This is a genomic window from Geodermatophilus sp. SYSU D00814 (assembly GCF_054050055.1).
This window is the reverse complement of record NZ_JBJGYP010000029.1, coordinates 1-57014: the sequence shown is the minus strand read 5'-3', so window position 1 is coordinate 57014 and position 57014 is coordinate 1. Positions and strand designations below refer to the sequence as shown.

55 protein-coding genes and 1 riboswitch are annotated in these 57014 nt (G+C 75.9%); of the genes, 36 read left to right on the top strand and 19 right to left on the bottom strand.

Annotated elements, in window-relative coordinates:
• The first annotated feature begins 86 nt into the window (after positions 1-86).
• Complete coding sequence (locus tag ACI780_RS19735; RefSeq protein ID WP_457005121.1) at positions 87-1160, top strand: PP2C family protein-serine/threonine phosphatase; 1074 nt, start codon at positions 87-89, stop codon at positions 1158-1160.
• On the opposite strand, the gene ACI780_RS19730 is transcribed toward ACI780_RS19735, so the two are convergent.
• Complete coding sequence (locus ACI780_RS19730) at positions 1157-1714, bottom strand: RNA 2'-phosphotransferase (protein ID WP_456871497.1); 558 nt, start codon at positions 1712-1714, stop codon at positions 1157-1159. The genes ACI780_RS19735 and ACI780_RS19730 overlap by 4 nt on opposite strands.
• A 74-nt stretch (positions 1715-1788) precedes the next feature.
• Between ACI780_RS19730 and ACI780_RS19725 the strand changes: the two genes are divergently transcribed.
• Positions 1789-2457, top strand: a complete 669-nt coding sequence (locus tag ACI780_RS19725) for a 3-oxoacid CoA-transferase subunit A (protein WP_456871498.1) — start codon at positions 1789-1791, stop codon at positions 2455-2457.
• Positions 2454-3128, top strand: coding sequence for a 3-oxoacid CoA-transferase subunit B (locus ACI780_RS19720; RefSeq protein ID WP_456871499.1), 675 nt, complete (start codon positions 2454-2456; stop codon positions 3126-3128). The genes ACI780_RS19725 and ACI780_RS19720 overlap by 4 nt, the downstream gene beginning before the upstream one ends.
• 95 nt (positions 3129-3223) lie before the next feature.
• Here the strand turns inward: ACI780_RS19720 and ACI780_RS19715 are convergent, their stop codons facing one another.
• Positions 3224-4639 (bottom strand): DUF1116 domain-containing protein, encoded by a 1416-nt coding sequence (locus ACI780_RS19715; protein ID WP_457005119.1) that lies wholly within the window; start codon positions 4637-4639, stop codon positions 3224-3226.
• A complete protein-coding gene (locus ACI780_RS19710; RefSeq protein WP_457005117.1) occupies positions 4636-6135 on the bottom strand; it encodes an FdrA family protein in 1500 nt (499 codons plus the stop codon). The genes ACI780_RS19715 and ACI780_RS19710 overlap by 4 nt, the downstream gene beginning before the upstream one ends.
• Before the next feature lie 181 nt (positions 6136-6316).
• Here ACI780_RS19710 and ACI780_RS19705 point away from each other — a divergent pair, with 181 nt between their 5' ends.
• From ACI780_RS19705 to ACI780_RS19685, 5 genes are read left to right on the top strand one after another with little or no spacing between them, the layout of a single operon-like run.
• Positions 6317-7819, top strand: coding sequence for a uracil-xanthine permease family protein (locus tag ACI780_RS19705; protein WP_456871502.1), 1503 nt, complete (start codon positions 6317-6319; stop codon positions 7817-7819).
• Positions 7816-8703 carry an FAD binding domain-containing protein gene (locus ACI780_RS19700; protein ID WP_457005114.1) on the top strand — a complete coding sequence of 296 codons (888 nt, stop codon included), beginning with the start codon at positions 7816-7818 and terminating at the stop codon, positions 8701-8703. The genes ACI780_RS19705 and ACI780_RS19700 overlap by 4 nt, the downstream gene beginning before the upstream one ends.
• Positions 8700-9218, top strand: a complete 519-nt coding sequence (locus ACI780_RS19695; RefSeq protein WP_457005112.1) for a (2Fe-2S)-binding protein — start codon at positions 8700-8702, stop codon at positions 9216-9218. The genes ACI780_RS19700 and ACI780_RS19695 overlap by 4 nt, the downstream gene beginning before the upstream one ends.
• A complete protein-coding gene (gene cutA / locus ACI780_RS19690; RefSeq protein ID WP_457005110.1) occupies positions 9215-11638 on the top strand; it encodes an aerobic carbon-monoxide dehydrogenase large subunit in 2424 nt (807 codons plus the stop codon). Before ACI780_RS19695 ends, cutA begins: the two co-directional genes overlap by 4 nt.
• The gene (locus ACI780_RS19685) at positions 11635-12318 is read left to right on the top strand and encodes an SRPBCC domain-containing protein (RefSeq protein ID WP_456871506.1); all 684 of its coding nucleotides are present in this window, start codon (positions 11635-11637) and stop codon (positions 12316-12318) included. The genes cutA and ACI780_RS19685 overlap by 4 nt, the downstream gene beginning before the upstream one ends.
• Positions 12319-12456: 138 nt before the next feature.
• Here the strand turns inward: ACI780_RS19685 and ACI780_RS19680 are convergent, their stop codons facing one another.
• Positions 12457-13812 carry a right-handed parallel beta-helix repeat-containing protein gene (locus ACI780_RS19680; RefSeq protein WP_456871507.1) on the bottom strand — a complete coding sequence of 452 codons (1356 nt, stop codon included), beginning with the start codon at positions 13810-13812 and terminating at the stop codon, positions 12457-12459.
• A gap of 310 nt (positions 13813-14122) precedes the next feature.
• Between ACI780_RS19680 and ACI780_RS19675 the strand changes: the two genes are divergently transcribed.
• Both ACI780_RS19675 and ACI780_RS19670 read left to right on the top strand, forming a co-directional pair.
• Positions 14123-15148, top strand: a complete 1026-nt coding sequence (locus tag ACI780_RS19675) for an ATP-binding cassette domain-containing protein (protein ID WP_457005108.1) — start codon at positions 14123-14125, stop codon at positions 15146-15148.
• Positions 15145-16035: an ABC transporter permease gene (locus tag ACI780_RS19670; RefSeq protein ID WP_457005106.1), complete on the top strand. Its 891-nt coding sequence runs from the start codon at positions 15145-15147 to the stop codon at positions 16033-16035. The genes ACI780_RS19675 and ACI780_RS19670 overlap by 4 nt, the downstream gene beginning before the upstream one ends.
• 38 nt (positions 16036-16073) lie before the next feature.
• Here the strand turns inward: ACI780_RS19670 and ACI780_RS19665 are convergent, their stop codons facing one another.
• Both ACI780_RS19665 and ACI780_RS19660 read right to left on the bottom strand, forming a co-directional pair.
• Complete coding sequence (locus tag ACI780_RS19665; RefSeq protein ID WP_457005104.1) at positions 16074-16721, bottom strand: response regulator transcription factor; 648 nt, start codon at positions 16719-16721, stop codon at positions 16074-16076.
• Positions 16722-17102: 381 nt separating this feature from the next.
• Positions 17103-17759, bottom strand: coding sequence for a LuxR C-terminal-related transcriptional regulator (locus ACI780_RS19660; protein ID WP_456871511.1), 657 nt, complete (start codon positions 17757-17759; stop codon positions 17103-17105).
• A 438-nt stretch (positions 17760-18197) separates the two neighbouring features.
• Between ACI780_RS19660 and ACI780_RS19655 the strand changes: the two genes are divergently transcribed.
• The 12 genes from ACI780_RS19655 to ACI780_RS19600 all read left to right on the top strand — a co-directional run bounded on the left by ACI780_RS19655 (position 18198) and on the right by ACI780_RS19600 (position 31901).
• Positions 18198-18521: a TcmI family type II polyketide cyclase gene (locus tag ACI780_RS19655; RefSeq protein WP_456871512.1), complete on the top strand. Its 324-nt coding sequence runs from the start codon at positions 18198-18200 to the stop codon at positions 18519-18521.
• On the top strand, positions 18518-20275 hold the full coding sequence (accA, locus tag ACI780_RS19650) for an acetyl-CoA carboxylase carboxyl transferase subunit alpha (RefSeq protein ID WP_456871513.1): 1758 nt from the start codon (positions 18518-18520) through the stop codon (positions 20273-20275). The genes ACI780_RS19655 and accA overlap by 4 nt, the downstream gene beginning before the upstream one ends.
• Positions 20262-20813, top strand: coding sequence for an acetyl-CoA carboxylase biotin carboxyl carrier protein (gene accB, locus ACI780_RS19645; protein ID WP_457005101.1), 552 nt, complete (start codon positions 20262-20264; stop codon positions 20811-20813). The genes accA and accB overlap by 14 nt, the downstream gene beginning before the upstream one ends.
• On the top strand, positions 20810-22549 hold the full coding sequence (locus ACI780_RS19640; RefSeq protein ID WP_457005099.1) for an acetyl-CoA carboxylase biotin carboxylase subunit: 1740 nt from the start codon (positions 20810-20812) through the stop codon (positions 22547-22549). Before accB ends, ACI780_RS19640 begins: the two co-directional genes overlap by 4 nt.
• Before the next feature lie 18 nt (positions 22550-22567).
• Entirely contained in the window at positions 22568-23059 is a 492-nt protein-coding gene (locus tag ACI780_RS19635; RefSeq protein ID WP_456871516.1) for an SRPBCC family protein, read from the top strand.
• A gap of 1 nt (position 23060) precedes the next feature.
• Complete coding sequence (locus ACI780_RS19630; RefSeq protein WP_456871517.1) at positions 23061-24017, top strand: ACP S-malonyltransferase; 957 nt, start codon at positions 23061-23063, stop codon at positions 24015-24017.
• A gap of 40 nt (positions 24018-24057) precedes the next feature.
• The gene (locus tag ACI780_RS19625; RefSeq protein WP_456871518.1) at positions 24058-24483 is read left to right on the top strand and encodes a cupin domain-containing protein; all 426 of its coding nucleotides are present in this window, start codon (positions 24058-24060) and stop codon (positions 24481-24483) included.
• Entirely contained in the window at positions 24480-25775 is a 1296-nt protein-coding gene (locus tag ACI780_RS19620) for a beta-ketoacyl-[acyl-carrier-protein] synthase family protein (RefSeq protein ID WP_456871519.1), read from the top strand. Before ACI780_RS19625 ends, ACI780_RS19620 begins: the two co-directional genes overlap by 4 nt.
• A complete protein-coding gene (locus ACI780_RS19615; RefSeq protein ID WP_456871520.1) occupies positions 25772-27010 on the top strand; it encodes a beta-ketoacyl synthase N-terminal-like domain-containing protein in 1239 nt (412 codons plus the stop codon). The genes ACI780_RS19620 and ACI780_RS19615 overlap by 4 nt, the downstream gene beginning before the upstream one ends.
• Positions 27007-29484 carry an FAD-dependent monooxygenase gene (locus ACI780_RS19610; protein WP_457005095.1) on the top strand — a complete coding sequence of 826 codons (2478 nt, stop codon included), beginning with the start codon at positions 27007-27009 and terminating at the stop codon, positions 29482-29484. Before ACI780_RS19615 ends, ACI780_RS19610 begins: the two co-directional genes overlap by 4 nt.
• A 432-nt stretch (positions 29485-29916) precedes the next feature.
• On the top strand, positions 29917-30642 hold the full coding sequence (locus tag ACI780_RS19605) for a TcmI family type II polyketide cyclase (RefSeq protein WP_456871522.1): 726 nt from the start codon (positions 29917-29919) through the stop codon (positions 30640-30642).
• Between the two features lie 235 nt (positions 30643-30877).
• Positions 30878-31029: riboswitch (cyclic di-AMP (ydaO/yuaA leader) on the top strand.
• A gap of 242 nt (positions 31030-31271) precedes the next feature.
• Positions 31272-31901 carry an aggregation-promoting factor C-terminal-like domain-containing protein gene (locus ACI780_RS19600; protein WP_457005092.1) on the top strand — a complete coding sequence of 210 codons (630 nt, stop codon included), beginning with the start codon at positions 31272-31274 and terminating at the stop codon, positions 31899-31901.
• A 67-nt stretch (positions 31902-31968) separates the two neighbouring features.
• On the opposite strand, the gene ACI780_RS19595 is transcribed toward ACI780_RS19600, so the two are convergent.
• Positions 31969-33045, bottom strand: coding sequence for an alkene reductase (locus tag ACI780_RS19595; RefSeq protein WP_457005090.1), 1077 nt, complete (start codon positions 33043-33045; stop codon positions 31969-31971).
• Positions 33046-33117: 72 nt separating this feature from the next.
• Here ACI780_RS19595 and ACI780_RS19590 point away from each other — a divergent pair, with 72 nt between their 5' ends.
• From ACI780_RS19590 to ACI780_RS19580, 3 genes are all read left to right on the top strand, one after another.
• A complete protein-coding gene (locus tag ACI780_RS19590; protein ID WP_457005088.1) occupies positions 33118-33978 on the top strand; it encodes a hypothetical protein in 861 nt (286 codons plus the stop codon).
• On the top strand, positions 33975-35141 hold the full coding sequence (locus ACI780_RS19585) for an acyl-CoA dehydrogenase family protein (protein WP_457005086.1): 1167 nt from the start codon (positions 33975-33977) through the stop codon (positions 35139-35141). The genes ACI780_RS19590 and ACI780_RS19585 overlap by 4 nt, the downstream gene beginning before the upstream one ends.
• A gap of 122 nt (positions 35142-35263) precedes the next feature.
• Positions 35264-36706, top strand: a complete 1443-nt coding sequence (locus ACI780_RS19580; protein WP_457005084.1) for a DUF222 domain-containing protein — start codon at positions 35264-35266, stop codon at positions 36704-36706.
• Positions 36707-36815: 109 nt separating this feature from the next.
• On the opposite strand, the gene ACI780_RS19575 is transcribed toward ACI780_RS19580, so the two are convergent.
• Both ACI780_RS19575 and ACI780_RS19570 read right to left on the bottom strand, forming a co-directional pair.
• Positions 36816-37583, bottom strand: coding sequence for a hypothetical protein (locus ACI780_RS19575; RefSeq protein WP_457005082.1), 768 nt, complete (start codon positions 37581-37583; stop codon positions 36816-36818).
• Between the two features lie 32 nt (positions 37584-37615).
• Complete coding sequence (locus ACI780_RS19570) at positions 37616-38485, bottom strand: ABC transporter ATP-binding protein (protein ID WP_457005080.1); 870 nt, start codon at positions 38483-38485, stop codon at positions 37616-37618.
• A 193-nt stretch (positions 38486-38678) separates the two neighbouring features.
• On the opposite strand from ACI780_RS19570, the gene ACI780_RS19565 reads away from it, so the two are divergent.
• Together ACI780_RS19565 and ACI780_RS19560 are read left to right on the top strand one after the other, a co-directional pair.
• The gene (locus tag ACI780_RS19565; protein WP_457005078.1) at positions 38679-39818 is read left to right on the top strand and encodes a sensor histidine kinase; all 1140 of its coding nucleotides are present in this window, start codon (positions 38679-38681) and stop codon (positions 39816-39818) included.
• Positions 39815-40495, top strand: coding sequence for a response regulator transcription factor (locus tag ACI780_RS19560; protein WP_456871531.1), 681 nt, complete (start codon positions 39815-39817; stop codon positions 40493-40495). Before ACI780_RS19565 ends, ACI780_RS19560 begins: the two co-directional genes overlap by 4 nt.
• A 9-nt stretch (positions 40496-40504) precedes the next feature.
• On the opposite strand, the gene ACI780_RS19555 is transcribed toward ACI780_RS19560, so the two are convergent.
• On the bottom strand, positions 40505-41263 hold the full coding sequence (locus tag ACI780_RS19555) for a thioesterase family protein (protein ID WP_457005076.1): 759 nt from the start codon (positions 41261-41263) through the stop codon (positions 40505-40507).
• Between the two features lie 82 nt (positions 41264-41345).
• Positions 41346-41969, bottom strand: a complete 624-nt coding sequence (locus tag ACI780_RS19550) for a dihydrofolate reductase family protein (protein ID WP_457005074.1) — start codon at positions 41967-41969, stop codon at positions 41346-41348.
• A gap of 155 nt (positions 41970-42124) precedes the next feature.
• Between ACI780_RS19550 and ACI780_RS19545 the strand changes: the two genes are divergently transcribed.
• The 3 genes from ACI780_RS19545 (at position 42125) to ACI780_RS19535 (ending at position 44973) form a co-directional block, all read left to right on the top strand.
• On the top strand, positions 42125-43327 hold the full coding sequence (locus tag ACI780_RS19545) for a sensor domain-containing phosphodiesterase (protein WP_456871534.1): 1203 nt from the start codon (positions 42125-42127) through the stop codon (positions 43325-43327).
• A 40-nt stretch (positions 43328-43367) separates the two neighbouring features.
• Complete coding sequence (locus ACI780_RS19540; protein ID WP_457005071.1) at positions 43368-44480, top strand: winged helix DNA-binding domain-containing protein; 1113 nt, start codon at positions 43368-43370, stop codon at positions 44478-44480.
• A gap of 73 nt (positions 44481-44553) precedes the next feature.
• Positions 44554-44973: a DUF1707 SHOCT-like domain-containing protein gene (locus ACI780_RS19535; RefSeq protein WP_457005069.1), complete on the top strand. Its 420-nt coding sequence runs from the start codon at positions 44554-44556 to the stop codon at positions 44971-44973.
• Between the two features lie 12 nt (positions 44974-44985).
• Here the strand turns inward: ACI780_RS19535 and ACI780_RS19530 are convergent, their stop codons facing one another.
• Entirely contained in the window at positions 44986-45846 is an 861-nt protein-coding gene (locus ACI780_RS19530; RefSeq protein ID WP_456871537.1) for a GGDEF domain-containing protein, read from the bottom strand.
• Between the two features lie 222 nt (positions 45847-46068).
• Here ACI780_RS19530 and ACI780_RS19525 point away from each other — a divergent pair, with 222 nt between their 5' ends.
• A complete protein-coding gene (locus ACI780_RS19525) occupies positions 46069-48171 on the top strand; it encodes a hydantoinase/oxoprolinase family protein (protein ID WP_457005067.1) in 2103 nt (700 codons plus the stop codon).
• Complete coding sequence (locus tag ACI780_RS19520; RefSeq protein ID WP_456871539.1) at positions 48168-50036, top strand: hydantoinase B/oxoprolinase family protein; 1869 nt, start codon at positions 48168-48170, stop codon at positions 50034-50036. Before ACI780_RS19525 ends, ACI780_RS19520 begins: the two co-directional genes overlap by 4 nt.
• Positions 50037-50088: 52 nt before the next feature.
• Here ACI780_RS19520 and ACI780_RS19515 read toward each other — a convergent pair whose 3' ends face one another.
• Positions 50089-50286 (bottom strand): hypothetical protein, encoded by a 198-nt coding sequence (locus ACI780_RS19515; RefSeq protein WP_456871540.1) that lies wholly within the window; start codon positions 50284-50286, stop codon positions 50089-50091.
• Positions 50287-50326: 40 nt separating this feature from the next.
• Positions 50327-51145, bottom strand: coding sequence for a helix-turn-helix domain-containing protein (locus ACI780_RS19510; protein WP_456871541.1), 819 nt, complete (start codon positions 51143-51145; stop codon positions 50327-50329).
• Between the two features lie 87 nt (positions 51146-51232).
• On the opposite strand from ACI780_RS19510, the gene ACI780_RS19505 reads away from it, so the two are divergent.
• Together ACI780_RS19505 and ACI780_RS19500 are read left to right on the top strand one after the other, a co-directional pair.
• Entirely contained in the window at positions 51233-51634 is a 402-nt protein-coding gene (locus ACI780_RS19505; RefSeq protein WP_457005063.1) for a hypothetical protein, read from the top strand.
• A 26-nt stretch (positions 51635-51660) separates the two neighbouring features.
• On the top strand, positions 51661-52029 hold the full coding sequence (locus ACI780_RS19500; protein ID WP_456871543.1) for a nuclear transport factor 2 family protein: 369 nt from the start codon (positions 51661-51663) through the stop codon (positions 52027-52029).
• Positions 52030-52053: 24 nt separating this feature from the next.
• On the opposite strand, the gene ACI780_RS19495 is transcribed toward ACI780_RS19500, so the two are convergent.
• Entirely contained in the window at positions 52054-52542 is a 489-nt protein-coding gene (locus tag ACI780_RS19495) for a DnaJ family domain-containing protein (protein ID WP_457005061.1), read from the bottom strand.
• 60 nt (positions 52543-52602) lie between these two features.
• Between ACI780_RS19495 and ACI780_RS19490 the strand changes: the two genes are divergently transcribed.
• Positions 52603-53181, top strand: coding sequence for an NUDIX domain-containing protein (locus ACI780_RS19490; protein ID WP_457005059.1), 579 nt, complete (start codon positions 52603-52605; stop codon positions 53179-53181).
• Here the strand turns inward: ACI780_RS19490 and ACI780_RS19485 are convergent.
• Positions 53147-53719 carry an NADPH-dependent FMN reductase gene (locus ACI780_RS19485; protein WP_457005057.1) on the bottom strand — a complete coding sequence of 191 codons (573 nt, stop codon included), beginning with the start codon at positions 53717-53719 and terminating at the stop codon, positions 53147-53149. The genes ACI780_RS19490 and ACI780_RS19485 overlap by 35 nt on opposite strands.
• Before the next feature lie 234 nt (positions 53720-53953).
• On the opposite strand from ACI780_RS19485, the gene ACI780_RS19480 reads away from it, so the two are divergent.
• Positions 53954-54967, top strand: coding sequence for an ATP-dependent DNA ligase (locus tag ACI780_RS19480; RefSeq protein ID WP_457005055.1), 1014 nt, complete (start codon positions 53954-53956; stop codon positions 54965-54967).
• Here ACI780_RS19480 and ACI780_RS19475 read toward each other — a convergent pair.
• The 3 genes from ACI780_RS19475 to ACI780_RS19465 form a co-directional block, all read right to left on the bottom strand.
• Positions 54964-55455: a MarR family winged helix-turn-helix transcriptional regulator gene (locus tag ACI780_RS19475; protein ID WP_456871548.1), complete on the bottom strand. Its 492-nt coding sequence runs from the start codon at positions 55453-55455 to the stop codon at positions 54964-54966. The two genes, ACI780_RS19480 and ACI780_RS19475, sit on opposite strands and share 4 nt — an antisense overlap.
• A gap of 44 nt (positions 55456-55499) precedes the next feature.
• Positions 55500-56543, bottom strand: coding sequence for an anti-sigma factor RsbA family regulatory protein (locus ACI780_RS19470; RefSeq protein WP_457005053.1), 1044 nt, complete (start codon positions 56541-56543; stop codon positions 55500-55502).
• Between the two features lie 134 nt (positions 56544-56677).
• The gene (locus tag ACI780_RS19465; RefSeq protein ID WP_457005051.1) at positions 56678-56959 is read right to left on the bottom strand and encodes an STAS domain-containing protein; all 282 of its coding nucleotides are present in this window, start codon (positions 56957-56959) and stop codon (positions 56678-56680) included.
• Positions 56960-57014: the final 55 nt, after the last annotated feature.

Sequence of the window (57014 nt, the reverse complement as noted above, 5' to 3'; positions counted from 1 at the left end):
CGCGGACCGGTCCGCGCCGCACCGGGGCTCGTCTACGTTGGCGGCCGGACGCGGCGGTCGGTGAACCCGCGGGACGGGGGGCGGGTGTGGGCAGGCGTGTCCGGTCGCACCTGCCGCCCGCCGGCGTGCTGGCCTCGCTGGCCGTCCTCGACGTGGTCGCCGGGCGCGAGGAGGTGCTCATCGGCCTGGTCGCGGTGGCGCCGCTCGTGGCCGCCGCCCTCACCGGGCGTCGCGCCACCGTCGTCTACGGCGTGCTGACCCTGCTCACCGCGGCCCTGCTGGGGGTCTACGACGAGCAGTACACGGGGCCCGCCCTCCCGGTCCAGGTCGTCCGGCTGGTGGCGATCGCCGTCGTGGCCGTGGTGGCCCTCGGGATCTGCCAGGTGCGGCTGCGGCGCGAGGCCGAGCTGGCCCGGGTCAGCGCCGAGGCGGCGTCGGCCCGGGCGTCCCTGGAGCTCGCGGAGAACCTGCAGCGTCACCTGCTCGGACCCCCGCCGGTGGTCCCGTCCCTGGAGTCCGCGGTGCGCTACCTGCCAGCCGTGCGCGAGACCCGGGTCGGCGGGGACTGGTACGACGCCCTCCCCGCGGCCGACGGCGGCACGGTGCTGGTGATCGGGGACGTCGCCGGCCACGACCCCCGGGCGGCGGCCGCCATGGCCGAGGTCCGCGGGATGCTGCGCGCGGTGGCCGTGGACGCCTCGTCCCCGGCCGGGGTCCTCGAGGCGCTGGACCGCGTGATGGCCCACCCGGCGGCGCCCGCGCTGGCCACCGTCGTGGTCGCCGTGGTCACCCCCACCGGCGAGGGCGCCGGGCTGCGGTGGTCCAACGCCGGCCACCCGCCGCCGGTGCTCGTCGGCGCGGACGGGGCGGTGCGGCTGCTCGCCCGCACCCCCGAGCCGCTGCTGGGCGTGGCGCCGGACACCGCCCGGACCGACGCCGAGCTCCTCCTGCGCCCGGGCGACACGCTGCTGCTGTACACCGACGGACTCGTCGAGCGACGGCACGGCACCCTGGACGAGGGCACCGCCTGGCTGGTCGAGGAGCTCGGCCGGTGCGCGCACGACCCCCTCGAGGAGCTCTGCGACCGGCTGCTGGCCACCGTGGCCCGCGTCGCCCGCCACGACGACGTCGCCCTGCTCGCCGTGCGGGTCCCCGGCTAGAGGACGGTCAGGTACCCCGGCGGGACGGCGTCGACCAGCCAGACGCCGTTGGCCGAGCGGGTGAACACGGCGCCGGCCGCGGCCAGCGCGGCGGCGTCGACCCGCAGGACGGCGGCCCGGCCGCGGCGCTCCCCCACCGCCCGGGCGGTGGCCTCGTCGGCGCTCAGGTGCACCGCGTGCCGCCGGCCCGGGCGCAGCCCCTCGGCGAGGACCGCGGGCAGGGAGCGCACCGGCGTGCCGTGGAAGAGGACGGCCGGCGGCTGCTCGGCGGCGTACCCCAGCGCGACCGGCACGCTGTGCCCCTGGCTCGCCCGGATCCGCGTGCCGGTGCCGTCGACGGCGAAGCGGCGCTTGTCGTTCGCCGCCACGACCCGGTCGAGGTCCTCGCGGGTCAGCGGCAGCCCGTGCGCGGCCAGGGCGGCGAGGAGCGCGTCGACGTCGACCCAGCCGGCGTCGTCGAGGGTGAGTCCCACGCTGTCGGGCCGGTGCCGCAGCACGTACGACAACCGCTTGCTGACCCGGACGACGTCGTCGGGCCCGGTGCCCCTGCCCACGCGGGCAGCCTGCGGGTCGGCCCCGCGCACCGCCACCGGGTTAGCGTCGGCACCCGACCGGAGCGGAGGCACGGGTGATCGACAAGCGGGTCGCGACGGTGGCCGACGCCGTCGAGGGCATCGAGGACGGCGCCACCGTGCTCGTCGGCGGCTTCGGCGCGTCGGGGGTGCCGGTGCAGCTGGTGCACGCGCTCCTCGACCGGGGCACCACCGACCTGACCGTGGTCACCAACAACGCCGGCTCCGGCGAGACCGACGTCGCCGCGCTGCTCCGCGAGCGGCGGGTGCGGAAGATCGTCTGCTCCTACCCGCGGTCGGCCGGGTCGGTCTGGTTCGAGGAGCGCTGGCGGGCCGGGGAGGTGGAGCTGGAACTGGTGCCGCAGGGGACGCTCAGCGAGCGGATGCGCGCCGCGGCCGCCGGGCTCGGGGGCTTCTTCACCCCGACCGGCGCCGACACCCGGCTCGCCGAGGGCAAGGAGGTGCGGGTGATCGACGGCCGCCGGCACGTGTTCGAGGAGCCGCTGCGCGGCGACGTCGCGCTGGTGAAGGCGGCGCGGGCCGACCGCTGGGGCAACCTGGTCTACCGCACCGCGGCGCGCAACTTCGGCCCGACCATGGTCGCGGCCGCCACGCTGTCCGTCGTCGAGGTCGACGAGTTCGTGGCGCTGGGCGCGCTCGACCCGGAGACGATCGTGACGCCGGGGATCTTCGTCGACCGCGTCGTCCGGGTGGGCCCGGCGTGAGGCCCGACCTGCGCCTGCCCGTGCGCGCCGTCGCCCGCCGGGTCGCCCGCGACGTCCCCGACGGCGCCTACGTCAACCTCGGCATCGGCCTGCCCACGCTGGTCGCCGACTGCCTGGGCAGCGACCAGGAGGTCGTCTTCCACTCGGAGAACGGAATCCTCGGCATGGGCCCGGCTCCGGTGCCCGGCGAGGAGGACCCCGAGCTGGTCAACGCCGGCAAGCAGCCGGTGACGCTGCTGCCGGGCGGGGCGTTCTTCCACCACACCGACGCCTTCCTCATGATGCGCGGCGGCCACCTCGACCTCACCGTCCTGGGCGCCTTCCAGGTGTCGGAGACCGGGGACCTGGCCAACTGGGCCACCGACGACGTCGCCCACCCGCCGGCGGTCGGCGGCGCGATGGACCTCGCCGTCGGCGCCCGGCGGGTGCTGGTGATGACGACGCACACCACCAAGCACGGCGAGCCCAAGCTCCTGCCGCGCTGCACCTACCCGCTGACCGCCGCCGGCGTGGTCGACCGCGTCTACACCGACCTCGCCGTCCTCGACGTCACCGGCGAGGGGTTCCTCGTGCGCGAGATGGTCGCCGGGCTCACCCGCGACGACCTGCAGGGCGCCACCGCGGCCCGGCTGTCCTTCGCCGACGACGTCGCCGTGCTCGTCCCCGGGTGAGCTCGAGTCGCACTCCGGCGGACGAGATCGGCGGTCTCGTGGCGATCGGGCGGTGATGGCCACGAGACCGCCGATCTCGCGGCAGCAGCCGGGGCTCAGGCCGCCGTCGCGGGGCGCGCCTCCTGCGCGAGGGCGGTCAGCGCCTGCTCGAAGCACTCCCGCGGCGGCTGCACCAGCCCCGCGCCGACCTGGCCGGTGCCGGCCACCCGCCCGGCCATGCCGGTGTTGATCTGCGGCAGCCAGCCGGTGCGGGCCACGGCGAGGACGTCGATGCCGGTCGGGGCGCCGCGGAAGCCCAGGATCGGGATCGCCATGGCCGGGTTCTCGGCGAGGGTGAGCTGGTACATCCGCTCGGTGGTGGCCAGCGCGTCGGGGACGGTGCCGCCGACGAACCGCACGATCGCCGGCGCCGCGGCCATCGAGAACCCGCCGACGCCGTAGGTCTCCATGATCGCGGAGTCGCCGATGTCGGGGTTGGCGTCCTCGGGGCCGTAGTCGCCGAGGAACAGGCCCACCGGGGTCTGCGCCGGGCCGGTGAACCAGCGGTCGCCGGTGCCCGCCGTCTGCACGCCGAACTCCGTGCCGTTGCGGGCCATCACCGTGACCATCGTCGACCCCGGGACGTCGCGGGCGGCGTCCATGGCCAGCTTCGCCGCCGGCATGCCGAGGTTGAGGAAGAAGTGCTCGTTGCCGCCGATGAAGCGCAGCGCCGCGGCGACGTCGTCGGACGGCGCGTCGAGCGCCACCAGGGCCGGCGACAGCTCGCGCAGGGTCATCAGCGAGCCGGCGCGGTTGCGGTTGTGCCCCTCGTCGCCCATCTGCAGCATCTGCGCGAGCACGGCCTTGACGTCGAGCGGCTCGGCCATCGACCGCACCGCCCGCGCCAGCAGCGGGCCGAGGACGTCGCGCATCCAGGCCAGCCGGGTGAGCACCTCCTCGCCGAAGGCGCCCATCCGCAGCACCTTGCCCAGGCCCTCGTTGAGGTTGCAGTAGGCGCGGCCGCCGTTGACCGGGTCCTCCAGGCACCAGGCCCACATCGACGGCGACGTCACGCCGGCCATCGGGCCCACCGCGGAGTGGTGGTGGCAGGGGTCGAGGGTCACCCCGCCGGAGGCCAGCAGCGCCTCGGCCTCCTCCACCGTGGCCGCCCAGCCCTCGAACAGGCAGGCGCCGAGGAGCGCCCCGCGCATCGGGCCCGACGCCGCCTCCCAGGTCAGCGGGGGACCGGAGTGCAGCAGCACGCGACCCTCGAGGCCGAGCACCTCGCCGGCGGGCCGCACGTCGGTCAGCACCGCCCCGGCCGCCAGCACCCGCTCGACCGCCGTCCGGTTGGCCGCGGCGCGGCGGGGGTCCAGCGCCAGCGCGGCGAGGTCGGCGGGGTCGCCGATCGCCGGCGGCCGCCAGTCGACGTCGGTCACCGCCGTCCCCTGCGCGCGCAGCGCGCCGGAGAAGACGTCGACACCGGCGGCCACCACCGCCGGCGGGCCGTCGAGCAGGCCACCCAGGCTCATCGCGCGTCTCCCAGCAGGTCGAGGGCGTGCCGCGTGGCCGCGGCGTTGGAGGCGAAGACGGCGGCACCGGCCGCGGCGAGGGCGTCGGCCTGCCGGCTCCAGCCCTGCGGGTCGGCCTCGGTGCCGACCAGCGCGACGACCACCGGCAGCTGCGCCCGCTCGCGGGCGGCGGCGAGGGCCGGGGCGAGGCTCGCCGCCGGGTCGGCGTCGGCGCCGTACCCGAGGACGACGTCGAGCAGCAGCACCGCCGGCTCACCCGAGGCGGCCAGCCGCGCGATCGCCTCCAGCCGCAGCGTGGGGTCGATCATCGGGTGCGCCCGGCCGACGGTGAGCGCGTCGTCGCCGAAGTCGACGACCACGTGACCGGCGGCCGACAGGTCCGTCCCGAGGTCGAGCTCCGGCCGCAGCGGGGTGTTGGAGCGGACGTCGCCGAGCACGGGCGCGGCCAGCAGCATCGCCTCGTCGGCGAGCGTGCCGCCGGAGTAGAAGCCCTTGAGGACCGCGCCGGGGAGCGCAGCGTCGTCCGGCCCCGGGCGCGACGGCCACCGCGGGACCTCCCGGCCCATGTCGGCCAGCAGCGCCTCGACGGCGGCGGTGAGGTCGGGCGTCCGCCGGCTCAGCGCCGCCGACCGCACCGGCGTGGCCAGCCCGTCGGCGGCCCGCGCCACGGCCTCGGCCACCGACGGGGCCGGGGGCTTGGAGACGACGAGCACCCGCTCGGTGGCGGGGTCGGCGTCGAGCGCGGCGAGGGCGTCGAGGGTGGCCAGTCCGCCGACCGCCTCGGACAGGTCGCGCCCGCCGACGCCGATGACGTGCGAGACGCCGACGCCGGCCGCGTCGAGCAGGCAGGACACCTGCTGCGCGCCGGTGCCCGAGGCGGCGACCACGCCGACCGGGCCGGGGCGGACGACGTTGGCGAAGCCGAGGGCGACGCCGGAGACGATCGCGGTGCCGCAGTCGGGCCCCATGACCAGGACGCCGGCCTCGTGCGCGGCGCGCTTGAGCGCGACCTCCTGCTCCACCGGGACGCCGTCGGAGAAGACCAGCACGCTGCGGCCCGCGGCGATCGCGTCGGCGGCCTCGAGCGCCGCGTACTGCCCGGGGACGCTGACGATCGCCAGGGCGGCGGCGTCGGGGGCGAGGTCGTCGAGACCGGCGCCGATCGTGCGGGCCGGCTGCGCGTCGGCCGTCGCCCGGGAGCGCTCGCGCTCGGACAGGGCGGCGTCGACGGCGGTCACCGCGGCGGCCAGGGCGTCGTCGTCGACCGCGCGGACGGCGATGAGCAGCTGGTCGGGCGAGGCCGCGCCCTCGGGCGCGAGCCCCATCCCCTCGGCGAGCTCGACGTTGAGCGGCGTGGCCATGGCCACCAGGACGGCGGTGACGCCGTCGCGCGCGCCGACGTCACGGCTGACCTGCATCAACCGGACCGAGTCGGCGTAGACGCCGCTGCGCAGGGAGACGTGCGAGACGCCCTCTCCGGGGCCTGGTGCGCTCACCTCGCCGACCGTACCGGGCGATCCCTCACCGGTGAGATACCCGCAGTGCAACGATCTTGTTGCACACCGGAGTTTTAGCGCTGAGGTACTTCCGCGCCTGTGAGACGCGTGACACTGTGACGGCCTCCCGGGGGTGGTGCACCTCCCGGCTGCGTCGGTTGGGCACGTCGAGGAGGTCCCCATGGCGTTCGGGTGGAAGCTGTACGGCGACGGGAAGACGCCGCCGCTGGGCGAGGCCGTCGCCCCCGACGAGCGGCTGTCGTGGCCGCGCACCGTCGGCATCGGCGCGCAGCACGTGGTCGCGATGTTCGGGGCGACGTTCGTCTTCCCGATCGTCATGGGGCTCGACCCCAACCTGGCGATCATGATGAGCGGGATCGCGACGATCATCTTCCTGCTCATCGTCAACAACAAGGTGCCGAGCTACCTGGGCACCAGCGCCTCGTTCGTCGGCGGCGTCGTCGCCGTCCGGGCGCAGGGCGGTGACTCCGGGGACGTCGTCGGCGCGATCCTGGTCTCCGGCGTCGTGCTGGCCCTCATCGGCGTGCTCATCCACTTCGCCGGCGTCCGCTTCCTGCACGCGATCCTGCCGCCGGCGGTGACCGGCGCGGTCGTGCTCCTCATCGGCTTCAACCTGGCCCCGGTGGTGGCCGGCATCTACTGGCCCCAGGACCAGTGGGTGGCGCTGGCCACGATGACCTTCGTCATCGTCGCCTCGCTGCTGCTGCGCGGCTTCTGGGCCCGCATCTCCATCCTGCTCGGCCTGGTCTTCGGCTACCTGCTGTCGATCCTGCTCGACGCGACCGCCGGCCAGATCACCTCGCCCGACGGCACCGGCGCGGTGGTCACCCGCGACCGGATCGACTTCGACACCGTCGGCCAGGCCGACTGGATCGGCCTGCCGGACCTCACCGCGCCCAGCTTCTCGCTGAACTTCAGCCTGCTGGTGCTGCCCGCCGTCATCGCGCTGGTCGCGGAGAACGCCGGCCACGTCAAGGCGGTCGCGGAGATGACCAAGCGCGACCTCGACCCCTACATGGGCCGGGCGATCGTCGCCGACGGCGTCGCCACCGTCGTGGCCAGCTCGGTGGGCGGCTCGCCCACCACCACCTACGCCGAGAACATCGGCGTCATGGCCGCCACCCGCGTCTACTCGACGGCGGCCTACTACGTGGCCGCGATCGTGGCGATCCTGCTGGGCCTGTGCCCGAAGTTCGGCGCGCTCATCAACATCATCCCGGGCGGCGTCCTCGGCGGGATCACCGTGGTGCTGTACGGGATGATCGGCCTGCTCGGCGCGAAGATCTGGAAGGAGAACCGCGTCGACTTCGCCAACCCGATCAACCTGGTGCCGCTGGCCGCGGGCATCATCATCGCCATCGGCAACGTGACCATGCAGATCACCGACAACTTCTCCCTCGGTGGCATCGCGCTGGGCACGATCGTGGCGGTCCTCGGCTGGCACGTCGCCCGCGCGCTGGCGCCGGCGGAGATGCGCGCCGCCCTCGTGGCCGAGCGCGAGTACCTCGGCGGCACCGGCCCCGCGCTGGGTCACACCGGCGCGCACGACCGCTCCCACACCGGGCGGCACGGGTACGACCCCGAGTACAGCCCCGACCCGTCGTCGGTCGACGAGGTCGGCCGGCCCGGCATCGACACCCGTAAGGGGACGCTCGACAGGTGAAACCGGCTCCCTTCCGCTACGCCGACCCCCGGTCCCTCGAGGAGGCACTCGACGTCCTCGCCGCCGAACCCGGCGCCAAGGTGCTCGCCGGCGGGCAGTCCCTGCTCCCGCTCCTGGCGATGCGGCTCGCGGCGCCGGCCACGCTGGTGGACATCAACCGGGTGCCCGGCCTCGACGCCGTCGAGGCCACCGGGGACGGCGTGCGGGTGGGAGCCCTGGTCCGGCACAACGGCCTCCTCCGCGACAGCCCCGACGCGACCGCCGCCGCCCGGGTCCAGCCGCTGCTGGCCCGGGCGACGGCGAACGTCGCCCACCCCGCCATCCGCAACCGCGGGACGACGGTCGGCTCGATCGCGCACGCCGACCCCTCGGGGGAGATGACCGCCGTGCTGGCGCTCACCGGAGGCTCGGTCACCGTGGCCACGCCGGGGGGCCGCTCGACCGTGGGCTGGCAGGACCTCTTCGTCGGCCCGCTGGAGACCTCGATCGCCGGCCCGGCGGTCGTCGTCGACGCGTTCTTCCCCGCGCTCCCCGACCGCTCCGGGACCGCCTTCGCCGAGATCTCCCGGCGCAGGGGCGACTACGCCGTCTGCGGCGCCGGCGTCGTCGTCACCCTCGACGAGGACCGCCGGGTCGCCGCCGTCCGGGCGTCCTACCTCTCGGTGGGGCTGGTGCCCGAGGTGCACGACCTCACCGAGGCCGTGGCCGGCAAGCCGGTCGACGGCGCCGACTGGGCCGCCGCCGGGGCGCTGGCCCGCACGCTGGTCGACCCCGACGGCGACATCCACGCCAGCGCCGACTACCGGCGGCTGCTCGTCGGCGTGCTGACCGAGCGGACACTGGCGGAGGCAGCAGCCGAGGCACGGGAGAGGACCGCCGCATGACCACGTCCGTCGACAGCGAGCGGACCGTCAACGTCACCGTCAACGGCGTCCTGCGCGAGGCCACCGTGCCCGTGCGCCGGGTGCTGTCGGACCTGCTGCGGGAGGACCTGCGGCTGACCGGCACCCACGTCGGCTGCGCGCACGGCGTGTGCGGGTCGTGCACGGTGCTCGTCGACGGCGCGCCGGTGCGCTCCTGCCTGGTGCTCGCCGTCCAGGTCGACGGCGCGGAGGTGACCACCGTCGAGGGGCTGGCCCGCGAGGACGAGCAGGGCGGGCAGGTGCTCCACCCGGTGCAGGAGGCCTTCCGCGAGTGCCACGCCCTGCAGTGCGGGTTCTGCACGCCGGGGTTCCTGGTCACCATCGCCGCCGGGCTCGAGGCCCGCGACACCGCGGCGGAGATCACCGAGGAGGAGGTCGACGAGCTCGTCGGCGGCAACCTCTGCCGGTGCACCGGCTACGCCAACATCAAGAAGGCCGTCCGGCACGCCGCCGCGACGATGAGGGACGGGCAGTGACCACCAAGCTGTTCGGCGAGCCGGTGCGGCGGCGCGAGGACGCCCGCCTGATCACCGGCAGGGGCCGCTACCTCGACGACCTCGGCGCCGGCGCGCTGGCCGCCGCCTTCGTGCGCAGCCCGCACGCGCACGCCCGCGTCACCGACGTCGACGTCGAGGCGGCGCTGGACGTCGAGGGCCTGGTCGCCATCTACACCTACGAGGACCTCACCGGCCCGATGGCCGAGCCGATGCCGGTGCTCATCCCGCACCCGCAGCTGCACGCGCCGCGCACCGGGTACGCCCTGGCCAACGGCGTCGTGCACCACGTCGGCGAGCCCGTCGTCATGGTCGTGGCCACCGACCGCTACGTCGCCGAGGACGCCGCCGACCGGATCGTGGTCGCCTACGAGGAGCTGCCGGTCGTCGTCGGGGTCGACGCCGCCCGGGAGGCCCGCGCGGCCGTCCACGACGACGTCCCGGACAACGTCGCCGCCCGGCACCACCAGGAGACCGGCGACGTCGAGCCGGCGCTGGCCGCCGCACCGCACACGCTGTCGTTCACCCAGTACATCGAGCGCAGCGCCTGCATGCCGCTGGAGGGCAAGGGCGTGCACGCCCGCTGGGACGCCGACGACGGCAGCCTGCGCGTGCACTCCAGCACCCAGGCCTCGACGTCGGTCCGCGCCGCGATCGCGGCCAAGCTCGAGCTGTCGCTGGACCGCGTCGAGGTGATCGCGCCCGACGTCGGCGGCGGCTTCGGCGTCAAGATCGTGCACCCGTGGCCCGAGGAGCTGCTGGTGCCGATGGCGGCCATCCGGCTCGGCCGCGAGGTGAAGTGGGCCGAGGACCGGCGCGAGCACTTCATCTCCAGCGCGCACGAGCGCCAGCAGCGGCAGGAGATCACCGTCGGCTTCGACGACGACGGCCGGATCACCGCGCTCGACGTGCACGTCTGGCACGACAACGGCGCCTACACGCCCTACGGGATCATCGTGCCGATCATCACGGCCACCCAGCTGGTCGGGCCGTACGCGATCCCCGTCTACCGGGTCGTCGTCGAGAGCGTCTACACCAACACCGTCATCGTCACGCCCTACCGCGGGGCCGGGCGGCCGCAGGGCTGCTACGCGATGGAACGGACGATGGACCGCATCGCCGACGCCCTCGGCCTCGACCGCGCCGAGGTGCGCCGCCGCAACCTCATCACCCCTGACCAGTTCCCCTACGACCACCGCCTGACCTTCCAGGACGGCCGGCCGGTCATCTACGACTCCGGGGACTACCCCGGCCTGCTCGACAAGCTCGTCGCGCTGGTCGGCTGGGACGAGGCCGCGGCGCTGCGGGCCGACGCGCAGGCCCGCGGCAGGCTGCTCGGGATCGGCATGGCGCTCTACGTCGAGGGCACCGGGCCCGGGCCCTACGAGGGCGGGCACGTGCAGGTGCTCGGCAGCGGCAAGGTGCTGGTCTCCACCGGTCTGACCTCGCAGGGCCAGGGGCACGAGACGGTCTTCGCCCAGATCGTCGCCTCCGAGCTCGGCGTGCCCATCGACGACGTCGAGGTGCACACCGGCGACACCCGCCGCTTCGGCTACGCCGTCGGCACCTTCGCCTCCCGCGCCGCGGTGATGAGCGGCAACGCCGTCGCGCTGGCCGCCCGCGGGGTCCGCGAGAAGGCCCTCCGGATCGCCGCCGACGTCCTGGAGGCCGACCCCGGCGACCTCGAGATCGACGAGGGCCAGGTGCAGGTCAAGGGCACGCCGGGGGCCTCGATCCCGCTGCGCACCGTGGCGGTGCTGTCCAACCCGCTGCGCTACGCCTTCGACGAGGCCGCCAAGCAGGCGACGCAGTTCGTCACCCACGACGACAGCAAGCCGCCGGTCGCCCCCGGGGACGCCCCCGGCCTCGAGCACCGCGACTACTACTCCCCCATCCGCTCCACGTTCGCCTCGGGCGCGCACGCGGCCGTCGTGGAGATCGACCCGCGGACGTGGGAGATCGACGTCGTCCGCTACGCCGTCGTGCACGACTGCGGCAACGTGGTCAACCCGATGATCGTCGAGGGCCAGGTGCAGGGCGGCGTCGCCCAGGGGGTGGGCGGGGCGCTGTACGAGCGGATGGCCTACGACGGCGACGGGCAGCTGCAGAACGCGTCGTTCATGGACTTCCTCATGCCCTACGCCTCCGAGGTGCCCGACATCGCGATCGACCACCAGGAGACGCCCTCGCCGCTGAACCCGCTCGGGATCAAGGGCGCCGGCGAGGCTGGCGTCATCCCCGGGACGGCGGCGATCGCCTCGGCGATCGAAGACGCGGTGGGCCGGCGGATCACCTCGATGCCGATCTCCCCCACCGAGCTGTACGACCTGATGAGAGACGAGACGGCGGAGCGCACGGCTGCCTCCCGGCAGACGTCGCCCCAGACGGGAGTGCCTGCGTGAACCTCGACGGCTCGGCGGTGCTGCACGGCTCGCCCGAGGAGGTCTGGACGGTCATCACCGACCCCGCCGTCCTGGCGCGGACCATCCCCGGCTGCGAGTCGCTGGAGCGGACCGGCGAGGACGAGTACCGGATGGACGTCTCGGTGGGGGTCGGCGCGATCCGCGGGACCTACGCCGGGGAGGTGCGGCTGAGCGACCAGCAGCGGCCCTCGTCCTACGTGATGCACGCGTCCGGCGCCGGCGCGCCGGGCAACGTGCGCGCGACGGTGCGGATCGACCTCGAGCCCACCGACGAGGGGACGACGCTCACCTACTCGGCCGACGCCGTCGTGGGCGGGCCGGTGGCCGGGGTCGGGCAGCGGATGATGACCGGCGTCGCGAAGCGGATGGCCGGCCAGTTCTTCGCCGCGATCGACCGGGAGCTGACCTCCGGTGCACCGGTGGGGACCGCACCGGCGGCGGCCCGCGCCACCTCGACGGCGGTCAGCGCGACCGACGCTGCGCCCGCGGTCCCGGCGGGGACGCCGGCCGCGCCCGAGCCGCAGGTGTTCCGCGGGACGAAGGCCCCCGCGCCCGCGCCGTCGTCGGACGTGCGGACCCTCGCGGCCGGCGCGCTCGGTGGCGCCGGGCTCACGCTGCTCGGCGTCCTCGTCGGCTGGCTGCTGGGCCGCCGCCGCTGACCACCCCGTGACGAACCCGTGACGAACCCGTGACGAGGCCCCCCGACCACGGTCGGGGGGCCTCGCTGCGTCCCCGGGTGCGCGGACGCGCCGAGGGCGGCCCCGGCGGGTGCCGGGACCGCCCTCGGGCGGGTGGTGTCAGCCGCCGCAGATGTCAGCCGGGAAGCTGGCGTCGCAGCGGTTGGCCCGGAACTCCAGACCCGGACCGGGGTCGACGATGAACGGGTTGGTCGGGGACGCCTGCCCGACGAAGATGTCCATCTGACCGGGCTGGAACGTCGGCGGGACGAACCCGCGGTTGTCACCGAACCAGTTCGCGACGACCTTGACGTCGGTCACCAGACCGGGGATGTCGTCGTCCGGGTTCGGGTCGGAACCCGGCGGCTGCGCGAAGCTGAGCAGGACCAGCCCACCGGGCGGGAAGGTCAGCGGGGGCGGCGGCGGCGCTCCCGGCGCCGGCGGCGGCGGGATGAACTGGGCCGGCGGGATCGTCGGGTTGTGGTCCTTGATGACGTTGGCCGTCAGCCGCACGTTCGCGGCGTTCACCACGGCCATGCCGACACCGGAGATGCGCTGGTCACCGGCGCGTCCCTGCAGGCACCACCGGTTGTTGGCCTGCGACACGTTGCCGTTGATCTTCCAGTCGCCGGCCTCGACGTTGTCCGGGGCGCCGGGGGTCTCCGTCGTGGCGTCGTCGAAGGTGAGGATCCCGATGCAGTTGCCGCTGACGTGGTTGCCGTCGACCCGGCCGCCGCTGGCCTCCCGCAGGAAGACACCGAGGTTGTAGTTGCGGACCCGGTTGCCGGCGACCAGCGCCCGCGAGTCCGCGGAGTCGCCGATCGAGATGCCCGCGGTGCCGGAGTTCGGCGCCTCGCCCGGGCCGGCCCGGTCGATGCCCTCCTCGACGTTCCCGACGATGTGGATGTTGTGCGAGTTGCCCGCGAAGATGCCGTACCGGTCGTGGCCGAGGCCCTTGGTGCCGGTGACGGTGAACCCGTCCGCGCCCCAGGCGGAGATGCCGTTGGCCGGGTGGTTCTGCGTCTGCAGGTCCTTCACCACCACGCGGGAGTCCGGGTCCAGGAAGAACAGCCCGGAGAGGTTGTCGCGCAGCGTGGCGTCGTCGTCCTCGCCGTCGGCCTCGTTCTGCGCCTCCCAGCACGCCTGGCCCGGCTCGAGGTCGTAGCTGTCGTCCGGCGCCTGGATGATCGTCTGGTCGCGCCCGGCGCCCCGGATGGTCAGGCCCTTGCCGTCGATGCAGACGGCCTCGGTGTAGGTGCCCGGGGCGATCCGGATGGTGTCGCCCGAGCGCGCCTGGTCGACGGCGGCCTGGATGGACTCGCCCTCCCGGACGTCCCACATCCGCCCGCCGCCACCGTGCGCCGAGGCGACCCCGGGGAGGGCGCCGAGCACCATCGCGCCGGCGCCGGCCACCGCGAGCGTGCGCACCGCCCGGCCGCGGAACCTCGTTCCGGTCGTGTTCGTCGTTCGTTCCATCAGTGGCCTTCCTGGCGTCTGAGGAAGTCCCGGAGCGGCCGAGAGCGCCGGCTCGGAACCTGTGAAGTGCCTGGCAACGCGGCACACACTCCCTGGGGACCCGGCGCCGTCCAACGGGTCAGGGGTATGAACCTGTGCGCGCCTCAGGTAGTAGGTCCGCCTGGGGAGGGGTGTCGTGCGACCGCCGGATCGGCGCCGGTTCCGCCACGGGGTGCACCGGTGGGTCCTAGGTCCCGCGACCCGGGTCGGAAGTGCAGCGGACACTCGTGGCGGCTCGACACCGCGGCACCGCCCCGGGCAGTCTCCGGCCATGCACACCGCCACGGGGACCGCCGGGCCGCGGCCTGCGCCGGGCTCGACGACCGCCCGGGCGCCGGGCACCCGCCCGCACGACGACGACCCGGTCGTCACCACCGACCGGCTGACGAAGCGCTACGGCTCGCGGACCGTCGTCGACGCGCTGTCGCTACGGGTGCGCCGCGGGGAGGTGTTCGGGTTCCTCGGCCCCAACGGGGCGGGCAAGACGACGACGCTGCGCATGCTGCTCGGTCTGGTGCGCCCGACCAGCGGGTCGGCGACCGTGCTGGGGCGCCCGGCCGGCGCGTCGGTCGCGCAGGTCGGGGCGCTGGTCGAGGGGCCGGGGCTCTACCCCTACCTCTCCGGCCGGGACAACCTGCGCGTGCTGGCCCGCTACGCCGGCGTGGGGGCCGACCGGGTGGCCGCGGTGCTCGACACGGTCGCCCTCACCGACCGCGCCGGCGACCGCTTCGGCACCTACTCGCTCGGCATGAAGCAGCGGCTGGGGATCGCCGCCGCGCTGCTCAAGGACCCCGCGCTCGTCGTGCTCGACGAGCCCACCAACGGCCTGGACCCCGCGGGCATCACCGAGGTCCGCACGCTGCTGCGCCGGCTGGTCGCCGAGGGCCGCACGGTGGTGCTCTCCAGCCACCTGCTCGGCGAGGTCGAGCAGATCTGCGACCGGGTCGCGGTGGTGGCCTCGGGGCGGTTGCTGGTCGAGAGCAGCGTCGAGGAGCTGCGCGGGCTGGGCCGGCTGGTCGTCGACGCCCGGCCGCTGGACACCGCCGTCGCCGTCGCCGGGCGGCTGCTGGGGCCCGACCGGGTCTCGGTGGTCGACGGCGCGCTGCACCTGCAGGCCGCGCCGGAGGAGACCGCGGCGGTCAACCGCGCGCTGGTCACCGCCGGCGTCGACGTCACCGGGCTGCGCCAGGAGGCGCGCACGCTGGAGGAGGTCTTCCTGCAGCTCACCGACGTCGACGGGGCGAGGCCACCGGAGCCCGCACCGCGCCCGCGGCGGCTGCGCCGGGGGACCCGGTGAGCGCCGCCGCCGCACCGCTGGCGCTGCCGGCTCGGCGGACCTCGGGGTCGCTGCCGGCCATCGTCGGCGCCGAGCTGCTCAAGCTCGCCCGCCGGCCGGCCACCTGGGTGCTGCTGGGGCTGTGGCCGGCGCTGCAGCTGGTGTTCAGCCTGGTCATCCCCTACGTCAGCTACTCGCGCGGGTCCTCCTACGAGGGCAGTCCGCCGGAGGCCCTGCTGGCCAGCACGCTGCCCGACCGGCTGGTCGGCAACGCGCTGTCGGGGCTGCCGCTGTTCGGCGGCGCGCTGCTGCTGACCCTCGGGGCGCTGCTCGCCGGCAGCGAGTACGGCTGGGGGACGCTCAAGACGCTGCTCGCCCAGGGGCCGCGGCGGACCACCGTGCTCGCCGGGCAGCTGCTCGCCCTGGTCACCGTGCTCGCCGGCACGGTCGCGGTCAGCCTGGCGCTCACCGCCGGGGTCAGCGCGCTGATCGCCGGCGCGGAGTCGGCACCGGCCGACTGGCCCGGTGCGGCCGAGATCGCCCGCGGCTTCGGCGGCGGCCTGCTGGTGGCCACCACCTGGGGCGCGCTCGGCGTGCTGCTCGGGACGGCGCTGCGCGGCACCGCGCTGGCGATCGGCCTGGGGCTGGTGTGGGTGCTCGCCGTCGAGAGCCTGGTCGTGAACGTCGCCGCACCGCTGCTGGGGTTCTTCGAGACCGCGCAGCAGGCGCTGCCGGGGGTGAACGCAGGGTCGCTGGTGGCGGCGCTGGCCGGGTCGGCCACCCCGGTCCGCACACCCGGTGTGGTGGCGGTGGTCGGCGGCGGCCAGGCGGCGTGGGTGCTGGGCGCCTTCCTCGCCGCGGCGGTCGCGCTGACCGCGCTGCTGCTCACCCGCCGCGACCTCTCGTGACGGACGGGAACCGACCTCCCGGGCAGGGGGGTCCTCCCTCAGAAGGCCGGTGAGCGGTCCCGGTTGACCAGGATGGCCAGCTGGGTGCGGCTGCGGACCCCGAGCCGCCGCATCGAGGCGGTGAGGTGGCTCTTGACCGTGGCCAGGCTCAGGAACAGCCGGCGCGCGATCTCCTCGTTGCTCAGCCCCTGCGCCACCAGCTCGGCGACGTCGCGCTGCCGGTCGGTGAGCCGGTCGAGGACGCGCTCGGGGACCTGGGCCGGCGCCGCGGGGTCGGCGAGGTAGCGGACGAGCTCGCTGGTGGCCGAGGAGTCGATGGCCGGCTCGTGGCGGGAGAGGGCTCGCACGGCCTCGACCAGCCGGGCGGCGCAGGAGCGCCGGGGCAGGTAGCCGCGGACGCCGGCCCGCAGCACCTCGACCAGCTCGGCGCCGGGGTCCTCCCGGCGCTCGGCGAGCACCAGCACCGACGTCCCGCGGTGGCAGAGGTCGCGCAGCAGCGGCAGCGTGGCGCCCTCGACCAGGCCCTGCCGGGCGACGACGACCTGCACCGGCACGTCGGCGGCGGCGCTGAGCGCCCCGGGCAGGTGCTCGGTCTCGGCGACGACGGCCATGTCCGGCTCGGCCTCGAGGACCACGCGCAGGCCCAGGCGGAAGACCTCCTGGTCCTCGCACAGCAGGATGCGCACGAGGCTCGACGGCGGACGGGCGAGCAGAGGGCGGACCGGCCGCGGCGCCGGCCGGGCACGCGGGGGACCCACGTGCCCGGGCGCGGTCGTGCCCGGGCCGTGCGGACGGTGCAGCCGCGGCGCCACCCTGCTCGGGACGTCGTCGGAGTTCATCCTGTTCCCCCTGTCCGGTCGGTGACGGGGTGGAGGCCGGTTTCTCCAGCCGCGAGCGGTACCCGTCCGTCTCACGAACGGGGGCGAACCGTAGCGCGCAATCAGTCTGTGCAGGCTGGAACTGTGCACGGGAGCCACAGCCCGCGTCCAGGCTCCTGCCAGGAAGTTCGGTGACACTCCGTGCCCGTCGGTCGGCCAGTACGGAGAGTGACTCTTCCCACACGGAGATCACCCGTTGGCGGGACCAACCTGGCGGCCGTCACCGGGCCGGGTCGCGCGGTTGACGTGGATGGCGAGCTGCGTGCGGTCGCGCAGGCCCAGCCTCCGCAGCGCCACGGTGATGTGGCCCTTGACGGTGGCCCGGCTCACCTGCAGCCGGGCGGCGATCTCCGCGTTGGTCAGCCCCTCGGCCACCAGTTCGGACACCGCCTGCTGACGCGCGGTGAGCGGGTTGCGGTCCGCGGACTCCCCGCCCGGCCGCCCGCCGTCGAGGTGGTGCAGCAGCTCACCGGTGACGGTGGCGTCGAGCAGGGTCTCGCCCCGCAGCACCGCCCGCACGCCGTCGACCAGGCGCTCGGAGCTCACCGTGGTGTGCACGTAGCCGCGGGCGCCGGCACGCAGCGCTTCGACCATGTCGCCGCCGCTGCCGGCCTCGCCCAGCAGCACGACCCGGGTGCCCGTGGCGGTCAGCGCCCGGACGAGCTCGGGGATCCCGGGGCCCTGGGTCCCCAGCCCCACCAGCGTGATCTCCGGCCGCAGCTCGGCGGCCAGCGTCAGGGCGGCGTCGGCGTCACCGGCCTCGGCGACCACGACCAGGTCCGGCGCCCAGCGCAGCACCGCCCGCAGACCGGTCCGCAGGACCTCGTGGTCGTCGCAGATCAGCACCCTGGCCGGCGGGACGCCCCCGTTCTGGGCATCTCTCGGCGGAGGGACTCGTCCCTCCAACTCGCCGCCCATGCGTCTGCTCCGCTCAGGTCCGGCGCCCGGCGCCCCCATACCTGAGACGGACCCTAGAGACGGGACGCGACCGTCCGCCACCGTCCGTGACCCCACGGTGCTCAAACGGGGGACCGGTTCATACCCGAGTCGTGGTCCCCCGATCCCGGAGACGGGGCAGTTCCCCCTGCGGGCGCAGAGCCGGGGGGTGCGGACCCCCCCACCCGGTGTCCACCCCCGGTTGACCAGCCCCTCCACCCCCGGGAGCCCTCGCAGGATCCGACCCCTGGCCGGTGTCCCGGGGAGGTCCGACGGCCCTAGCGTCCCCGGTCATCCGTCCCTGGCCCGCCGGCTCCCGGCCGGCCCCGCAGCGACGCTGGAGTGCCCGTGCACCAGACCATGATCATCGCGAGGATGAACCCGGGTGACGCCGACCGCGTCGCCGACGTCTTCGCCCGCTCCGACGCGACGTCGATGCCGCAGGAGATCGGTGTGACCCACCGGTCCCTGTTCACCTTCCACGAGCTCTACGTCCACCTCATCCAGTTCGACCGCCCGCCGGGTGAGGCCATGCGCGTGGCGCAGGCGCTGCCGTCCTTCCGCTCGGTGAGCGAGGAGCTGCGGCCCTACATCACCGCCTACGACCCCGGCTGGCGCTCGCCCCAGGACGCCATGGCCCGCCGCTTCTACGAGTGGTCGGCCGAGCGGTGACCGCGACGACCCCGGCCCGCCGCCCGACGGCGGCGGCCGGCTCGGCCGACTGGGTCAGCTGCCCGAGCTGCGGCTGGCTGCTCTACCGCAAGCGCCTCGAGCGCAACCTGTCGGTCTGCCCCGAGTGCGACCACCACCTGCGGCTGGGCGCGCGCGCCCGCATCCGGCTGCTCGCCGACCCGGGCACCTTCGACGAGCAGACCTGCCCGCCGGGACCGCCGGACCCGCTGTCCTTCAGCGACCTGCGGGACTACCACGACCGGCTGATCGAGGCCGCGGCCCGCTCGGGTGAGTCGGAGGCGGTCGTCGCCGGCACCGCCCGCATCGGCGGCACCGAGGTCGTCCTCGCCGCGATGGACTTCGGCTTCCTCGGCGGCAGCATGGGCATCGAGGTGGGGCGCCGCGTCAGCGCCGCCGCCGACCTCGCCGTCGAGCGCCGGCTCCCCCTGGTCGTCGTCTGCGCCAGTGGCGGCGCGCGCATGCAGGAGGGCGTCTTCTCGCTGTTCCAGATGGCGCGGGTCAGCCAGGCGTTCGCGCAGCTGCGCGAGTCGGGGCTGCTGTCGGTGTGCGTGCTCACCGACCCCACCTACGGCGGGGTGTCGGCCTCCTTCGCCACGCTGGCCGCCGTCCTGGTCGGCGAGCGCGGCGCCCACGTGGGGTTCGCCGGCCCCCGGGTCGTGCAGGAGACCATCCGCGCCGAGCTGCCCAGCGACTTCCAGACGTCGGAGTTCCTGCTGGCGCACGGGCTGGTCGACCGGGTGGAGAGCCGGGCGGAGCTGCGCCCGCTGCTCGCCCGTCTGCTCGACCTGCACGGCCGCCCGGTCCTCCCCCGCTCCGGCACCGCCGCCGCCCGCACCGAGGTCGTCGCCGAGCCGGTGACCGCCGACCCCGGGACCGTCCGCGACGCCGACGCCTGGGACGTCGTCCAGCGGGCCCGGGTCGCCGGCCGGCCGACGACGTTGGACTACCTGCACACCGCCTTCGACGACTTCGTCGAGCTGCACGGGGACCGCGCCTTCGCCGACGACCCCGCGATCGTCGGCGGCGTCGCCTCGCTCGACGGGCGCCCGGTGGTGGTCATCGGCCACGAGAAGGGCCACTCGGTCCGCGAGCGCGTGGCCCGCAACTTCGGCATGCCGCACCCCGAGGGCTACCGCAAGGCGATGCGGCTGATGGCGCACGCCGAGGCCTCGGGCCTGCCGGTGGTCACCCTCGTCGACACCCCCGGCGCCCACCCGGGCCCGGCGGCCGAGGAGCGCGGCCAGTCGCACGCCATCGCCGAGACGATCATGCGCAGCAGCCGGCTGCGGGTCCCGGTGGTCTCCGTGCTGACCGGTGAGGGCGGCAGCGGCGGGGCCCTGGCGCTGTGCACCTCCGACCGGCTGCTGGTCCTGGAGAACGCCTACCTGTCGGTGATCAGCCCGGAGGGCTGCGCGGCGATCCTGTGGCGGACGGCGTCGGCCGCCCCCACCGCCGCCCGCGCCATGCGGCTGGGCGCGCCCCACCTGTGCGCCAGCGGCATCGCCACCTCCGTGGTGACCGAGCCGCCGGGCGGGGCGCACGCCGACCCCCTCGACGCGGCCCGGCGGGTCCGCGCGGCGCTGGTCGCCGACCTCGACGAGCTGTGCCGGCTCGACGTCGCCACGCTGCTGGCGCTGCGCACCCGGCGGCTGTCGCGGATCGGCGGGGACGAGGCCCGACCACTGCGCGTCGTGCCCGTGTCGACGGGAGGGGACGACCGTGCGGCCGGCTGAGCTGCCCCCGCGGCCCGGAGCGGGCGGCGCGGAGGAGCGCGACGACGCGACGCGGTCGCTGCAGGAGGAGATCGTCGACCTCGCCCGCGCGCTGCCCGGGCCGCTGCGCCGGCTGACGGTGCGCAGCGGCGACCGGTCGGTGGAGGTGGAGTGGGCCGCCGACGTCGTCGTCGCCCCGGCCGTCCCCGCACCCGCCGCGGCCCCGGCGTCCGGCGCGCTGCAGGCGGTGGCCGCCACCCCGGCGGCCCCGGAGCCGCCGGCCGCCGCGCCGGAGGTCCCGGAGGGGACCGTCCCCGTCCGGGCGCCGCTGGTGGGCACCTTCTACACCGCCCCCTCTCCCGGCGCCGAGCCGTTCGTGCGGGTCGGCGACGAGGTGGAGGCCGGTCAGACGCTCGGGATCGTCGAGGCGATGAAGCTGATGAACCCGATCGTGGCCGACGCCGCGGGCGTGGTGACCGAGGTCCGGGTGGGCGACGCCGAGTCGGTCGAGTACGACCAGGTGCTGCTCCTGCTCCGGCCACCCGGGGGGCCGCGGTGATCGGCCGGCTGCTCATCGCCAACCGCGGTGAGATCGCCGTCCGCGTCGCCCGGGCCTGCCGGGAGCTCGGCATCGAGGTCGTCGCCGTGCACTCGACGGCCGACCGCGACTCCGCCGTGGTGGAGATGGCCGACGAGGCGGTGCACATCGGGCCGCCGGCGCCGCGGGCGAGCTACCTGCACGTGCCCAACCTCATCGAGGCGGCGCTGCGGACCGGGGCCGACGCCGTCCACCCCGGCTACGGCTTCCTCTCCGAGGACCCCGACTTCGCCGAGATCTGCGACAAGGAGGGGCTGACCTTCGTCGGCCCGCCGCCCGAGGTCATGCAGCAGATGGGCAACAAGGCGACGGCGCGCAAGCTCATGGCCGCCGCCGGGCTGCCGCTGCTGCCCGGTGTGGTCGACCCGGTCCGCACCGCCGAGGAGGGGATGCGGTTCGCCGCCGACATCGGCTACCCGGTGATCATCAAGGCGGCGGCCGGCGGCGGCGGGCGCGGGATGACCGTCGTCCGCGGGCCGGAGGACTTCGCGGAGGCGTTCACCACCACCCAGACGGTGGCCCGCGCGGTGTTCCGCGACCCCACCGTCTACGTCGAGCGCTACCTGTCCGGCGCCCGGCACGTGGAGGTGCAGGTCCTCTGTGACTCCCACGGCTCGGGCGTCTCCCTCGGCGAGCGGGACTGCTCGCTGCAGCGGCGGCACCAGAAGCTGCTGGAGGAGGGCCCGGCCGGGCACCTGTCCCCGGCGCAGCGGGCCGAGCTCGGCGAGATGGCCGTCCGCGGCGCGCTGTCGGTCGGCTACTCCGGCGCCGGCACCGTGGAGTTCCTCGTCGACGACGCCGGGCGCGCGTACTTCATGGAGATGAACGCGCGCATCCAGGTCGAGCACCCGGTCACCGAGCTGCTCACCGGCGTCGACCTGGTCCGCGAGCAGCTGCTGGTCGCCGGCGGCGAGCGGCTGCGGCTGCGGCAGGAGGACGTCGTCGTCCGCGGGGCGGCGATCGAGTGCCGGATCAACGCGGAGGACCCCGCCCGCGGGTTCGCCCCGGCGCCCGGCCGGCTCGACGTGCTGCGGGTGCCCGACGGCCCGTGGACGCGCTTCGACACCGGCTACCGGCAGGGCGACGAGGTCAGCCCGCACTACGACTCGCTGCTGGGCAAGCTCGTCGTCTGGGCCCCCGACCGCGAGCAGGCGTTGCGCCGGATGGACCGGGCGCTGGCCGAGCTGCGCGTCGAGGGACCCGGCGTGCACACCACCACCGCCCTGCACCGCGCCATGCTGCGCGACCCCGACGTGCGCGCCGACCGGCACGACGTCCAGTTCCTCGACCGCCGGCTGCCCGACCTGGTGGCCCGCGCCGAGCTCATCGCCGCGTGCCCGGAGCCGGCCCTGCCGGCCGCCCTGCGCGGCCCGCTGCACCTCGTCCCGGACGGCGACCCCGCCGTCCCGGCATCCCGTCCGCACCCCCGTCCCGAGGAGGACACCGCCATGACCGCCTTCAGCCAGACCGACCTCATGCAGCTGCTCACCGAGAAGGCGGGCCTGCCGCAGGAGTCGCACACCACCGACCCCGACGCCCGCTTCGCCGACGTGGGGCTGGACTCCCTGGCCTTCCTGTCCCTGCAGACCGCCCTGCAGGACCGCTTCGGCACCGAGCTGCCCGACGACAGCGCCGACCGCTACACGTTCGGCGAGATCGTCGAGGCCGTCCGCGCCGCCCAGGCCCAGCCCGCCTAGACCCGAGAGGACACCGACGTGACGAGCACCGACAGCCCCCAGACCGCGACCGTCGGCCACACCGACAACTCGATCCTCATCGACGCCGACATCGACCACGTCTGGACGATGACCAACGACCTGGCGTCCTGGCCGGACCTGTTCACCGAGTACCGCTCGGTGGAGATCCTCGAGTCCACCGACACCTGGTTCCGCTTCCGGCTCACCATGCACCCCGACGAGTCCGGCCGGACCTGGAGCTGGGTGTCCGAGCGCACCCTCGACCCGGCCGCGCGCGAGGTCCGCGCCCGCCGCGTGGAGCCCGGGCCGTTCGAGTTCATGGACATCCACTGGAGCTACACGCCGGAGGGCAGCGGCACCCGGATGCGCTGGGTGCAGGACTTCCGGATGCGGCCGGAGGCCCCCATCGACACCGAGGGCATGACCCGGCGGATCGACGCGAACAGCAAGGTGCAGATGTCGATCATCAAGGACAAGGTGGAGGCCGCGGCACCGGAGCAGGAGCGGTGAGGTGAGCGGCGCGCGGGGTCCCGCGGTCCTCCTCCCCGGCGAGGAGGGCTCCCGGCCCGGGATGGTCGACCCGTGGCTGGCCGACCCGGTGGCGGCAGCCACCGTGACCGAGGTCGACGCCGTCGTCGGCCGCGACGTCGCCGCCTGGTGGCGGGACCCCGCGACCGCACCCGATCCCGTCGCGACCCACCTCGAGGTGGTCGTGACCGGAGTCGCCGGCTTCCGCTCGCTGGCCGCCTCCGGGCTGCGGCCGGTGGTGGTCGCCGGCCACGGCGTCGGCGAGTACGCCGCCCTCGTTGCCGCCGGTGCGCTCCGGCTCGACCAGGTCGTCGAGCTGGTGCACTGGCGCGCGGAGCTGCTGGGCCTGGCCCCGCGGCCCTCCTGCGCGGGCCTGGCCGCGGTCCTCGGGCACGACGCCGAGGCCGTCGCCCGCTCCGCGATCGCGGTCGCCGGGGTGGACGGGCCGCTGTGCCTGGCCGCCGTCGACGGCCCCGAGCGGGCGGTGCTGGCCGGCAACCGCGCCGAGCTGGCCCACGCCGGCGAGCTGGTCCGCGCGGCCGGGCTGGAGCTGGTCCGGCTGCCCGGCCGGGCGCCCTGCGGCGGTCCGCTGGTGCAGAAGGTGGCCACCCACCTGGCCACCGCGCTGAGCGACCTGGACTGGTCGGTGCCCGACGTGCCGGTGGTCCCCAACGCCGACGGCGAGCCGACCCGTGACCCCGACCGGCTGGCCGCGGCGCTGCGCCGCCACCTCACCGCGACCGTGCTCTGGGAGGCCACCTCCCGGGTGCTGGTGGACCTCGGCGCCACCTCGGCGGTCGAGGTCGGCGCCGAGCCGGTGCTCGGTCCGCTCGTCCGCCAGGTCCACCCGGGCCTGCCGGTCTCCCTGGCCTCCGGGCCCGGGGTCCCCGTCCCCATCGACGTCCCGGGTCCCGCGCTCGCGGGCTCCCTGCCCGCCTGACCCGGACCCACCCGAACCGCCCGACTCCCTGAGGAGAGAGATGACGACCATCCAGCACGCCCCGGCCGTCCCGACGCGCTGCGGCCCGACCGTCCACCGCGCCGACACCGCCCCCAACCGCCGTCGCGGCGGGGACATCCGGGTGCTGCTCTCCCCGGCCAGCGTCGGCTCGACCGCGGGCTTCATGGGCACCCTGACCCTCGAGCCCGGCGAGATCGTGACCGAGCACTGGCACCCGTACTCCGAGGAGTTCCTCTACTGCCAGGAGGGCGACGTCCTCGTCACCCTCGACGGCGAGGAGCGGCGGCTGGTCGCCGAGTCCGCCGTGCACATCCCGATCGGGGTGCGCCACCGCATCGTCAACGACACCGCGACGACGGCGACCTTCGTCTTCCTCTGCGGCCCGCTGGCGCCGCGGCCCGACCTGGGTCACGTGGACACCGAGCCCGCCCCGGGCGTGCGGTGACCGCCGGCACGCGCCGCGTCGTCGTCACCGGCATCGGGGTGGTGGCGCCCGGCTCCATGGGCCGCGAGGGCTTCTGGGACATGATCACCGCCGGCCGGACGGCGACCCGGCGGATCACCTTCTTCGACCCGACGCGGTTCCGTTCCCAGGTCGCCGCGGAGGTGGACTTCGACGGCCGCAAGCTGGGCCTGTCCGCCCAGGAGGTCCACCGCAACGACCGCTTCGTGCAGATGGCGATGGTGGCCGCGGACGAGGCGGTCGCCGACAGCGGGCTGCGGTTCGGGGTCGGCGGCGCCACCGACGCCCCCGACCCCGACCGGGTCGGCGTCACCCTCGGCAGCGCCGTCGGCGCGACGATGCGGCTCGAGCAGGAGTACGTGTCGGTCAGCGACGCCGGCCGACTGTGGGAGGTCGACCCGCGCTACGCCTCCCGGTACCTGATGCACGCCCTGGTGCCCAGCTGCGGCGCCACCGAGCTGGCCGTCCGCTTCGGCGCGCACGGCCCGGCCACGGTGGTCTCCACCGGCTGCACCTCGGGCATCGACTCGATCGGCTACGGCGCCCAGCTGGTGGAGGACGGCGACGCCGACATCGTGCTGGCCGGTGCCAGCGACGCCCCGATCTCGCCGATCTCGATGGCCTGCTTCGACACCATCCGGGCCACCACCGACAGCAACGACGACCCGGAGCACGCCTCCAAGCCCTTCGACGCCCGGCGCAACGGGTTCGTCATGGGCGAGGGCGCGGCCGTGCTGGTGCTCGAGGAGCTCGAGCACGCCCGGGCCCGCGGTGCCGAGGTCTACTGCGAGGTCACCGGGTACGCCAGCCGGTGCAACGCCTTCCACATGACCGGCCTCAAGCCCGACGGCCTGGAGATGGCCGAGGCGATCACCGTCGCGCTCGGCCAGGGCCGGATCGACCCCGACGAGGTCGGCTACGTCAACGCCCACGGCTCGGGGACCAAGCAGAACGACCGGCACGAGACGGCGGCGGTCAAGCGCAGCCTGGGCCCGGCGGCCGGCCGGGTCGCGATGAGCTCGATCAAGTCGATGGTCGGCCACTCACTGGGCGCCATCGGGTCGATCGAGGTCGCCGCGACCGCGCTCGCGGTCAGCCGCGGGGTGCTGCCGCCCACGGCCAACTACGAGGTGCCCGACCCCGAGTGCGACCTCGACTACGTGCCGAAGGTGGCGCGCGAGCAGAAGGTCGACGTCGCCATCTCCGTGGGCAGCGGCTTCGGCGGGTTCCAGTCGGCGATCGTGCTGGCCTCGCCCACCCGGAGGGAGTCGTGAGCAACCTGCTCGTCACCGGGATCGGCGTCGTCGCCCCCACCGGGGTCGGTGTCGAGGAGCACTGGGCCTCGCTGGTGCGCGGGGAGCCCGCGATCCGGCCGGTCGAGGGCTTCGACGCCGCCCGATACGGGATCACCCTCGCCGGGCAGGTGCGCGACTTCGTGCCCGCCGACCACGTGTCGCCGCAGCTGATGGTGCAGACCGACCGGTGGACCTGGATGTCCCTGGCGGCGGCGACGCTCGCCGCCGAGGACGCCGGCTACACCGCGCCGGAGGACGCCTACGCGACGTCGGTGTTCCTGGCCTCGGGCTCGGGCGGCAACGAGTTCAGCCAGCACGAGATCCAGGGGCTGTGGGCCAAGGGGCCCCGCTCGGTGGGCGCCTACCAGTCGATCGCCTGGTTCTACGCGGCCAGCACCGGCCAGGTGTCCATCCGCGACGGGTTCAAGGGGCCCTCGGGCGTCGTCGTCACCGAGGGTGCCGGCGGGCTGGACAGCATCGGCTGGGCCCGCCGGGTGGTCCGGCGCGGCACCCCGGCGGTGCTGGTCGGCGGCACCGAGGCCGGGCTGTGCCCGTACGCGATGCTGTGCCAGGCCACCAGCGGGCGGCTGTCGACCGCGCAGCGGCCCGAGGACGCCTACAAGCCCTTCGACCGGCGGGCCAACGGCCACGTGGTCGGCGAGGGCGGGGCGATCCTGCTGCTGGAGGAGCCCGGGGCGGCCCGCGCGCGCGGCGTCCGCCGGGTGTGGGGCGAGGTGGCCGGCTACGCGGCCACTCACGACGCCCACCACCACGAGGACCCCGCGCCCGACGCCGTCCAGTACGCGCGGGCGATCCGGGTGTCGCTGGCCGACGCCGGCGTCACCCCCGACGAGGTCGACCTCGTCCTCGCCGACGGCGCCGGTGTGCCCGAGCTCGACCGGCTCGAGCTCGACGCCATCGCCGCGGTGTTCGGGGACCGCGCGACGCCGGTGCCGGTGACGGCGCCGTCGTCGTGGACCGGCCGGCTCATGGCCGGCGGCTCGGCGCTGGCCGTGGCCACCGCCCTGCTGGCGATGCGCGACGGGATCGTGCCGGGGACCGCCCACCTCGACGACCCGGTCGAGGCCCCCGGCGTCGACCTCGTCACCAGCAGCCGGGTGCAGGACCTGTCCACCGTGGTCGTCCTCGCCCGCGGCACCGGTGGCTTCAACAGCAGCCTGGTGCTGCGCCGACCCGAGGGAGCGACGGCATGACGACCCTGGAGGAGCGGCCCGCGACGGCGCACGACGGCGCGGTGCGCACGCTGCTGCGGATGCGGGTCCGCGAGGGCTGCGAGCAGGCCTTCGAGGACGCCTGGCGGGAGGCGGCGTCGCACATCGCCGCGGTGCCGGGCAACCTCCGCCAGGAGCTGATGCGCGACGCGGCCGACCCGCGGACCTTCCTGGTCGTGGCCGACTGGGCCGACAAGGAGGCGGTCGACGGGTTCGGCCGGTCGGCGGCCCGCGAGACGCTCACCGCGGCGCTGCGGGACCTGCGCGAGGACGCCGACCGCAGCACCTTCGAGGTGCTGTACGGCATCACCGGCGGCGAGCAGGCCTCGCACGTGCGCGTCGACATCAGCACCAAGGTGGCGCCGGGTGAGGAGGAGGCCTTCGAGCGCGCCTACGCGATCGTCACCGACCGGCTGCGCGGGACGAAGGGGCTGATCCGGGAGGAGCTGCTCAAGGAGCCCGACTCCGACCTGTACCACATCTTCGCGGAGTGGGAGTCCGACCAGGACTTCCGCAACTGGGTGGAGGACCCCTCCCACCAGGACCAGAGCGGCCCGCTCATCCGCTGGCTGTCGGTGTTCTTCCAGCGCAAGCTCTACGAGATCCGGTACCGGCCGCAGGAGGCCGGCGTCCGGGGTGTCCGGGCGGCGCCGGCGCCGGCGGCACCCGCCCCGGCCGCGCCCGCCCCCGTCGCCCCCGCGCCGCGGGCGGAGGCCGTCCTCCCCACGCCCGCCCCGGTGCAGGAGGCCCCCGCCGCCGCGCCGGTCGCGGCCGGCGAGGACCGGCCCCCCGCGGGGGCGCGCTCCCGGCCCGCGGCCGAGGTGCTCGTCGTCGGGGCCGGCCCGGCCGGCATGACCGCCGGCATCGAGCTGGCCCGCCGCGGCATCGCCGTCCGGATCGTGGACAAGCGGCCAGAGGCCTCCACCCAGGCGGACAAGGCCATCGGCATCCACTGCCGGACGATGGAGATCTGGGAGGACCAGGGCATCGTCACCGAGGCGATGGACGCCGGCGCCTGGCTCTACGGCCAGACGGTGTTCGTCAACGGCGAGCAGACCCACCAGGTCGACTGGTCGGGCCTGGAGGAGCTGCCCTACGCCCACCTCGGCCTCCCGCAGTACGAGACCGAGCGGATCCTCGGCGACCGGCTGCGCTCGCTGGGCGTCGAGGTCGAGCGCGGCGTCGAGCTCACCGGCTTCACCCAGGACGACGAGGGCGTCACCGCCACGCTGGTGCACCCCGGCGGTGAGGAGGAGTCGGCGCGGGCGGCCTACCTGGTCGGTGCCGACGGCGCCTCCAGCGCGGTGCGCGCGGGCCTGGGCCTGACCTTCGACGGCGGGCTGTCGATCTTCCCGCAGCTGTTCATGCTCGGCGACGTCGACGTCGACTGGGAGATGCCGCCCGGGCACCTGGTGCGCTGGGTCCGCATCGAGGACGACGGCGACTTCACCGGGATGCTGGTCTGCGTCCCGCTCAAGGGCCGCAACCGCTACCGGGTCGCGACGCTGGCCCCCAAGCGGCTGCAGGACACGATCGGCACCGGCGTCGTCCCGGCGGGCTTCTGGAAGGAGTACGACCCGCCGGGTCTCGAGGACATCCAGGCCGCGATCGACGACCTCGGTCCGGCCGGGACGACGGCGAGCAACCTGCGGTGGGCGTCGATCTTCCGGATCAAGCACGGCATCGTCGACCGGTACCGCGTGGGCCGGGTGTTCGTCGCCGGCGACGCCGCGCACCTGCACCCGCCGGCGGGTGGCCAGGGCATGAACACCGGCATCCAGGACGCGTGGAACCTGTCCTGGAAGCTCGCCCTCGCCGTCCGCGGGGAGGCCTCCCCCGATCTGCTCGACAGCTACGAGGCCGAGCGGCGCCCGGCGGGCCGGGCGATCGTCGACCGGGCCGTGGCCATCGCGTTCACCGACGAGATGGACATGGAGGACGAGAAGGCCCAGTTCCTCCTCGAGATGCAGATGACGATGAACTACGCGGGCAGCCCGCTGGTCGGCGAGGAGGCCGGGCGCCGCGGGTTCGACGGCGGGCCGGAGCCGGGGTACCGGGCGCCGGACGTCACGGGGCTGCGCCGGTTCGGCGTGGCGCACGACCTGCGGCTGTTCGACCTGACCCGCGGCACGCACGCGACGCTGCTGATCTCGGTCGACTCCTCGGTGGGCGCGGAGGAGCTGCGGGAGTTCGAGGAGACGGCCGCGGCTCTCAAGGCGGACACCCGCGGGCAGGTGCGCGCCTACCTGGTGGCCGGCCCCGGCGCCGTCGTCCCGCCGCTGGTCGACCTGCCGGTGCTCACCGACCCCGGCGACCGTCTCCGCACGGCGTACGGGATCAGCGGGCGCGGTGCCGCGGCCTACCTGGTGCGGCCCGACGGGCACGTCGGCTTCCGCACCCGGCCGGTCCGGGAGGACGCGCTGCGCGAACACCTGGCGGGGGTCTACGCGGTCTGACCCCGCCGGCAGGAACACCGCACCGCCGCACCACCGCACCACCCAGGGGGAACCGTGACCCTCACCGGGCGCACGGCAGCAGCACCGTCCCACCCGACCGACCTCGTCCCCGGCCCGCGCGAGCGGACGCCGGGGGCGAGGTCGGACGCGTTCTGCGACCGGCTCCCGCCGTCACGGGCTCCACCCCGGGCGACCACACGTCCCCGTCGACGCGTCGGGTGGTCGCCTGCCACCTCGGCCTCCGACGGGGTGCTCCGACCCGCCCCTCCTCTCCACCCCGCACGCCGTGTCCGGAGGCACACGATGAACCACGCCCCTCCCCAGCTGGCGTCGACCGACGCCCCGACGACCTCCAGCCCAGCGCCGTCCACGTCCGCGCCGTCCACGTCCGCGCCGTCCACGTCCGCGCCGTCGACGGCAGCACCGCCGGCGATGTCCGCGACCATCCCCGCCACCTGGGCCTCGGCCACGTGGCGTCCGTTCCGCAACGTGATCGTGTGCCGCCTCGTCCCGGGCAGTGAGGACCGGGTCGGCTCGGTGTTCGCCCACTACGACGGGATCACCCGGCCGCAGGACCTCGGCGTCGTCGGCCGGGTCATGCTCTCCCACCACGACCTGTACCTGCACGTCCTCGAGCGCAAGGAGGACCCGGCCGTCTCCGGGCAGCGCCGCGGCCTGCCGGCGTTCCAGGCGATCGCCGAGGCCATCGCCCCCTACGTGACGCCCTACCCCAGCTACTGGGAGAACCCGTCGCACTCGGTGGCGAGGCACTTCTACACGTGGGTGCCCGAGGGCGGGGTCACCGGAGAGCGTCAGCTGACCGTCATGGTCCAGCGGATGCGGCCGGGCAGCGAGGAGGACATCGCCCGGGTGTACGCCGAGTCCGACGCCGGTCCGCTGTCGGCGGGGACGGGGATCACCGGCCGCTGGCTGTACTCCATGGAGGACGTCGTCGTACACCTCCTGGAGCAGGACCCGGTCAGGGCCGCGGCCGTGCGGCGGGACCACGAGTCGCTGCGACCGGCCTTCGCGAAGGTGATGGCCGACCTCGCCCCCTTCGTCAGCCCCTACCGCCCGGAGACGTGGCAGACCCCCCGCGACTCCGTGGCCCGGGTCTTCCACCGCTGGACGGCTCCGGACTGGCAGCCCGGGGACTGACGCCGCCGGTCCGGACACGCTGCGACCGCCGGGACACGTCGTCCCGGCGGTCGCGGCGCGTCCGGTGACGGGGTGTCCGGTGTGACGGTGGTCGCACGGGGTGACCGTCCCTGCGCGGAGGGGACTGGACGTCGGCCTGTCGCGCTGCCGTCCGGGTCTCGGATTGTCACGAACGGGTCACGTCCTTAGCGTTTCGGCGTCCGGCCGGTCGTCTCGTCCCCGTCCGGGGGACCCCTGCCGGATGCCGCCGAGTCGCGCCCACGTGGGTGCGAGCCGGGGACCCACCTGCACCACCGGGGTGAGTCCCGCTCCCGGACCCCGGGAGCGGGTAGGGCACTCCCAGCCCGAACCCGTCAGCTGACCTGGTAGGCGGCCAGGGGAGAACGGAGCACAACCGCGCCGGGGCACTGCGCCCCCGCGCCCGCAGGTCCGGGACCGTCGCGCTCCCGCCTGCCACCAGCCTGCACACCCAGCCGTCGTACGCGCCTGCAGCCGGACTCCCCGTCCGGCCGGTGCCGCGTGCCCGGCTGCCGATCCCTGCCCGTCCCAGGCCCCGTGCCGCACCACATCCCGAGCCAGCGCCGTCCGGTGACGGCGCCCTCGACCGTGCCCTCCAGGAGGACGACCCGATGCACGCACACACCCACCTCGAGCCCACCGCTGCCACCGCGACGCGGCGGCGCCGCGCCCTGCACCTGCTGACCGCCACGGGGGCGATGACCCTCGCCCTGGCCTTCGGCGGGCAGGCGATCGCCCAGGCCGACGAGCCGCACTGGGGTGGCCGCGACGCCAGCTCCGACTGGAACGGCGACTGGCGCGGTGACCGGTGGGACCGCGGCGACGCGCCGGCTGCCGAGGCGGCCGCCGCCCCGGCTCCCGCTGAGGCCCCGGCCCCCGCTGAGGCCCCGGCCCCGGCTCCGGCTCCCGCTCCTGCTCCGGCGCCCGCGCCGGCCCCGGCCGCCACGGGCGAGCAGGCGTACAAGGACTACGCCCTCGCCCAGCTCGGCGGGGACAGCACCCAGTTCGGCTGCCTGGAGCAGCTGTGGGAGCGGGAGAGCGGGTGGAACTCGAACGCGCAGAACCCCAGCAGCACCGCGTACGGCATCGCCCAGTTCCTCGACTCGACGTGGGCGGGCACCGGCATCGCGAAGACGTCGGACCCGTACCGGCAGATCGACGCCGGGCTGATCTACATCGAGAACCGGTACGGCAGCCCCTGCGCGGCCTGGGCGCACTCCCAGGCGACCGGCTGGTACTGATCCGCTGACGCCGGGAGCCCCCTCCGGACGTCCGGAGGGGGCTCCCGGGGCCGCCCGCTGCGGGACCTCAGCCGGCGCGCAGCGCCGGGTAGTCGGTGTAACCCTCGGCGCCCGACGCGTAGAACAGGTGCGACCGGATCTCGTTCTCCGGGTGCTCCCCCGCCCAGCGCTCGACCAGGTCGGGGTTGGCGATGACCGCCCGGCCCACGGCGACGACGTCGGCGTGCGCGGCCTCGATGAGCGCCAGCGCCTCCTCGCGGGTGGTGACCGAGGCGAAGCCGCTGTTGGCCACGAGCGGCATCCCCGAGCGGCGGCGCAGCTCCTGCACCAGGTCGCCGGCGGGATCGCGGTGCAGCACGGAGAGGTAGGCCAGGCCCAGCGGGCGCAGCCGGTCGAGCAGCGAGCCGTAGGTGGCGAGCACGTCGGCGCGGTCGGGCTCGAGGGCGTCCTGGATGCCGTGCTCGGGGGAGACGCGGAGGCCCACGCGCCCGGCGCCGATCGCGTCGGCGACGGCGGTGACCACCTCGGCCACCAGGCGGGCACGGTTCTCCGGCGAGCCGCCGTACTCGTCGTCGCGGACGTTGGACGACGGCGCCAGGAACTCGTGCAGCAGGTAGCCGTTGGCGCCGTGGACCTCCACGCCGTCCAGGCCGGCCTCGACGGCGCGCTCGGCGGCGCGGGCGAAGTCGCGCACGACGTCGCGGACCTCGTCGGTGGTCAGCGCGTGCGGCACCGGGTAGGGGTGCTTGCCGGTGGAGGTGCGGGCCAGCCCGTCGATGGCGATGGCACTGGGAGCCACGACGCGGCGGCCGCCGTTGGTGTCGGGGTGGGTCACCCGGCCGCCGTGCATGACCTGCATGACGACCCGGCCGCCGCGGGCGTGGACCGCCTCGGCGACGCGCCGCCAGCCGGCCACCTGCTCGTCGGTGACGATGCCGGGCTGGCCGACGAAGGCCTGGGACTCGTGGTTGGGGTAGGTGCCCTCGGTGACGATCAGGCCGACCCCGGCGCGCTGGGCGTAGTGCTCGACGACGAGGTCGCCGGGCACGCCGGAGGAGCCCGAGCGCATGCGGGTCAGCGGCGCCATGGCCACGCGGTTGGCGAGCTCGAGGTCGCCGAGGGTCACGGGTGAGAACAGGTCCACACCGGTTCCGACACCCGCACCGCCCGCGCCATTCCGGGGTGCGGGCGGCGTCACAGGCGGCACGATGACCCGGTGACCTCCCTGACCGACGCCGTCGAGGGCTGGGCGCCGGGCCCACTGACCGGCACCGAGGTGGTCGCGCCCGGGCCCGCGGCCGCCTTCGCCGCGCTGCTGGACCAGCCCGCTCCCCCGCTGCGCGACGGCGACCCGCTGCCGCCGGGCTGGCACCTGTTCACCTTCCTCGACCGCCCGGCCACCGCCGACCTCGGCGAGGACGGCCACCCGCGCTCCGGGCACTTCCTCCCGCCGCTGGCGCACCGGCGCCGGATGATCGCCGGCGGGCGGCTGCAGGTCACCGCGCCGCTGCGGGTCGGGTCGGTGGTCGAGCGGACGTCGTTGCTGGCCCGCTGCGAGATCAAGGCCGGCCGGAGCGGGGAGATGCTGCTGGTCACCGTGCGCAGCGAGTACCGCGAGGACGGCGCGCTGCTGGTCACCGAGGAGCAGGACGTCGTCTACCGGTCGCAGGAGGCCGGTTCCTCACCGGCGCCGGCGGGGGCGGGCACGCCGGGCCTGCCCGACGGGCCGGGGGTAGCGGTCCTGCCCGACGCGGCGCTGCTCTTCCGGTTCAGCGCGCTGACCTACAACACCCACCGCATCCACTACGACCAGCCCTACGCGACGCAGGTGGAGGGCCACCCCGGCCTGGTCGTGCACGGGCCGCTGCTGGCGCTGCTGCTGCTCGAGGTCCCGCGCCGGCACGCGCCGGACCGGTCCGTCACGTCGTTCACACACCGGCTGGTCCGCCCGGCGTACGCGGGGACGCCGCTGCGGGCGACCGGCCGGTTCGACGGCGACCGGGTCGAGCTGTCGGCCGCGGCGACCGGCGCACCGGCGTCGGCCACCGGCACCGCGACGCTGGGGGCGCCGGCGTGATCACGCTCAGCGCGGAGGAGCGCGACGTCGTCGCCACCGTGCGGACGTTCGTCGACCGCGAGGTGCGGCCGGTGGTGCGCGAGCTCGAGCACGCCGACACCTACCCCGAGGCGCTGATCGACCGGATGAAGCAGCTCGGCGTCTTCGGCCTGGCGATTCCGGAGCCGTGGGGCGAGGCGCCGGTGTCGATGCCCTGCTACGCGCTGGTCACCGCCGAGCTCGCCCGGGGGTGGATGTCGCTGGCGGGGGCGATGGGCGGGCACACCGTCGTCGCCAAGCTGCTGGTCGCCTTCGGCACCCGCGAACAGCAGGACCGCTGGCTGCCGCGCATGGCGACCGGTGAGGTGCGGGCGACGATGGCGCTGACCGAGCCCGGCGGCGGGTCGGACCTGCAGGCGATGACCACCGTGGCCCGGCGGGACGGCGACGGGGGCGGGAACGGTTGGGTCGTCGACGGCGCGAAGACGTGGATCACCAACTCGCGGCGGTCGCAGCTGATCGCGCTGCTGTGCAAGACCGACCCGGCGGCGCAGCCGCGGCACCGCGGGGTGTCGGTGCTGCTGGTCGAGCACGGGCCCGGGCTGACCGTCTCGCGGGACCTGCCCAAGCTCGGCTACAAGGGCGTGGAGAGCTGCGAGCTCGTCTTCGACGGGTACCGGGCGCCGGGCGACGCCGTCCTGGGCGGGGTGGAGGGCCGCGGGTTCGCGCAGATGATGACCGGCCTGGAGACCGGCCGCATCCAGGTGGCGGCGCGTGCGGTGGGCGTCGCCCAGGCCGCCTTCGACGACGCGCTGCGCTACGCCCAGCAGCGGGAGAGCTTCGGCCGGCCGATCTGGCAGCACCAGTCGGTGGGCAACCTGCTCGCCGACATGGCCACCTCGCTGACCGCCGCCCGCCAGCTCGTGCTGCACGCCGCCGAGCGGTACGAGAGCGGGCAGCGGTGCGACCTGGAGGCCGGCATGGCGAAGCTGTTCGCCTCGGAGACGGCGATGCGCATCGCGCTGGACGCCATCCGGGTGCACGGCGGCCACGGCTACTCCACCGAGTTCGACGTGGAGCGCTACTTCCGCGACGCCCCGCTGATGATCGTGGGCGAGGGCACCAACGAGATCCAGCGCGACGTCATCGCCCGCCAGCTGGTGGCCCGCGGCGGCCTCGACTGAACCGGCGCGGATGAGCCGGGCGTGGGCCGGCGCGTTCCCGCGGGAACGTCCCGGCTCGCTGACCAGCGGTTCTGTCGGCGTCTTCCTCTACCGTGTCGAACACGTGTTCGAGGAGGACGCCGATGGACCAGGACCCCGAGCTGTCGCTCGACGAGCTCGCCCAGCGCATCACCGGCACCGCCGTCCGGCTGGCCGCCGCGACGGCGGAGTGGCTCGCGCTCATCGCGGAGTTCGACCGCCGCGAGGGCTGGGGCGGCGCCGGTCTGCGGTCGTGCGCCCACTGGCTGGCCTGGCAGTGCGGCCTGTCCCCCGGCGCGGCCCGCGAGCACGTCCGCGTCGCCCGGGCCCTGACCGGCCTGCCGCACATCCGGCAGTCGTTCGCGGCCGGCCGGCTCTCCTACTCCAAGGTGCGGGCACTGACCCGCGTCGCCGAGGCCGACACCGAGACCGCGCTGCTCGACCTCGCGCACGAGGCCACCGCCGCCCAGGTGGAACGGGTGGTCCGGGCCTGGCGCCGGTCGGACGCTCCAGATGCCGGGACGGTGCGCGAGAAGCGGCGGTTCGAGCACTGGTGGGACGACGACGGGATGCTGCACGTGCGCCTGTGCCTGGACGCCGAGGAGGGTGCGGCCTTCCTCGCCGGCGTCGACTCCCTCGCCGAGCGCGACGCCCGCCGCGAGCGGGCCGCCGCCCGGCGGAAGGGCGATCCCGGGCGCGAGGGCGACCCCGGGCGCGAGGGCGACGGCCCGGCCGGCGGGGTCGACGAGGTGGCCCTCGCCCGCGAGCGGACGGCAGCGCGGCGGTGCGCCGCGGTCGCCCGGCTGGCCGCCGCGGCTCCCGAGGCCGACCGCCGGGCCGGGGACCCGCCCCGCCGCGAGGTCGTGGTGCACGTCGACGCGGCGGTGGTCGCCGACGACGCCGCCGCCGGCCGGGCCCATCTGGAGGGCGGCCCACCACTGCACGGCAGCCAGGTGCGGCGGATGCTGTGCGAGGCCACGGTCGTGACCATGCTGTCGCGCGGCCGTGAGCCACTCGCCGTGGGTCGGGCCCGACGGCTGGCCACCCGGTCGCAACGACGGGCCCTGTGGCGCCGGGACGGCGGGTGCGCGCGGCCCGGGTGCCCGGAGACGCGCGTCGAGCGGCTGCACGCCCACCACCTGCGGCACTGGGTGTTCGGCGGCGCCACCGACCTGGACAACCTGGTGCTGCTCTGCGACGCCGACCACGGCCTGGCGCACGACCTCGACCTGGTCATGACGCGGCGCGCGGGCGAGCTCGTCGCCGTCACCCCCGACGGCCGGCGGGTGTGGGGCCCGGCCGACGCCGCGTTCGCGGCCGGCCTCGGGGAGCCGGGGGCCGGGAGGACACCGGCCGGGGCGCCGGGCCGTGCGACGCCGGTCGCCCGGCTGCCCCTCCCCGACGGGACGCCCGACCTGCCCGACACCCTCGGCGTCGGCGGAGAACGGATGGACCTCGGCTACGTCGTGAGCGTCCTGCTCGGCAACCGCGACCTGGAGCGCCGGGTCCGCGCCGAGAGCGCCGGCGAGCCGACCGCCGCGGCCTGAGCCCGGCGGAGCCGGGCCCGGCGGGGCCCGAGCCCGGGACGTTCCCGCGGGAACGCCACCGGACCCTCCCGGCCGCGGTGGGTCGGGAGGGTCCGGGCGAGGCGGACGGTCAGGCGACCGCCCGCCGGGAGGTGACGACCGCACCGGCGACCAGGCTGACGACGACCCACCCGGTCAGCACCAGCACCTGCGTGGTGCCGCCGTGCCCGAGCGCGAGGCCGAGGACGGCGTCGGCCGGGTCGAGCTTCTCGGCGATGCCCGGCTGGGCCAGCCGCAGGACCGGCATGACGCCCAGGACGGTCAGGTAGAGGCCGGTCAGCGCCGCGGGCGAGTTCGCGACGGCGGCACCGACGCCGGCACCGATCACCGCGAAGGCCGCACCGGCCGCGGCCACGACCCCGAGGGCCTGCGGGACGCCGTCCCAGGCCAGGTCCCCGACGGGGGCCACCGCCAGCACGCCGGCCGTCGCCGCGGCCGCGACGGCGGCCAGGACCCCACCGAGGAGGGCCACGGCGACCGCCTTGGCGGCCAGCACGCGCCCGCGCTGGGGGACCACGAGGAACGTCGTCTGCACGGTCCGGTGGGTCCACTCGCCGGCGGTCGACAGCACCCCCACGGCCAGCAGCACGAGCACGGTGACCAGGCCGAGGGCGCCGATCGGCCCGGCGGCCGAGCCGAGGTCGTCGTCGCTGGTCATCGCCATGACAGCGGCGGCGCCGGGGGCGAGGAACGCCGACACCAGAGCCAGCGTCTTCCCCGAGCGGGTGGACAGGGACTTGCGGACCTCGATGCCGACGAGGGTGGCGGCCGACGGGCCCCGGGACCGCACGGCCTGGCGGGTGGGGACAGCGGCGGGGGTGGTCAGGGAGGTGGTCACGACGGTCTCCTCGGGAGGGAGTAGTGGGGCGGTCAGGCGGTGAGCTGGAAGAAGACGTCCTCGATGCCACGGCTGGCCGGGCGCAGGTCGCTGAGCGCCAGCCCGGCCGCGGCGGCGACCGCGCCCACGGCACCCGGCTCGGCGCCGGGCACGGTCAGCCGGCCGTCGGCACCGTGCTGCACGGGAAAGCCGGCGGCCTCCAGCGCGCGGGTCAGCGCGGCCGGGTCGGCGGCGCTGACGGCGGTGCCCTCGTCGCCGAGCAGCTCGGCCACCGGGCCGTCGGCCACGATGCGGCCGGCGCCGATGACCAGCAGCCGGTCGACGGTGTGCTCGACCTCGCCGAGCAGGTGGGACGACAGCAGCACCGTCCCGCCGCGGGCGGCGTGCCCGCGCAGCAGGTCCCGCATCCACCGGATGCCCTCGGGGTCCAGGCCGTTGGCCGGCTCGTCGAAGACCAGCACCGGCGGGTCGGCCAGCAGCGCCCCGGCGATGCCCAGCCGCTGGCGCATGCCCAGCGAGTAGCCGCCGATCCGCCGCCGCGCGGCCCCGGACAGCCCGACGGTCCCCAGCACCTCGTCGACCCGCGCCCCGGGCACCCCGATCGCGGCGGCGAGCAGCTGGAGGTGGACCCGCCCCGTCCGGCCGGGGTGCACGGCCGAGGCGTCGAGCAGCGTCCCGACGACGGCGCCGGGGTTGGGCAGCTCGGCGTAGCGCCGGCCGTCGACCAGCGCGGTGCCCGAGGTCGCCAGCACCAGGCCGGTCATCATCCGCATCGTCGTGCTCTTGCCGGCCCCGTTGGGTCCGAGGAAGCCGGTCACCGTGCCCGGCTCGAGGACGAAGGACACGTCGTCGACGACGGTCCGGGAGCCGTACTGCTTGGTCAGCCCGCTGACCTCGATCATGGGGACCTCCTCGGTCGCCGACCGGCCCGTCCGGTCACGACGACGAGACTGGCCGGGAGCGGGGGTGCGCCGCGTCGGCCGCGGGGCTCGACCCGCAGCGCCGGGAGTCGCGCGCCGTGTCGTCCGAACGGTGACCCCGGCAGCGACCGACGGACGACCCGCCGGGGCGGCACGGCGTCCTACGCTCCGCGCCATGGGGCTGCGCGCACGGCTGTGGCCGGGCCTCGGACCCCGCAGCATCGGGTTCGAGGTGGCTCTCGCGCTGCTCGGCACCGTCGCCGTCGGGCTGTCCGCCGCGGCACCGGGCAACGGCCCGCTGGCCCTCGTCGTCCCCGGCACCGTGCTGCTCGTCGGCACGCTGGCGCTGCTGCGCCGGTCGGCCCCGCTGGTCCCCTTCGCGGTCGGCGCGGTCCTGGCGGCGCTGACCCCCGCGGTCACCGTGGCGACCCTGTTCACCGCCTACGCGGTCGGCCGCTACGAGGGCCGCTGGCCGCTGCGCACCGCGGCGGCGGTCGCGGGCGTCGTCGCCGTCGCCCAGCCGTGGACGCTCGGCACGGCGAGCGAGTGGGTCGGCGCGGCCGGCGGCGCGGTGCTCACCGTGCTGCTGCCCGGTGCGCTGGGCGCCTGGGCCCGGACGCGGGCCGAGCTCGTCGCGGCGCTCACCGGCCGGGCGGAGCGGGCCGAGGCCGAGCGCGAACTGCTGGCCCGCGAGGCGGTGCTCACCGAGCGCACGCGGATCGCCCGCGAGATGCACGACGCCGTCGGGCACCGGGTGAGCCTCATGGTGCTGCAGGCCGGGGCGATCGAGGTGGCCGCGCAGGACCCCGGGCGGGTGGAGCAGCTGGCCGGCCAGGTGCAGGCGGCCGGGCGGCAGGCACTGGAGGAGCTGCGGCAGATGGTCGGCGTGCTGCGCGCGGAGGAGGTCGACGAGTCCGCGCCGCTGGGTCCGCAGCCGGGGCTGGCCGACCTGCCCCGGCTGGTCGAGGCGGCCCGCGCCGCCGGGATGACGGTGGCCTGGACCGGGCCCGCGGAGGGGAGCGCGCCGGTCGACCCCGCGGTCGGGCGGGCGGCCTACCGCATCGTGCAGGAGGCGCTGACCAACGCGGGCCGGCACGCCCCGGGCGCCCCGGTCGAGGTGGGCGTCGAGCGGGCGCCGGCCGAGCTGCGCGTCCGGGTGCGCAACGGGCCACCGGCCCGCGCCGCGCAGGCGGTGCCCGGCGGCGGCTTCGGGCTGGTCGGCCTCGCCGAGCGGGTGCGCACGCTCGGCGGCCGGCTGCGGGCCGAGCCGCGCCTCGACGGCGGCTTCGGCGTCGAGGCGGTGATCCCGGCGTGAGCGGGCAGCCCGACGCCCGGCGGATCCGGGTGCTGCTGGTCGACGACGAGGAGCTGGTCCGCTTCGGCCTGCGCACCGTGCTCGAGGCGGCTGGGGACGTCGATGTCGTCGGCGAGGCCGGCGACGGTGCCGCGGCCGTGGCCGCCGCCCGGGAGCTGCGCCCCGACGTCGTCCTCACCGACATCCGCATGCCGGGGATGGACGGGCTCGCCGCCACCCGGGCGATCCTCGCGCTGCCCGACCCGCCGCAGGTGGCGGTCCTGACCACCTTCCACGTGGACGAGTACGTCTACGCGGCGCTGGCCGCCGGCGCGGCCGGCTTCCTGCTCAAGGACACCCCGCCGCGGGAGATCGCCGCCGCCGTCCGCGCGGTGGCCGACGGGACGGCGACCCTCTCCCCCGCCGTCACCGCCACCCTCATCGCCTCCTACGTCGACCGGCGGGCCGCACCCCGGCGGGCCGAGGCGCTGCGGCGGGTGGCCGCCCTGTCCGACCGCGAGCGCGAGGTGCTGACCCTCCTCGGCAGCGGGGAGTCCAACGCCGACCTCGCCCGGCGGCTGTTCGTCAGCGAGGCGACGGTGAAGACCTACGTCTCGCGGCTGCTCACCAAGCTCGACCTGGCCAACCGCACGCAGGCCGCGATCCTCGCCCACGAGGCCGGCCTGCTCGAGGGCTGAGCCGGCGGCTCAGCGCGACAGCAGGCGGCGCGTCTGCCGGGCCCGCGCGACCAGCGAGCCGTCCTCGGCGCGCAGCTCGGCGTCGTCCACGGCCACGTCCTCGTCGACCCAGGTGGTGACCTGGTCGACCAGCACCCACGCGCCGGCGGCCGGCGGCGGGCCGGCCAGGTGGGCGGTGAGCTCGACGGTCGGGACGGCCAGAGGCGTGGTGCGGACGGCGAACAGCGACGGCGGGAGCGCGTCGAGCAGCACCCCGAGCCCGACCAGCGGCTCGAGGTCGCCGTCGACGCGCACCCACGCGGTCAGCCGCGGCTCGTCGCCGCCGGCCAGCGGCCGCGTCGCGCCCAGCGCGCGGACCGACAGGTGCTCGGCGAAGGGCACCAGGTCCCGCGGCAGCGCGAACGGCACCCCGTCGCCGACCGCGGGGACCGGATCGGGCGGGGCCGGCCGCACCGGGCGGGCCAGCGTCAGCACCTGCGCGACGGCGGCGACCCGGCCGCCCTGCTCCAGCGTGGCGCGCACGCTGCCGGTGGTCCCGGTGCGGTCGGCGGTCGTCTCCACCCGGGCCTCGGCCGAGGGCTCGACCCCGGCGAGCAGGTGCGCGGTGACCGCCCGCGGAGCGGCCCCGGCCCGGTCGGCCGCCGCGGCCAGCAGGTGCCCGACCACCAGGCCGCCCTGCACGTGGGTGAACGACCGCCAGCTCGGGTCGAACGTCAGCACGCGCGCGGGCGCCGGACGGGTGGTGTCGGGAAGGGCGGCCAGGCTCACGGTTCCTCCGCTCGACCCGGCCGGACGGTCCGGCCAGGGCCGGGAGCGACCCTACGCCTCTCGGTACGAGAATCCAACCGACTCAGCCGTCGTCCAGGGCGAAGGAGCCGGTGGCGACCTCCCCGACGCGCCGGTGCGCCGTCATCACCGCGCCGGTCGAGGTGGTCGCCGAGGAGACCGTCTCCCAGGTGCGCGGGGCGGCCCCGCCCGCGAACAGCCGCCTGCCCTGCCCCAGGACGACGGGGAAGACGATCGTGCGCAGCTCGTCGACGAGGTCCTCGGCCAGCAGGGTCTGCACCAGCCCGATGGAGCCGTGCACCTGCAGCTCCCCGCCGTCGGCGGCCGTGAGCGCGCGGACCGCGGCCACCACGTCGCCGTCGAGCAGCCGGGCGGTGGACCACTCCAGCGAGGTCAGCGTCCGGGACGCGACGTGCTTGGTCCTCGTCTGCAGCGCCGCTGCGACCGGGTCGCCGGTGGCGTCCACGTGCGGCCAGTGCGCCGCGAAGATCTCGTAGGTCCGGCGGCCGAGGAGGAAGTCCTCGGCCGGCCGGAACCAGGCGTCCATCTGCTCCCCCATCACCTCGTCGGCGAAGGGCACCAGCCAGCCGCCGAACGGGAAGCCGCCGGAGGGGTCCTCCTGCGGGCCGCCGGGAGCCTGGGCGACCCCGTCGAGGGTCAGGAACGTGGTGACGACGAGCGGGCGCACGGTGCTCTCCTCCGGGCCGGGGGCGGTGTCGGGGTGCAGACGCCGGCCGCGGCCGCGACTCATCGGTCCGGGTGAGACCCGGGCGGGCCGCTGCAGCCGTGCCCGGCCGGTGTCGATGGGGAGGTGTCACCCCCCTCCGGACGAGGAGCACCCGCATGGCCCGCACGCGCACGGACGCCGAGCAGCAGGTCGCCGACCTGCTGCGGACGGCGAGGAAGTCGCTGCACATGCCGGTGGCGTTCCTGACCCGGATGGACGGGACGACCCAGCACCTCGAGGTGGTCGACACCCGGGTGCCGCTGCTGGTGCAGGAGGGCGCCGCGGTCGCCCAGGAGACCTCGTTCTGCCAGGCGATCCTGGACGGCCGGCTGCCCGCGGTCATCGACGACGTGAAGCGGTACCCGCTGGCGATGTCGCTGCCCTCGGCGCGCATCCCGCGCATCCGCAGCTACGTCTCGACGCCGGTCACGCTGTCCGACGGCAGCCTCTACGGCACCTTCTGCGCGTTCGGGTTCACCTCCGACAAGGAGCTCACCACCCGCGACGAGGCGCTGATGAGGGTCCTCGCCTCGGCCGCCTCGGTGGTCATCGAGCCGGAGATCCGCGAGCGGCAGCGCCGCGACGACATCGACGGCCGCCTCGGCCCGCTGGTGGCCGCCGGCGGCCCGAACGTCGTCCTGCAGCCGATCGTCGACCTGGTCACCGGCCACCGGGTCGGGGCCGAGGCGCTCAGCCGCTTTCCGCGCGAGTGGGACAAGGGCCCCGACGTCGTCTTCGAGGAGGCGCACAGCATCGGCCGCGGCCACGAGGTCGAGCTGCTGGCGCTCCGGGGCGCGGCCGCGCACCTGGACCGGGTCGGCGGCTACGTGGCCATGAACGTCTCCCCGCAGACCCTGCTGACCCCGGCGTTCACCGCGCTGCTGGATGAGCTGCCCCTCGACCGCGTCCTGCTGGAGCTCTCCGAGCACGACCCGGTCGAGGACTACGACGCGCTCACCCGCGCGCTGCTGCCCTTCCGGGCGGCGGGGATGCGGCTGGCCATCGACGACGTCGGCGCCGGCTTCTCCTCGCTGCGGCACATCGTCGTGACCGACCCCGACGTCATCAAGGTGGACCGCAGCATCGTCAGCGGCCTGGACACCGACCCCGTGCTCGCCCGGCTGGTCGGGTCGCTGGTGACCTTCGGGCACGGCTGCGGGGTCACGGTGGTCGCCGAGGGCATCGAGACCGCGGAGGAGGCCGCCGCGCTGCGGGACCTGGGCGTCGACCTCGGCCAGGGCTGGTACTTCGGCCGCCCGGGGCCGCCGGAGGCGCTGGCCCCCGTGGCGCCGGCGCTCGTCGAGTCCCGGCCGGCCTGAGGCGCCGGGTGCCGTCGGTGCGCGGCGCTAGCGTGCGGCCATGAGCCGGACGGCGTCCCCCCGCGACGTGCTGGCGTACCGCGTCGCCGTCCAGCAGCTCGACCGCGAGGCCGGCACCGTCGCCGACACCGCGGTGCTCGACCTCGGCGTGCAGGACACCGGTCCCGACGGCGGGTCCTGGGCGCTGGCGGTCCGCGGGGTCGACGTCGCGGCAGTGGACCCGGCCGAGCTGGCCCTGGTCTGGACGCTGCGCGGCGCCCCGCACCTGTACCGGCGCGCCGACCTGCCCGCCGTCGCCGCGGCGACCGCGCCGTTCTCCGAGGCCGACGCGGCCAAGCGGGTCTTCGACGCGGCCCGGCCGCTCACCGCGGCGGGCATCCCGGTGCTCACCGCGCTGGACACCATCGCCGGGCGGATGCGGGAGATCGTCACCGCGCCGACGGTCAAGGGCGAGATGTCGCGCCGGCTCTCCGACGCCCTCGCCGACGCCGACGGGCCCGGCCCGTACAACCGGTGGTGCCGCCCGTGCGGGGCGGTGCACCTCTACGAGCAGCCGTTCCGCCTCGCCGCGCTGCGGGCGGGCCTGGAGCTGCAGCCGGGCACCTCGCCCCCGGTGCTGCAGCCGGTGCCCGGGTTCGCGCCGGCCGACGGGGTCCCGGACCGCCTCGACGTCGTCCGCGCGTACCTGCACCTGCTCGGCCCGGCCACCCGCCAGCACGTGGCCGGCTACCTCGACGCGCCGGTCAGGGAGGTCACCGCCCACTGGCCCGACGACGCCGTCGAGGTCGAGGTGGACGGGCAGCGGCGCTGGCTGCTCGCCGCCGACGCCGACCGGCTGGGCGCGGGACCGGCCCGCGGCACCCGGCTGCTCGGCCCCTTCGACCTGTTCCTGCAGAGCCGTGACCGGGAGACCCTGGTCGCCGACCCCGCGCACCGCAGGGCCCTCTGGCCGGTGCTCGGCCGCCCGGGCGCGGTGCTGGCCGACGGGGAGGTCGTGGGGGCGTGGCGGCCGCGCAAGGCCGGGTCGTCGCTGACCGTCGCCGTCGAGCCGTGGCGCCCGGTGACCGCCGCCCTCCGGGACGCCGTCGGCGAGCAGGCCGAGCGGCTGGCCGCCGCCCGCGGTGCCCGGCTCAGGGCCGTCGAGGTCGCCTGAGCGGTCCGCCCGCACCGGCCGTCCACCGGTCGGCGGACCCGCCGGCGGCCTCCGGGCTGCCACGATGGGCGCCATGACGGAACCGGTCCGCACCGCAGACCTCCGGGTGTCCGACGTCGAGCGGCGGGCGGTGCAGGACCGGCTGCACCGGGCGGTCGGCGCCGGCCAGCTCGACCTGCACGAGTTCGACGAGCGGCTGCAGAAGGTGTGGGCGGCGCGCACCCGCGGCGAGCTGCAGCAGGTGACCCGCGACCTGCCCGAGCCCCCGCCGCCGGCACCGCGGCACCGGGCGTTCTCCGGCACGCCCGGCGGCACCGCGATGCGGGTGCTCGCGACGGTGTGGGCCAGCGTGGTCGCGGTCAACGTCGTCGTCTGGCTGCTGGTGTCGCTGGGCAACGGCGGGCCGGTCCACCCGTGGTTCATCTGGCTGGCGCCGTCGGGCGCGGTGCTCGCCGTCCTCTACGCCACCGGGATCGGCCGCCCCCGCCGTTAGCGCGGTCCTCCTTCAACGCTCGGAGCGACGGCGGCGCCGCGTCTTCGCCCCGTACATCGCCCGGTCGGCGCGGGCCACGACGTCGTCGGGCGCGTCCCCGGGCCGGCCGACGGCGCCGCCGACGCTCATGCCGACCCGCAGCGGGCCGGCCACCGTGGGCACCGGGGAGGCCACCTGCTCGGACACCAGCGCGGCGAGCTCGCCGACGTCGGTCTCGTCGCAGCGGGGGGAGAGCAGCACGAACTCGTCGCCCCCGAACCGGGCGACGACGTCGGCCGGCCCGGCCGCCGCCCGGAGCCGGGCCGCGACCTCGACCAGCACCGTGTCGCCGACGCCGTGCCCGTGCACGTCGTTGACCCCCTTGAAGCCGTCGAGGTCGCAGAAGAGCACGCCGCAGGGGTCCGCCGACCCCGGGTCCAGCCGCCGGGTGAGCTCCTCGAAGAAGGTGTGCCGGTTGGCGATGCCGGTGAGCCGGTCGGTGCAGGCGCGCTGGGCGAGCTGCTCCTCCCGGCGCCGCTGCTCGGTGACGTCGACGCCGACGCAGGCCACCGCGAAGGGCCGGCCGTCGGGGGCGTGCAGCACGTTGTTGCGCATCGACACCAGCCGGCGGGTGCCCTCGCCGGTCAGCCAGTCGCCCTCCTGCGGGTACGCCCGCCCGGTCGCCAGCGCCCGCTCGAGCGCGTCCCGGGCGAGCTCCCGGTGCTCGGGGACCACCCACACGTCCCAGAACCGCCGACCCAGCAGCCGGTCGGCGGAGCACCCGGTGAACCGCTGCAGCGCCGGGTTGGCCAGCAGGATCCGCCCGTCGGCGCCCACGACCGTGACGAGGGCGTCGGTGCCCTCGACGAACGCCTGCGCCAGTCGGTCGTCCACTCAGTCCGGCACGCCGCGCTCACCGCCGCGCGCCCCGGCCCGGTCGCCGGCCCCCTCGTCGCCCACGTCGGCCCCTCCCCCGTCGTGACTCCTCGACACCGCGATGAGATCACGGCCACCGCTCCACGTCGATCGTCGGCGTTCGGTTCCCGGAGGCCCGGTGGAGCGGGGTGCGGCGCGGCTCTTCCGGAGCCGGATGTCTCAGCACTAAGGTATCCGGGCATGGCAGCGGCGCGCCGGGTCCGGATCGGCATCGACACCGGGGGCACGTTCACCGACGTGGTCGCCGTCGACGAGGAGACCGGGGCGACGACGACCACGAAGACGCCGTCGACCCCGGCCGACCCCGCCGAGGGCTTCCTCACCGGCGTCCGCAAGGTCCTCGGCCTGCTCGACCTCGACGGCAGCGCGGTCACCGCGGTCAGCCACGGCACGACCGTGGCCACCAACCAGCTGCTCGAGGGCAGGCTCGACCGGATCGGCTTCGTCGCCACCGAGGGCTACGAGTCCGTGCTGGAGATCGCCCGGCAGTCGGTGCCCGACGGCTACGGCAACAGCTACTTCTGGGTCAAGCCGCCGCGGATCGTCCCCGCCGACCTCGTGCGCACCGTCCGCGGCCGGCTCGACCACACCGGCGCCGAGGTGCGCCCCTTCGACCGCGACGACGCCGTCGCCGCCGCCCGGTTCTTCCGTGACGCCGGCATCACCACGATCGGCGTCTGCTTCCTGCACGCCTACGCCGACGACGGCCACGAGCGGGCGATGCTGGAGGTGCTGCGCGAGGAGCACCCCGACGCCGTCGTGTCGATCAGCTCGGAGGTGCTGCGCGAGTACCGCGAGTACGAGCGATCGGTGACCACGCTGGTCGACGCCGCGGTCAAGCCGCGGGTGGGGGCCTACGTCACCAACATCCGCACCCGCCTCGACGAGATCGCCCCCGGCGTGCCCTTCTACGTGATGAAGAGCAACGGCGGCGTGCTGTCGGCGGCCGAGGTGGTGCACCAGCCGATCACCACGATGCTCTCGGGCCCCGCCGCCGGGGCGCTCGGGGCCGCGCTCATCGCCGGGACGGCCGGCTTCGACCGGGTGCTGACCTGCGACGGCGGCGGCACCTCCACCGACGTCACCGTCGTCGTCGACGGCGAGCCGGCCCTGACCACCGAGGGCTCGGTCGGCGACTACCCGTCGAAGATCCCGATGATCGACGTCGTCACCGTGGGCGCCGGCGGCGGCTCGATCGCGTGGCTGTCGCCCGAGGGCACGCTCAAGGTGGGCCCGAGGTCGGCCGGTGCCGACCCCGGCCCGATGTGCTACCCCGCAGGCGGTGACCAGCCGACCGTCACCGACGCGCACGTCGTGCTCGGCCGGATCCCCCCGCACCTGCTCGGCGGGGAGATCCCGCTGTCGGTCGACGCCGCCCGGGCCGGGCTGGAGGAGCTCGGCGGGAAGCTGGGGCTGTCGCTGGAGCGCACGGCGCTCGGCATCCTGGAGATCTCGGCGTGGAACCAGGCCAACGCGCTGCGCCAGGTGACCGTGGCCCGCGGCCTGGACGTCCGCGACTTCACCCTCACCACCTTCGGCGGCTCCGGGTCCCTGCTGGCCTGCCGGCTGATGGACGTCCTCGGCCTGCCGCGGACGCTGGTGCCGCCGAACCCCGGCAACGTCAGCGCGTTCGGGCTGCTCACCGTCGACGTCCGCAACGACCACGTGCAGACGGCGATCAGCCGGCACGCCGACCTCGACCTCGACCGGGTCCGCGCGCTGTTCGCCGGCCTGGAGGACCGCGCCCGGGAGTCGCTGGACGGCGAGGGCTTCGGCCGCGGCGAGCAGCGGGTGCAGCGCACCGCCGACCTGCGCTACGTCGGCCAGGCCTTCGAGGTGCGGGTGCCCGTGCCCGACGGCGACCTCGACGCCGCCGCGGCCGAGACGGTGGCGCAGGCCTTCCACGCCGCCCACCGGCAGCTCTACGGCTACGACTTCGCCGCCGACCCGCGCCAGGCCGTCGAGTGGGTGAACCTGCGCGTCACCGGCATCGGCCCGATCCGCCGTCCCGACCTGCCCGAGCTCCCGCCCGCCGAGAGCGGCGTCGAGCGCGCCGTCACCGGCTCGCGGCCGGTCCTCTTCGGCGACGACGGGACCGGCGACGGGACCGGCGGCTGGGCCGACACCCCCACCTACGACCGCACCCGGCTGGCCCCCGGCGACGTCGTCGCCGGCCCGGCGGTGGTGGAGGAGTTCGGCTCGACCGTGCCGGTGCACCCCGGCTTCACCGCCACGGTCGACCGGTTCGGCAACCTGCTGCTGGAGAAGGAGTCCGCGCGATGAGCCTCACCGACGGCACCGCCGCCGACCCGGTGCTCGTGGAGATCGTCGCGGGCACGCTCGCGGCGATCGAGCGGGAGGTCGAGACGGCGATCGGCCGGACCTCGCGCTCGCCGATGATCCGCGACGCGCACGACTTCCGCGCCGGCATCCACGACCGGCAGCTGCGCAAGCTCACCGGCCGCTCCTACTCGGCGCTGGTGCACCCGGTGGTGCGCGACTACCCGATCGACACCATGCGCCCCGGCGACGTGTTCTTCCACAACGACGTCTACCTCTCCGAGGGCGGGATCGGGCACCTGCCCGACCTGTGCGTGACCGTGCCGGTGTTCGCGCACGCCGACGGCGAGGAGCGCGTCGTCGCCTTCGTGCAGGCCTTCGGCCACCACGACGACATCGGCGGCGCGGTGCCCGGGTCGATGCCGAGCGCGGCGACCAGCGTGTACGAGGAGGGCCTGATGGTCCCCCCGATCAGGCTGTGGGACCGCGGCGTGCCCAACGAGAGCGCGCTGAAGATCATGACCCGCAACTCGCGGATGCCCGACTCGCTGGCCGCCGACCTCGACGCCGAGTGCTCGGCCTGCCTGGCCGGCGCCCGGCGGCTGGGCGAGCTGTTCGACCGCTACGGCGTGGCCGCCGTCGAGGCCTGCTTCGACGCGATCCTGGCCAACTCCACCGAGGTCTACCGGCGGGAGATCCTGTCCCGGATCCCCGACGGCACCTACGTCTGGGAGGACTACGCCGAGCACGACGGCGTCGAGGCGCCGCAGCTGCACCGGCAGCGGATCACGCTGACCATGGACTCCACCCGCGAGGTGCCGCTGGTGATCGACTTCACCGGCACCGGCCCGCAGGCCAAGGGCCCGATCAACCACTGCGGCGACTACGCCGACGGCAACTTCCTCAAGAAGTGGCTGGCGCCGATCCTGCGCAACCTCGCCGAGACGCCGGAGCGGATGGCCGAGCTCGACGTCAACGAGGGCGTGGTGCCGCTGATCGAGATGCGGTTCCCCGAGAAGGGCACGCTGCTCACCCCGGTCTTCCCCGCGCCGACCAACGCCCGCACCTTCGTCATCCTGCGGCTGCTCGGCGTGCTGGCCGGGGTGCTGGCCAAGGCCACCGGCGGCCGCATGCCCGCCGACCAGGAGACGATCCGCTACACCGGCGTCTACGGCACCGACCTCGACGGCCGCCCCTACCTCATGCGCGAGGTGCTCGGCGGCGGCTCCGGCGGGCGGTACTACGCCGACGGCGAGGACACCATCCACGTCGTCCCCGACTCGCGGAACCTGCCCACGGAGTTCACCGAGTCCCGGTTCCCGCTGCGGGTGGAGCGCCTCGGGCTGGCGCTGGACTCCGGCGGACCCGGTCGCCACCGCGGCGGCTGCGGCTACGAGAAGCACATCCGGGTGCTGCGCGACGCGCACTTCATGTCGATCGCCGACCGCTCGATCCTGTCCTGCTGGGGCGTCAACGGCGGGAAGGCGGGGCGGCCGTTCCAGGTCACCGTCGACCCCGGCGGCCCCGACGAGCGCGAGGTCGACGCCCTCGCCGACGCCGAGCCGCTGCCGGCCGGCACGGTCGTGCGCATCCGCACCACCGGCGGCGGCGGGTGGGGCGACCCGCTGGAGCGGCCGGTGGAGGAGGTGCTGCGCGACGTCGCCTGGCGCAAGGTCTCCGTCGGCGGCGCGCGCGAGGACTACGGCGTCGTCGTCCGCGACGACGGCACCGCCGACCTCGAGGCGACCGAGGCCCTGCGCGCGCAGGTGCGCGCGGCCCGCACCGGGGACGAGCCGTTCTTCGACCGCGGCCCGGGCTACGCGCTGCTGTCGGGCGGGGCGACGTCCAACGAGTTCGACGTCCTGTAGGTGCGCTCGTGCTCTGCCCCTCCACCGGGGGCAGAGCACGAGCGCCCGCGGGTCAGGTGTCGAGCTCGGTGCTGTGCGGCGGGGGCTTGGCCTCCTCGCCGGTCTCCCCGTCGGTGCCGTGGTAGCTCGGGTGGTCGGTGGTGCGCGGGTCGTCGTCGCCGGCCGCCTCGACGTCCTCGGGGACGAGCGGGGTCTCGTGCAGCACGTTCTCCCGCGCCTGGTCGCGGTCGGTGCCCGGAACCTCGGTCATGGGTCCTCCTCGCGGATCGGGTGCTGCCTCCCCTACCCCGTCACCCGCCGGGCAGGCGCGGGTTCGCCACCGGTGAACGCGCGGCCCGCAGGACGTCGGCGGTGCGCTCGTCGGCGGGCAGGAACGCCTCCACCGACAGCTCCGCGGCGGTGAGGTCGACGGCGGTGCCGAAGGTGGTCACCGTGCTGAGGAGGGAGAGCACCTCCCCGCCGGCGCGCACCCGCAGCGGCACCGCGATCCCGTCGGGCGTCGAGCGGTCGGTGCCGCCGGGCAGCGCGGACAGCTCGCGGTGCAGCGCGGCCAGCCCGGGGTCGCCGGTCAGGTGGGCCTCGCGGCCCAGGCGGTGCAGCACGTGCGCCCGCCACTGCGGCAGGTTCGCGATCCGCGGCGCGAGCCCCTCGGGGTGCAGGCTCAGCCGCAGCACGTTGGCCGGGGGCTCGAGCAGGTGCGGGGCGACGCCGTCGAGGAACAGCGCCACGCTCGAGTTCGCCGTGACCAGCTCCCAGGACCGGTCGACCACCAGCGCGGGGTGGGGCTCGTACGCGGTCAGCACCAGGTCGAGGGCGCGGGTGACCGCGGCCATGTCCGGGGAGCCGAGGGCGCGCCGGCCGTAGGCGGGGGCGAAACCGGCGGCCAGCAGCAGCTCGTTGCGCTCCCGCAGCGGCACCTCGAGTCTCTCGGCCAGTCGCAGCAGCATCTCCCGGCTCGGCCGCGACCGGCCGGTCTCGAGGAAGCTCAGGTGCCGCGCGGAGACGCCGGCGTCGAGGGCCAGGTCCAGCTGGGAGAGCCGGCGGCGCTGCCGCCAGCCGCGCAGCAGCGCCCCGACGGACGGCGCGGGAGCGGTCACGGTGGCGGTCACGCCGCGGACGCTAGCGACGACGACGTCCGGCGTCGCCTACCTGACGGGTAATCGACGCCCTTCCCCGGCGGCGGCACGGTCGTCGCCATGACCACGACCGCCACCCCCACCCGCCGCCCCCTCGACCTGCTCCGGACGGCGCTGCGCCTCGACGCCGTCGTCACCGGCGCCAACGGCGCCGCCTACCTCGTCGCCGCCCCGCTGCTGACCGACCTGCTCGGCGTCCCCCCGGGCGTGCTGCGCGGGCTGGGCGCCTTCCTGCTCGCCTTCGCCGCCGGTGTCGCGCTGGTCGGTGCCCGCCGGCGCGTGCCGACCGGAGCCGTCGAGGTGGTGGTCGGCGCCAACGCGCTGTGGGTGGCCGGCAGCGTCGCCGCCGTCGTCACCGACCGCTTCGACCTCACGGCCGCCGGCACGACCTGGGTGCTGCTCCAGGCCGCCGTCGTCGCCGGCTTCGCCGCCCTGCAGCTCACCGCCCTGCGCACCCGCTGAACCCCAGTCCCGGACAGGAGAGAGCCATGACCGCCACGACCGACCTCGCCGACCGCTACCTCGCCGCCTGGAACGAGACCGACCCGGCCGCCCGCCGGGCGCTGGTCGACGCCCTGTTCACCGCGGACGTCCGCTACACCGACCCGCTGGCCGACGTCGAGGGACGCGACGGCCTGGACGGACTGATCGCCGCCGTCCAGGCGCAGTTCCCCGGGTTCGTCTTCCGCCTCGCCGGCCCCGCCGACGCCCACCACGGCCAGCTGCGTTTCACGTGGCACCTCGGGCCCGACGGTGCTGAGGCGCCGGTGACCGGTTTCGACGTCGCCGTCACCGACGGGGACGGCCGCATCCGCACCGTCCTCGGCTTCCTCGACCGCGTGCCGTCGCCGGCCTGACCGTGACACCCCGCACCGGGGCCGTCAACGACGGCTCCGGTGCCACCATCTGCGCCGCCGCGGCGGCGCCGCCGGGGCGTCCTCCTCGACGGCGGGCGGCGGGGGTGGGCGGTCCCGCCGCCAGCCCGCCACCAGCGCGTCGACGTCGGCCAGTCCGGGCACCGGCGACCAGCGGCTCTCCTGCGGCCGCCGCCAGAAGGCCTCGACACGGGCGTTGTAGTCCTCGGCGACGGCGCGGACGGCGGCCTCCGACGGCAGCGCCGCGACGCGGGCGGGCAGGTCGTCGCGCTCCCGGCGCAGCGCCAGCCCGGGCGGCAACATCTCCGCCGGCGTGATCCCCTCGCGGCGGGCCTTGGCCACCGCCCAGTCGTAGACCGTCTCGTCGGGGTCGAAGGCCGGCAGCGGCCGCCCGGCGCCGCGCAGCCCGGTGAAGTCCCCCCGCTCCTGGGCCTGCCCGATCTGGCGCTCCACCCAGGTCTCGAACGACACCCCGGCCGGCTTCCGCTCGGTCACCCGCTCACCTCCTGCCCCCATCGTCCGCCTCTGCCAGGCTCCCCTGCGATGCTCGGCTGCATGCGGACGACGGGCAGCCGGGAGATCTACCGCAACCCCTGGATCCGGCTGCGCGAGGACACCGTGCAGCGCGCCGACGGGTCGACCGGGGTCTACTCCGTCGTCGAGAAGCCGCACTTCGCGATCGTCCTGGCCGCCGAGCGGGACGGGTTGTGGCTGGTCGAGCAGTTCCGCCACCCGATCGGGCGCCGGGCGTGGGAGTTCCCGCAGGGCACCTGGACCGCGGGTAGCGGAGGCACCCCCGAGGAGCTGGCCCGCGCCGAGCTCGCCGAGGAGACGGGGCTGCGGGCCGAGCGGCTGGAGCACCTGGGCCACCTCGACCTCGCCCCGGGCCTGTCGACGCAGGAGTTCGACGTCTGGCTGGCCACCGGCCTCACGTCCGGCCCGACCGCCCGCGAGGCCACCGAGGCGGACATGGTGACGGCGTTCGTGCCGGAGACCGAGCTGCGGACGATGATCGCCGAGGGCCGGTTCACCGACGGCCCCTCGCTCGCCGCCTACGCCCTGCTCCTCCTCCGGGGCCACCAGCGCGCGGCGGCAGCGGTCAGGCGGTGCGGAGGGAGCGCAGGGCCGGGGTGACCCGCGCCAGCTCGTCGAGCACCGCCTTGCCGCCGCCCTCGAGCTCGGCGTTGGGCACGAACTCGCCGTCCGCGTCGAGGAACTGGGCGAAGAACGGCACCGACACCGCCTCGGGCACCGTGTGCACCCGCAGCGCCCCGAGCACCGGCTTGAGCGCCACGGACGCGCGCAGGCCCGCCGAGACGCCGCCGTAGGTGACCAGCCCGGCCGGCTTGTCCGCCCACTCGACGGCGAGGTAGTCCAGCGCGTTCTTCAGCGCGGCGGGGAAGGAGTGGTTGTACTCGGGCGTCACGAAGACGAACGCGTCGGCGCGGGAGACGGTCGCGCTCCAGTCCCGGGTGTGCTGGTGGGTGTAGTCCTGCAGCCGCGGGTGGTGCGGCTCGTCGAACACCGGCAGGCCCACCTCGGCGAGGTCGACGAGCTCGACGTCGAAGGCGCCGTGGGCCTCGGCCAGGCGCTGCACCCAGCGGGCGACGGCGATGCCGCGGCGGCCGGGGCGGGTGCTGGCGGCGACCACCTGCAGGACGGGACGGGACACGGGGGCTCCTCGGGACGGCGGCGGACTCGTCGACGGACAACGGTTGCCTGCACCAACCGCTTCCGGCACGGGGCGTGACGTCCACCGCAGCCCGTGACCCGATCGTGCCTGGACACCGCCGTCCCGCTCGTGCCCGGCTCCGCGACCGTCGCGGAGCGTCGCGACGTGCCCTGAAGGGGTGAGCCGGCAGCTCAGGGGCCTGCGCCGGCGCCGGGCAGGCCCGACGCTGACCGGGTGCCGCTCTCCGTCCCCGGTCTGCCGGGCCTGCCGCCGGACCTGGCCGGGCCGGTGGCGGTGGAGCTGGCCAAGCCCGTCCGGGACCTGCCGACGGCGACCGCGCTGCCCGGCGGCTGCCGCTACGAGCCCAAGTGGGACGGCTACCGGCTCGTCGTCGTCCGCGACGCCACCGGCACCCGGCTGTGGTCCAAGCAGGGCCGCGACCTCACCGACCGCTTCCCCGACCTCGCCGCGGCGGCCCTCGCGCAGGTCCCCGCCGGCACGGTCCTCGACGGCGAGGTGGTCGTCTGGGGCGGCGAGCGGCTCGACTTCGGCCTGCTGCAGCGGCGGCTGGTCACCCCGCCGTCGCGGATGGCCGCGCTGGCCGCCGCGCACCCGGCCTCCTACGTCGCCTTCGACCTGCTCGCCTCCGGCGGGACCGACCAGCGCCGCCGCCCGCTGCGGGCCCGCCGCGCGGCGCTGGAGGAGCTCGCGCAGCGGTGGGCGCCGCCGATGCAGCTCTCGCCGGTGACCGCCGATCCCGCCGAGGCCCGCCGGTGGGCCGCCGACCTGCGCCCGCTGGGCATCGAGGGGCTGGTCGCCAAGGGCGCGGCCACCCGCTACGCCGGGGGCCGCCGCGAGTGGCTCAAGGTGAAGTCGTGGGAGACCACGGAGGTGCTCGCCGGCGGCGTCATCGGCCCGCTGGAGCGTCCCTCCCAGCTCGTCGCCGGCCGTCACCGCGACGGCGAGCTCGTCGTCGTCGGCCGGACCGCCCCGCTCTCCCCCGCGCAGGCCGCGGAGCTCGCCGCCGTCCTCTCCCCCGCCGGCCCCGACCACCCGTGGCCCGACCGGATCGGCACCGGCCGCTTCGGCGGCGGTCGGCTGTCGGTCCCCCTCACCCGGGTCGACCCGGTGACCGTGGTGGAGGTCAGCGCCGACGCCGCCCTCACCGCCGGGGTGTTCCGGCACCCGCTGCGCTTCGTGCGGGTGCGCTCGGACCTGCACCCGGAGGACGTCCCGCCGGCGGGCTAGGGCCGCTGCGGCAACCGCCCGAGCGTCACCAGGAAGCGGCGCAGCAGCCCCGCCAGCTCCGCGAGCTCGTCGTCGCTGAGCCCGGCCAGCAGCCGGCGCTCGGTGTCGAGGTGGTCGGGGAGCGCCGCGTCGAGCGCCTGCCGGCCCGCCGGGGTCAGCGTGACGACGACGGCCCGCCCGTCGGCCTCGCTGCGCGTGCGGGTGATCAGCCCGCGCTCCTCGAGGCGGTCCAGCCGCTGGGTGATGGCGCCGGAGGTCACCAGGGCGGTGCGCATGAGCGCGGTGGGCGTCAGCTGGTAGGGCTCCCCCGCCCGGCGCAGGGCCGCCAGCACGTCGAAGGACGGCGCGTCGAGGCCGTGCCGGGCGAAGGTGGCCCGCTGGGCGAGGTGCACCTCGCGCTGCAGCTGGGTGATCCGGCCGATGACCCCCATCGGCGAGCAGTCCAGGTCGGGCCGCTCGCGGGCCCACTGCTCGAGGATGAGGTCCACGGCATCCTCCACCCCGGTACCTCAGCAGTGAGAGATCGCGGACGTCAAGCCGCGCCGCGCCCGGACTCCGCGCGGTGCAGGGTGTTGGCCAGCCGCACGGTGAGGCCGCCGGTGGTGCCGGGGAGCAGGTCGACGGAGTCCCACAGCTTGCGGGCCAGCCACAGCCCCATGCCGCCCGCGCCGAGGTCGTCGCCGTGCGCGGGGACGAAGCCGGCGAGCGGGTCGTCGAAGCCGGCACCGGAGTCGGTGATCGTGCAGACCACCGAGGTGTCGTCGGCCCACACCCGCGCCGAGACCGGCGGCCGGCCGTGGCGGAAGGCGTTGGCGGCCACCTCGCTGGCGGCCAGGTGCAGGTCGGCGCACTGGTCGGCGTCGCGGACGACGGCGGCCAGCACCCGCCGCAGGTCCCTGCGCAGCGCGGGCAGCGCCGCGACGCCGTCGACGGCGAACACCGGCTCGCCGGCCTCCACCGGCTCACGGACGACGGCGAGCTCGCGCAGGCACCGGTCGGGCCGGCGGTACTCGGAGCTGGCCACCCGCAGCCCGCCCATCAGCAGCTCCGGGTGCGCCAGCCGCGCCGTCTCGAGCGCCTCGGCGGGCAGCCGCTGCCGGTCGTAGAGGCAGAGCAGGGTCAGTGGGGCGGTGGCGGCGAGCGCGTTGACCGCTGCCTCGTAGCGGCGCACCTCGCGCCAGCGCCGGGGGTCGGCGTCGTACCGGGGCTCCGCGGCGACCCGCAGCCGCCCCGACCCGCTGCCCGCGGCGCGCTCGAGCAGGCGCCGCACGGCGGCCACCGCGTCGGGCGCCCGCGCGCCGATCAGGCAGATGCGAGGGTCCTCCTCGACGACGGCGCGGCCGTGGAGACCGAGGGTCCGGCGGACGGCGTCGGCGGTGTCCGGCGAGCCGGCGAACACCGGCAGGTCCCCGGCACGCACCCCCTCCTCGAGGAACGCCGCGGCGACCTCGACGGCCTCACCGGCGGAGCGCACGAGGGCGGCGGTGTGGACCAGGCCACCGGCCGCGGGGTGCCCTGCAGGCGTTCCGCGCCCAGGCTCCGCCCACGTGGCGGAGGTTCCTGCCCGTTGGTCCACTGGCCCCTCGACAGCCTCCGGCCCGGACTGCTCCGGCCCATTCCTCCCGATTGTGGGCCACGCACCCCCGGCACCGCTCGGTGGGTGCCCGTGGCCTCCTCCTCCGGGAGGGGGTCGGCCCGCCGCGGAGGCGCTCAGCCGGCCGGGACGACCCCGCCGAGCGCCAGGACGCGCGCCGGGGCGCTGCCCGCGCGGGTGCGGACGTCGAGCGCGGCGCGGCGCGCGGTGGCCGCGTCGCGCAGCTCGAGCACCAGCCCGACGCCGGCGCTGGCCAGGTAGGTCACCGGCCGCAGGTCGAGCACGACCCGCTGCCCGGCCGGGAGCTCCTCCAGCTCCTCCAGCGCCCCCAGCGCCTGCGCCCGCAGCCCGCCGGTGGTGGGGGGGGGGGCGGCGGCCCGGCCCGGCCGCCCCCCCACGGCGGGGGCCCGGGGGGGGGTGCGCCGGGGGGGGGGGGCGGGGGCGCGCGGGGTG

Bases quoted from the DNA above. Each gene is read 5' to 3' on its own strand.
- ACI780_RS19715 (WP_457005119.1), bottom strand. From the start codon at position 4,639: ATGAGCCTGGGTGGCCTGCTCGACGGCCCGCCGGCGGTGGTGGCCGCC.
- ACI780_RS19705 (WP_456871502.1), top strand. From the start codon at position 6,317: ATGGCGTTCGGGTGGAAGCTGTACGGCGACGGGAAGACGCCGCCGCTG.
- ACI780_RS19695 (WP_457005112.1), top strand. From the start codon at position 8,700: ATGACCACGTCCGTCGACAGCGAGCGGACCGTCAACGTCACCGTCAAC.
- ACI780_RS19680 (WP_456871507.1), bottom strand. From the start codon at position 13,812: ATGGAACGAACGACGAACACGACCGGAACGAGGTTCCGCGGCCGGGCG.
- ACI780_RS19675 (WP_457005108.1), top strand. From the start codon at position 14,123: ATGCACACCGCCACGGGGACCGCCGGGCCGCGGCCTGCGCCGGGCTCG.
- ACI780_RS19625 (WP_456871518.1), top strand. From the start codon at position 24,058: ATGACGACCATCCAGCACGCCCCGGCCGTCCCGACGCGCTGCGGCCCG.
- ACI780_RS19610 (WP_457005095.1), top strand. From the start codon at position 27,007: ATGACGACCCTGGAGGAGCGGCCCGCGACGGCGCACGACGGCGCGGTG.
- ACI780_RS19605 (WP_456871522.1), top strand. From the start codon at position 29,917: ATGTCCGCGACCATCCCCGCCACCTGGGCCTCGGCCACGTGGCGTCCG.
- ACI780_RS19600 (WP_457005092.1), top strand. From the start codon at position 31,272: ATGCACGCACACACCCACCTCGAGCCCACCGCTGCCACCGCGACGCGG.
- ACI780_RS19580 (WP_457005084.1), top strand. From the start codon at position 35,264: ATGGACCAGGACCCCGAGCTGTCGCTCGACGAGCTCGCCCAGCGCATC.
- ACI780_RS19570 (WP_457005080.1), bottom strand. From the start codon at position 38,485: ATGATCGAGGTCAGCGGGCTGACCAAGCAGTACGGCTCCCGGACCGTC.
- ACI780_RS19565 (WP_457005078.1), top strand. From the start codon at position 38,679: ATGGGGCTGCGCGCACGGCTGTGGCCGGGCCTCGGACCCCGCAGCATC.
- ACI780_RS19545 (WP_456871534.1), top strand. From the start codon at position 42,125: ATGGCCCGCACGCGCACGGACGCCGAGCAGCAGGTCGCCGACCTGCTG.
- ACI780_RS19540 (WP_457005071.1), top strand. From the start codon at position 43,368: ATGAGCCGGACGGCGTCCCCCCGCGACGTGCTGGCGTACCGCGTCGCC.
- ACI780_RS19535 (WP_457005069.1), top strand. From the start codon at position 44,554: ATGACGGAACCGGTCCGCACCGCAGACCTCCGGGTGTCCGACGTCGAG.
- ACI780_RS19525 (WP_457005067.1), top strand. From the start codon at position 46,069: ATGGCAGCGGCGCGCCGGGTCCGGATCGGCATCGACACCGGGGGCACG.
- ACI780_RS19520 (WP_456871539.1), top strand. From the start codon at position 48,168: ATGAGCCTCACCGACGGCACCGCCGCCGACCCGGTGCTCGTGGAGATC.
- ACI780_RS19515 (WP_456871540.1), bottom strand. From the start codon at position 50,286: ATGACCGAGGTTCCGGGCACCGACCGCGACCAGGCGCGGGAGAACGTG.
- ACI780_RS19505 (WP_457005063.1), top strand. From the start codon at position 51,233: ATGACCACGACCGCCACCCCCACCCGCCGCCCCCTCGACCTGCTCCGG.
- ACI780_RS19500 (WP_456871543.1), top strand. From the start codon at position 51,661: ATGACCGCCACGACCGACCTCGCCGACCGCTACCTCGCCGCCTGGAAC.
- ACI780_RS19490 (WP_457005059.1), top strand. From the start codon at position 52,603: ATGCGGACGACGGGCAGCCGGGAGATCTACCGCAACCCCTGGATCCGG.